At 71.3% G+C, this 41590-nt stretch carries 47 protein-coding genes, 1 tRNA gene, 1 pseudogene and 1 riboswitch; of the genes and pseudogenes, 37 read left to right on the forward strand and 12 right to left on the reverse strand.

Features of this window, described 5'->3' with window-relative positions:
• Positions 1–7 precede the first annotated feature (7 nt).
• The 5 genes from D8M34_RS07590 to D8M34_RS07610 form a co-directional block, all read right to left on the reverse strand.
• A tRNA-Leu gene (locus D8M34_RS07590) sits at positions 8–89 on the reverse strand.
• 67 nt (positions 90–156) lie between these two features.
• The gene (locus D8M34_RS07595; protein WP_025105311.1) at positions 157–738 is read right to left on the reverse strand and encodes a hypothetical protein; all 582 of its coding nucleotides are present in this window, start codon (positions 736–738) and stop codon (positions 157–159) included.
• The gene (locus D8M34_RS07600; RefSeq protein ID WP_126893627.1) at positions 735–1577 is read right to left on the reverse strand and encodes an endonuclease/exonuclease/phosphatase family protein; all 843 of its coding nucleotides are present in this window, start codon (positions 1575–1577) and stop codon (positions 735–737) included. Before D8M34_RS07600 ends, D8M34_RS07595 begins: the two co-directional genes overlap by 4 nt.
• Positions 1574–2368, reverse strand: a complete 795-nt coding sequence (locus tag D8M34_RS07605; protein ID WP_126893628.1) for a glycosyltransferase family 2 protein — start codon at positions 2366–2368, stop codon at positions 1574–1576. Before D8M34_RS07605 ends, D8M34_RS07600 begins: the two co-directional genes overlap by 4 nt.
• Before the next feature lie 94 nt (positions 2369–2462).
• Positions 2463–2852, reverse strand: coding sequence for a hypothetical protein (locus D8M34_RS07610; protein WP_126893629.1), 390 nt, complete (start codon positions 2850–2852; stop codon positions 2463–2465).
• A 101-nt stretch (positions 2853–2953) separates the two neighbouring features.
• Between D8M34_RS07610 and D8M34_RS07615 the strand changes: the two genes are divergently transcribed.
• The 4 genes from D8M34_RS07615 to D8M34_RS07630 are packed head-to-tail and all read left to right on the forward strand — an operon-like array spanning position 2954 to position 6258.
• Positions 2954–4132, forward strand: a complete 1179-nt coding sequence (locus D8M34_RS07615) for a CpaF family protein (protein ID WP_126893630.1) — start codon at positions 2954–2956, stop codon at positions 4130–4132.
• On the forward strand, positions 4129–4986 hold the full coding sequence (locus D8M34_RS07620) for a type II secretion system F family protein (RefSeq protein WP_126893631.1): 858 nt from the start codon (positions 4129–4131) through the stop codon (positions 4984–4986). Before D8M34_RS07615 ends, D8M34_RS07620 begins: the two co-directional genes overlap by 4 nt.
• Positions 4983–5921 carry a type II secretion system F family protein gene (locus D8M34_RS07625; RefSeq protein WP_126893632.1) on the forward strand — a complete coding sequence of 313 codons (939 nt, stop codon included), beginning with the start codon at positions 4983–4985 and terminating at the stop codon, positions 5919–5921. The genes D8M34_RS07620 and D8M34_RS07625 overlap by 4 nt, the downstream gene beginning before the upstream one ends.
• A gap of 40 nt (positions 5922–5961) precedes the next feature.
• Complete coding sequence (locus D8M34_RS07630; RefSeq protein WP_126893633.1) at positions 5962–6258, forward strand: DUF7882 family protein; 297 nt, start codon at positions 5962–5964, stop codon at positions 6256–6258.
• Positions 6259–6282: 24 nt separating this feature from the next.
• On the opposite strand, the gene D8M34_RS07635 is transcribed toward D8M34_RS07630, so the two are convergent.
• Positions 6283–6555 carry a hypothetical protein gene (locus D8M34_RS07635; protein ID WP_126893634.1) on the reverse strand — a complete coding sequence of 91 codons (273 nt, stop codon included), beginning with the start codon at positions 6553–6555 and terminating at the stop codon, positions 6283–6285.
• Between the two features lie 10 nt (positions 6556–6565).
• Entirely contained in the window at positions 6566–6745 is a 180-nt protein-coding gene (locus D8M34_RS07640) for a hypothetical protein (RefSeq protein ID WP_126893635.1), read from the reverse strand.
• 106 nt (positions 6746–6851) lie between these two features.
• Between D8M34_RS07640 and D8M34_RS07645 the strand changes: the two genes are divergently transcribed.
• Genes D8M34_RS07645 through D8M34_RS07660 form a run of 4 tightly spaced genes read left to right on the forward strand, consistent with a single transcriptional unit; the run spans position 6852 to position 8295 of the window.
• The gene (locus D8M34_RS07645) at positions 6852–7031 is read left to right on the forward strand and encodes a hypothetical protein (protein ID WP_126893636.1); all 180 of its coding nucleotides are present in this window, start codon (positions 6852–6854) and stop codon (positions 7029–7031) included.
• Position 7032: 1 nt separating this feature from the next.
• Complete coding sequence (locus D8M34_RS07650) at positions 7033–7434, forward strand: TadE/TadG family type IV pilus assembly protein (protein WP_126893637.1); 402 nt, start codon at positions 7033–7035, stop codon at positions 7432–7434.
• The gene (locus D8M34_RS07655; RefSeq protein WP_062764658.1) at positions 7424–7858 is read left to right on the forward strand and encodes a TadE family protein; all 435 of its coding nucleotides are present in this window, start codon (positions 7424–7426) and stop codon (positions 7856–7858) included. Before D8M34_RS07650 ends, D8M34_RS07655 begins: the two co-directional genes overlap by 11 nt.
• Positions 7855–8295, forward strand: coding sequence for a pilus assembly protein TadG-related protein (locus D8M34_RS07660; RefSeq protein WP_126893638.1), 441 nt, complete (start codon positions 7855–7857; stop codon positions 8293–8295). Before D8M34_RS07655 ends, D8M34_RS07660 begins: the two co-directional genes overlap by 4 nt.
• 12 nt (positions 8296–8307) lie before the next feature.
• On the opposite strand, the gene D8M34_RS07665 is transcribed toward D8M34_RS07660, so the two are convergent.
• A complete protein-coding gene (locus tag D8M34_RS07665) occupies positions 8308–9549 on the reverse strand; it encodes an MFS transporter (protein WP_126893649.1) in 1242 nt (413 codons plus the stop codon).
• 122 nt (positions 9550–9671) lie between these two features.
• Between D8M34_RS07665 and prfB the strand changes: the two genes are divergently transcribed.
• Entirely contained in the window at positions 9672–10781 is a 1110-nt protein-coding gene (prfB, locus tag D8M34_RS07670; RefSeq protein WP_025105296.1) for a peptide chain release factor 2, read from the forward strand.
• A 57-nt stretch (positions 10782–10838) separates the two neighbouring features.
• Here the strand turns inward: prfB and D8M34_RS19520 are convergent, their stop codons facing one another.
• Entirely contained in the window at positions 10839–12194 is a 1356-nt protein-coding gene (locus tag D8M34_RS19520; RefSeq protein WP_238695617.1) for a DUF2510 domain-containing protein, read from the reverse strand.
• 173 nt (positions 12195–12367) lie between these two features.
• Here D8M34_RS19520 and ftsE point away from each other — a divergent pair, with 173 nt between their 5' ends.
• The 3 genes from ftsE to smpB all read left to right on the forward strand — a co-directional run bounded on the left by ftsE (position 12368) and on the right by smpB (position 14933).
• Positions 12368–13477, forward strand: a complete 1110-nt coding sequence (gene ftsE / locus D8M34_RS07680; protein WP_126893639.1) for a cell division ATP-binding protein FtsE — start codon at positions 12368–12370, stop codon at positions 13475–13477.
• Positions 13474–14388, forward strand: coding sequence for a permease-like cell division protein FtsX (ftsX, locus tag D8M34_RS07685; protein ID WP_126893640.1), 915 nt, complete (start codon positions 13474–13476; stop codon positions 14386–14388). Before ftsE ends, ftsX begins: the two co-directional genes overlap by 4 nt.
• A 68-nt stretch (positions 14389–14456) precedes the next feature.
• The gene (smpB, locus tag D8M34_RS07690; RefSeq protein ID WP_050722832.1) at positions 14457–14933 is read left to right on the forward strand and encodes an SsrA-binding protein SmpB; all 477 of its coding nucleotides are present in this window, start codon (positions 14457–14459) and stop codon (positions 14931–14933) included.
• Positions 14934–14943: 10 nt separating this feature from the next.
• On the opposite strand, the gene D8M34_RS07695 is transcribed toward smpB, so the two are convergent.
• Positions 14944–16806, reverse strand: a complete 1863-nt coding sequence (locus D8M34_RS07695; protein WP_126893641.1) for a S9 family peptidase — start codon at positions 16804–16806, stop codon at positions 14944–14946.
• Positions 16807–16990: 184 nt separating this feature from the next.
• Between D8M34_RS07695 and D8M34_RS07700 the strand changes: the two genes are divergently transcribed.
• Together D8M34_RS07700 and metE are read left to right on the forward strand one after the other, a co-directional pair.
• Positions 16991–17929 carry a methylenetetrahydrofolate reductase gene (locus D8M34_RS07700; RefSeq protein WP_126893642.1) on the forward strand — a complete coding sequence of 313 codons (939 nt, stop codon included), beginning with the start codon at positions 16991–16993 and terminating at the stop codon, positions 17927–17929.
• A 21-nt stretch (positions 17930–17950) separates the two neighbouring features.
• Positions 17951–20259: pseudogene (gene metE / locus D8M34_RS07705) on the forward strand (5-methyltetrahydropteroyltriglutamate--homocysteine S-methyltransferase).
• Between the two features lie 82 nt (positions 20260–20341).
• Here metE and lexA read toward each other — a convergent pair.
• Positions 20342–21028 (reverse strand): transcriptional repressor LexA, encoded by a 687-nt coding sequence (lexA, locus tag D8M34_RS07710; protein WP_025105289.1) that lies wholly within the window; start codon positions 21026–21028, stop codon positions 20342–20344.
• A 283-nt stretch (positions 21029–21311) separates the two neighbouring features.
• Between lexA and D8M34_RS07715 the strand changes: the two genes are divergently transcribed.
• From D8M34_RS07715 to D8M34_RS07740, 6 genes are all read left to right on the forward strand, one after another.
• Positions 21312–21680 carry a LysM peptidoglycan-binding domain-containing protein gene (locus D8M34_RS07715; protein ID WP_025105288.1) on the forward strand — a complete coding sequence of 123 codons (369 nt, stop codon included), beginning with the start codon at positions 21312–21314 and terminating at the stop codon, positions 21678–21680.
• 59 nt (positions 21681–21739) lie between these two features.
• Complete coding sequence (locus tag D8M34_RS07720) at positions 21740–22834, forward strand: histidinol-phosphate transaminase (protein WP_172400031.1); 1095 nt, start codon at positions 21740–21742, stop codon at positions 22832–22834.
• Positions 22831–23448, forward strand: a complete 618-nt coding sequence (gene hisB, locus D8M34_RS07725; RefSeq protein ID WP_126893643.1) for an imidazoleglycerol-phosphate dehydratase HisB — start codon at positions 22831–22833, stop codon at positions 23446–23448. Before D8M34_RS07720 ends, hisB begins: the two co-directional genes overlap by 4 nt.
• Positions 23445–24080: an imidazole glycerol phosphate synthase subunit HisH gene (hisH, locus tag D8M34_RS07730; protein WP_062764639.1), complete on the forward strand. Its 636-nt coding sequence runs from the start codon at positions 23445–23447 to the stop codon at positions 24078–24080. Before hisB ends, hisH begins: the two co-directional genes overlap by 4 nt.
• Before the next feature lie 112 nt (positions 24081–24192).
• Positions 24193–24939 carry a bifunctional 1-(5-phosphoribosyl)-5-((5-phosphoribosylamino)methylideneamino)imidazole-4-carboxamide isomerase/phosphoribosylanthranilate isomerase PriA gene (gene priA / locus D8M34_RS07735; protein ID WP_025105284.1) on the forward strand — a complete coding sequence of 249 codons (747 nt, stop codon included), beginning with the start codon at positions 24193–24195 and terminating at the stop codon, positions 24937–24939.
• Positions 24923–25720, forward strand: coding sequence for an SseB family protein (locus D8M34_RS07740; protein ID WP_025105283.1), 798 nt, complete (start codon positions 24923–24925; stop codon positions 25718–25720). The genes priA and D8M34_RS07740 overlap by 17 nt, the downstream gene beginning before the upstream one ends.
• 18 nt (positions 25721–25738) lie before the next feature.
• Here the strand turns inward: D8M34_RS07740 and D8M34_RS07745 are convergent, their stop codons facing one another.
• Positions 25739–26137 carry a DUF1844 domain-containing protein gene (locus tag D8M34_RS07745; RefSeq protein WP_025105282.1) on the reverse strand — a complete coding sequence of 133 codons (399 nt, stop codon included), beginning with the start codon at positions 26135–26137 and terminating at the stop codon, positions 25739–25741.
• A 257-nt stretch (positions 26138–26394) separates the two neighbouring features.
• Between D8M34_RS07745 and infC the strand changes: the two genes are divergently transcribed.
• The 17 genes from infC to D8M34_RS07830 all read left to right on the forward strand — a co-directional run.
• Positions 26395–27009, forward strand: coding sequence for a translation initiation factor IF-3 (gene infC / locus D8M34_RS07750; RefSeq protein ID WP_102209100.1), 615 nt, complete (start codon positions 26395–26397; stop codon positions 27007–27009).
• Positions 27010–27081: 72 nt separating this feature from the next.
• Positions 27082–27276, forward strand: a complete 195-nt coding sequence (gene rpmI / locus D8M34_RS07755; RefSeq protein ID WP_025105280.1) for a 50S ribosomal protein L35 — start codon at positions 27082–27084, stop codon at positions 27274–27276.
• 32 nt (positions 27277–27308) lie between these two features.
• Positions 27309–27695: a 50S ribosomal protein L20 gene (rplT, locus tag D8M34_RS07760; protein ID WP_025105279.1), complete on the forward strand. Its 387-nt coding sequence runs from the start codon at positions 27309–27311 to the stop codon at positions 27693–27695.
• 88 nt (positions 27696–27783) lie between these two features.
• Complete coding sequence (locus tag D8M34_RS07765; RefSeq protein WP_025105278.1) at positions 27784–28596, forward strand: TrmH family RNA methyltransferase; 813 nt, start codon at positions 27784–27786, stop codon at positions 28594–28596.
• Between the two features lie 24 nt (positions 28597–28620).
• Entirely contained in the window at positions 28621–29292 is a 672-nt protein-coding gene (locus D8M34_RS07770; protein ID WP_025105277.1) for a response regulator transcription factor, read from the forward strand.
• A 3-nt stretch (positions 29293–29295) separates the two neighbouring features.
• Positions 29296–30669 carry an ATP-binding protein gene (locus tag D8M34_RS07775; RefSeq protein WP_025105276.1) on the forward strand — a complete coding sequence of 458 codons (1374 nt, stop codon included), beginning with the start codon at positions 29296–29298 and terminating at the stop codon, positions 30667–30669.
• Positions 30666–31628: a TAXI family TRAP transporter solute-binding subunit gene (locus D8M34_RS07780; RefSeq protein WP_062764626.1), complete on the forward strand. Its 963-nt coding sequence runs from the start codon at positions 30666–30668 to the stop codon at positions 31626–31628. Before D8M34_RS07775 ends, D8M34_RS07780 begins: the two co-directional genes overlap by 4 nt.
• Positions 31629–31890: 262 nt before the next feature.
• The gene (locus tag D8M34_RS07785) at positions 31891–32637 is read left to right on the forward strand and encodes an amino acid ABC transporter ATP-binding protein (RefSeq protein ID WP_025105274.1); all 747 of its coding nucleotides are present in this window, start codon (positions 31891–31893) and stop codon (positions 32635–32637) included.
• 46 nt (positions 32638–32683) lie between these two features.
• On the forward strand, positions 32684–33598 hold the full coding sequence (locus tag D8M34_RS07790; protein ID WP_025105273.1) for a glutamate ABC transporter substrate-binding protein: 915 nt from the start codon (positions 32684–32686) through the stop codon (positions 33596–33598).
• An 85-nt stretch (positions 33599–33683) separates the two neighbouring features.
• Entirely contained in the window at positions 33684–34331 is a 648-nt protein-coding gene (locus D8M34_RS07795) for an amino acid ABC transporter permease (RefSeq protein ID WP_062636670.1), read from the forward strand.
• Complete coding sequence (locus tag D8M34_RS07800) at positions 34328–35254, forward strand: amino acid ABC transporter permease (protein WP_025105271.1); 927 nt, start codon at positions 34328–34330, stop codon at positions 35252–35254. The genes D8M34_RS07795 and D8M34_RS07800 overlap by 4 nt, the downstream gene beginning before the upstream one ends.
• A 49-nt stretch (positions 35255–35303) precedes the next feature.
• Positions 35304–36344 (forward strand): phenylalanine--tRNA ligase subunit alpha, encoded by a 1041-nt coding sequence (gene pheS / locus D8M34_RS07805; protein WP_025105270.1) that lies wholly within the window; start codon positions 35304–35306, stop codon positions 36342–36344.
• Positions 36344–38863 carry a phenylalanine--tRNA ligase subunit beta gene (pheT, locus tag D8M34_RS07810; protein ID WP_126893644.1) on the forward strand — a complete coding sequence of 840 codons (2520 nt, stop codon included), beginning with the start codon at positions 36344–36346 and terminating at the stop codon, positions 38861–38863. The genes pheS and pheT overlap by 1 nt, the downstream gene beginning before the upstream one ends.
• 59 nt (positions 38864–38922) lie before the next feature.
• The gene (locus D8M34_RS07815; protein ID WP_126893645.1) at positions 38923–39588 is read left to right on the forward strand and encodes a DUF402 domain-containing protein; all 666 of its coding nucleotides are present in this window, start codon (positions 38923–38925) and stop codon (positions 39586–39588) included.
• A 154-nt stretch (positions 39589–39742) separates the two neighbouring features.
• On the forward strand, positions 39743–40117 hold the full coding sequence (locus tag D8M34_RS07820) for a hypothetical protein (protein WP_194088844.1): 375 nt from the start codon (positions 39743–39745) through the stop codon (positions 40115–40117).
• Between the two features lie 7 nt (positions 40118–40124).
• A riboswitch (TPP riboswitch) is annotated at positions 40125–40218 on the forward strand.
• Entirely contained in the window at positions 40209–41057 is an 849-nt protein-coding gene (gene thiM / locus D8M34_RS07825; protein WP_126893646.1) for a hydroxyethylthiazole kinase, read from the forward strand. Its footprint overlaps the riboswitch before it by 10 nt.
• Positions 41054–41590, forward strand: a 537-nt coding sequence (locus D8M34_RS07830) for a thiamine phosphate synthase (protein ID WP_148113048.1), incomplete at its 3' end; no start/stop codon positions are given. The genes thiM and D8M34_RS07830, both read left to right, overlap by 4 nt.

Raw genomic sequence — 41590 nt, forward strand, 5'->3', positions numbered from 1 at the left:
CCCGTCGTGCGGAAGGTGGGACTTGAACCCACACGCCCTGGGGCACAGGAACCTAAATCCTGCGTGTCTGCCAATTCCACCACTCCCGCGCGGTGGCTTCAGTCTACTGACCCGCGCGCTGTTCGACCCTGGGGATCGTCCCGCAGTTCCGCGCCGTCACGCAGGGCGATGACGCTCCAGCCGGACGACGGCGACGAGGACTCCCGCCGCGAGCGCACCGAGTCCGCCCATCGCCATGTCGCCGATGGTGTCTTCGTAGGTGACGAAGATCTCGTCGGTGATGAAGGTGCGTCCCGCCCACTCGATCATCTCCCACACGGCGCTGGCCGCGAGCCCGATGACGGTGCAGAGGACGATCGGGATGCGCGGTCGGAACGCCGGCGACTCCTGCGCGGTGACGATGCCGAGGCGGGAGAGCACGAGGTAGCCGGTGGCGGCGAGGGCGCCTGTGCAGACGAAGTGCACGACGAGGTCCCACCCGGTGAGCGTGCGGTACAGGTCGAACACATTGCTCGCCGCCGCGATGAGCACGATCAGGCCGATCGTGAGGTCGATGCCGCCGCGCATCCCGAGGACGCGGGGGAGCATGAGGGCGGGAAGAGCGAGCGCGAGGATGCCGGCGTCGGTCGGGGTCGACCAGATCGCCGCGACGAGGACGCTGAGGATACCGATCACCCGGACGGCGTCGGCGCCGTACTCCGCGACGGACTGCGGCGGGCGGAGGAAGTCCTCCTTCATGCGGGCTCCTCGGGTGCGGCAGCGGGGGCGAGATCGATCAGGGCGTGCACGGGGAGGTGATCCGACGGCCAGCCCCCTCCATACTGGCGGGCGTCGATGCCCACCCGGCGCACGGAAAGCGTGGGGGAGGTGAGGATGCCGTCGATGCGGCGTCCGCGGCGCGGCGATCGGTAGCCGGAGAACGTGCTCCAGGCGGGTGTGCGGCGGGACACGGCGGCCGTCCACGAATCGCGGAGGACGTCGTCGGCTTCCAGGGCACGCCACGGTGCCGAGCCCGCGGCGGCGTTGACGTCCGCGAGGAGGATGACGGGTGTCGCAGAGGCGGCGGCGAGGTCGTGCACCGCCTGGGCCTGACGGAGCCGAGCCCACGGCGAGAAGGCGTCGAGGTGGGTGTTGAGCACGGTGACGGGGGCGTCCGTGCGGCGGTCGCGGAAGGATGCCTCCACCGCCACCCGCGGCGCGACGCTCAGCCAGGAGCGGGAACCGGGGCGATCGGGGGTGAGGGAGAGCGCGACCTGTCGCCAGGTGCGCAGCTCCAGCCGGTCGGCGTCATAGAAGAGGGGACAGCCCTCGCCGCGGGGTCCGGGGAGGCGGCCGTGGCCGACGCGGCGGAACGACGGGCCGAGCGCGGCGGAGACGGCGGCGGCCTGCGCGGGAAGGGCCTCCTGCACACCGAGGACGTCCGGCCGCTCGGTGCGCAGGAGCGCGGTCAGCCGGGGGCGTCGGATCTCCCAGCGGTCGGCGCGCGGCCAGGCGAGGGCACCGAGGTCGCGGCGGATGTTGAGGGACATGACGTGCAGCTCGGTGGCGGATGGTGTTCCGAGGAGCGGGGCGGTCATCGGCGGGCTCCGGGCGCGGGAACGCCGAGCCGGTGCAGTGCGCGGCGTAGCACGAGCCGCACCCAGCGCACAGGAGGGAAGTCCTCCGGCCAGTGCACGAGGACGGTGCGGGCGCCGATCCAGGCCCGGCGGGCGAAGGAGCGGCCGCTGCCGAACGGGCGCATGGAGATGCCCATGTCGGTGTGCAGGAGCCAGCGGATGCGGTGGCGTTCGCCGACATGGAAGGCGAGGTCGAGGTCGTCGTGGAGCGCGGCGTCGCCGTGCACGCGATCGCGGACGGCGAGCCACGTCGAGCGGCGGAGGGCGAGGTTCGACCCGAACAGTGGTGCGTGGCCGAGGGCAGAGCCGCATACGACGACGTAGGACAGCAGGTAGGCCGCCGCGAGGGGCCGGCGCAGGAACCGGGGGCCGTCGACGAAATGCGCCCCGCCTGTCCAGGCGCCGACCCGCGGATCGCGTGTGCACGCGGTCGCCACCGTCTCGATCCACCGCGGCCCCGGCACGCCGTCGGCGTCGAGCCGCAGGATCACGTCGCCCGTCGCCGCGTCGTACCCGGTCGCGCTCGCCGCGGGGATGCCCGGGGTGTCGCACCGCACGACCCGTGCACCGTGCTGGGCGGCCACGGCGGCCGAATCGTCGGTCGAGGCGTTGTCCACGACGATGATCTCGTCGGGCGGGAGCGTCTGCCGGGCGAGGGCGCGGAGACACCGCCGCAGTTCCGCCGCGTCGTCCTTGACCGGGATGACCACGCTCAGGGTCGGTTCGGGGGCGGCTGGTGTGGCGCGGTGCACGTCGTCTCCTCGCAGGTCTGCTCCTCAGCCTAGGGAGCGCGACGACGGGGGACGTACCGGTTGACACCAGGGCGGGCGGCTCGATACGGCGGCGTCAGGAGCCCTCGATGCAGACGGCCTGCCCCTCGACGAACGTATCGATCGCGGTCCGGCGGAGTTCCTGTTCGCGGTCGGGGTCCGCGGCGTCGCCGTTCTGGACGCCGACGCGGTAGTCGTAGAGCGCGCGCAGGTCGTCGCTCACCGCCGTCGCCGCCTCCTGCACCTCGCCGTCGACGTCCAGCTCGGCGTACTCGTCGGCGAGCTCCTTCAGGCGCTCGGTCTGCTCCGGGCTCGGCCTGCCGCCGACCGTGTCCTGGGCGAAGAAGGCCTCGAGCTCCGTATCGACGGCGGCCACGCTCTGGCACGGCAGGAGATCGGCACCCCCGGTGCAGCCTGACAGGACGAGAACGCCGAGGAGCCCGCACGAGACAGTGAACCGCTTCATGCCTGCACGGTACCGGGTGCCGGACGGCCTCCGTTCGGAGGCGGCGGATGGGGTGTGGATAACTCCGCGGGCCGGGAGGTGATCGTTGCGAGGATGCAGGGATGGAGCAGCCCGCGTCGATCATCGCCGACCTCGTGCGGCGTCGGCTGCGGAGCGAGGGGGTGGACCCGGCGACCGATCCCGAGCGGGCGCGGGAGATCACACAGGCGGAGGTGCGGCGTCACGATGATCGGGCGCTCGCGCGGGGCGGCGTGCTGGTCGAGGACGAGGCGGCGTGCGTGCGGGACGTGCTGGCGGCGGTGAGTGGCTTCGGTGCTCTGCAGCCGCTGCTCGACGACCCGGGCATCGAGGAGGTGTGGGTCAACGGCGATGGGGCCGTGCACACAGCGCGGGGTGGTATCGCAGAGCGGACGGCGCTGCGGTGGGACGAGGCGACGGTGCGGGATCTCGTGGAGAGGATGCTGCAGGCGACGGGACGGCGGGTGGACATCGGGCAGCCGTTCGTCGATGCATCGCTGCCGGACGGCTCGCGGCTGCACGTGGCGATCGCCGATGTCGTGCGCGGGTCGTGGGTGGTCAACATCCGCAAGTTCCTTCCCGGGCACCGCTCGCTGGAGGCGCTCACGGCGCAGGGCGCGCTGACTCCCGAGGCCGCGCGCGCCTTGAACGAGGCAATGCGGACGGGCGCGTCCGTGATCGTGTCGGGAGCGACCCATGCGGGCAAGACGACGATGCTCGGGGCGCTTCTCGCCGCCTGCGCCGCCGACCAGCGGATCATCACGGTGGAGGAGACGTTCGAGCTCGCGGTGGAGGGCCCCGATGTGGTCGCGCTGCAGGGGCGTCAGCCGAGCCTGGAAGGCACGGGCGAGATCACGCTACGGCGGTTGGTGAAGGAGGCCTTGCGAATGCGACCGGACCGGCTCGTGGTGGGGGAGGTGCGCGACGCGGAAGCGCTCGACCTCGTGCTCGCGCTGAACACCGGAGTGCCCGGGGCCTGCACGGTGCACGCCAACTCCGCCGCGGAGGCGCTCGACAAGCTGTGCCTACTGCCCCTCCTCGCCGGCCGGAACATCGACCGTGGCTTCGTCGCCCCGGCGATCGCGTCGTCCGTCGACCTCGTCGTCCACTGCACGCGCGATGCGGCGGGGCGCCGATACGTCGAGGAGATCGTCGCCCCGACGGGTGAGGTGATCGAGGGGCGGGTGCTCAGCAGGCCGATTCTCGGAGCCGGGCGTCCCCGCGGCCGATCGGCCCCGGGCGGCTCGGAGGTCCTCGCATGACGATCCTCCTCGGCGCGACGCTCGCGGCCGGCGTGCTCCTGATCCTGTCACCGTGGCTGTGGCCGGCAGGGGAACGCTCCGCGTCCTCTCCGCATCGCGGTGGCCTGGCTCGTCTCGCGGGCGAGGCGGGGTTCCCGGCGGTGCAGACCCGCTCTCTCCTGATCGGCATCGCCGGTGCCGCGCTCGGCGCCGCCTCCCTCGCCTGGCTCGTCACGGGGAGCGCCGCGCTCGCGATTCTGGCCGGGCTGGCCGGAGGCACGGCGCCGATCGCCTACCTGCGTGGCCGCCGTCTGCGGCTGCGGCGTCTGCGGCGCCAGCTCTGGCCCGACGTCTGCGACCTGCTGATCGCCGCGATCCGGGTCGGTCTGTCGCTCCCCGACGCGGTGGCCACCCTCGCGGAATCGGCTCCACCGCCGCTCCGCCCCGCGTTCGACGTGTTCGCCCGGGACCTGCGGAGCAGCGGACGGTTCGACGCCAGTCTCGACCGGCTGAAAGCCGTCCTCGCTGATCCTCTCGGGGACCGGATCATCGAGACCCTGCGGATGGCGCGGCAGGTCGGCGGGACCGAGCTCATCGGCGTGCTGCGGGCGCTCTCCTCGTCGGTCCGTGCCGACGCGGCGCTCCGCGGCGAGGTCGAGGCGCGGCAGTCGTGGATCCGCGGGGCGGCCGTCCTCGGAGCCGTGGCGCCGTGGGTCATCCTCACCCTCCTGATCCTGCGCCCGGAGGGGGCCAAGGCCTATGGCACGCCGGAAGGGATCGCCGTGATCGTCGTGGGCGCGGTCGTGTCCGTCGTCGCGTTCCGCCTCATGATCCGGATCGGTCGGCTGCCCGAGCCACGTCGGTGGTTCGGGTGAGCGGGCTCTCCGCGCTCGCCGTGGCCGTGCTGCTCGGCGGGGGATTCGCCGGGGGTGTCCTCTCGCTTCTGGCGGGCCTCCCGCGGTGGCGGGCGGCGTCGCTCGCGTCGCGGATCGCGCCGTACGTGCGGGACGTCGTCGACGACGAGGTGTTGCCGCGCGATGCCTTCGCCCGGCCCGGCACCCTGCCCGCCGGAGGGTTCCGCCTCGGTGCGCGGGGGGCGCGGGCGCTCGACCGTCTGCTCGGCGGGACGGATGCTCTCCGACGGCGGCTCGCGCAAGCGGGCTCCGCACTCGATCCCGTCGCCTTCCGCGGTCGTCAGCTCGCGGTGATCGTGGGCGGAATCGCTGCCGGAGCGCTCGCCGTCATCGTTCTCGTCGTGATCGGTCGGTGGTCGCCTCCGGTCGGGTCGATCCCGCTCCTCGCGGGAGCGGCGGCCGGTGTGGCGTACGACCTGCGACTGTCGGCGCGGGTGCGTGCGCGGAAGGTGCGCCTGACCGAGGAGCTGCCGACGACGCTGGAGTTCCTGGCGCTCTGTCTCTCGGCGGGCGAGGGGTTCCTCGATGCCGTGAAGCGCGTGGCCGGTGTGGGGTCGGGGGAGCTCACGGGCGAGCTGCGTCGCGTGGTACTGGAGGTCGGGACGGGGTCGCCGCTGGCGGACGCGCTGACGGCGATGGCGGCTCGGTTGGAGCTTCCCGGGCTGACGCGGGCCGTGGACCAGATCGTCGCGGCGCTCGAACATGGTGCGCCGCTCGCCGCCGTCCTGCGCGCTCAGGCCGACGACACGCGGGAGGAGGCCAAGCGCACGCTCATCGAGCAGGCCGGACGGAAGGAGATCTTCATGCTGCTGCCGCTGGTCTTCCTGATCCTGCCGCTGTCCGTCGTGTTCGCGATCTACCCGGGCCTGTTCATCTTGCGCCTCGGCATCGGGTGAGTGGTCGGTGGGTGAGGTCGCGAGGGCTTACGTTTTGTCTATGGGAAGTCTCGAGTACAACAGCTCTCGTCCGCCGATCGATGTCGAGGACACCCTGCTGGCGCATCTGAAGATCGTTATCTCCACGAAGCTGCGGCGCCAGGAGAGCTTCATGATGACGTGGCCGTCGGGCAAGAAGAGCCCCGGTCGGCTCTCCGCGTGGATGCACCCGGCCATCCCGCTGGTTCTCGAGTTCGACGCCGACCCGGTCCCGGCGATCGACCCGGCCCGGGTCAGTCACATGATGGAGCGCTTGAACGCGCGCGGCGAGCTCCTCATCGAGGAGTTCACCTCCTGACGCTGCCGCGGCTTCCCGCGGCGCTCAGACGTCCCAGTCCGGTAGTCCCCCGAGGTCTTCGGCGAGGCTTCCCTCGCCGGCTACCTTGACCCGGAAGAGGAACACTCGCGACGTCGGGTGGACGAGCACACTCGCGAGGCCGTCCGACGTGGCGAACGAGACGAATGTCGGCTCGGTACGTGCGGCGGCTTCGATCCGTTCTCGGAGGGCGACGACATCGGTGCCGCGAGGCAGAGGATAGGTGAGCCCGTCGATCTCGACCCGCGCCCGCATCTCATCGTCAGGTCCGGGGCGCATGCGTGACAGGCTATCCCTCGTCGTGGTGTCCGGACCCGGGGTTGTGCGAATCGTGCGACGGGAGTACAGAACCCCGCCGCTTCGCCCTTCGCGCAGCGACGACGATGATGATGACGGCGACGAGGATCACCACGCCGACGACGATCGCGATCAGCACCGGAATCGACGGCAGCAGGGGGTTGGGTTCCATGGGGCAGGAGCCTATTGCGCTCCCGCGGCTTCCGGTAGACGACCATGAAGGCCGCCCCTGTGGATAACGTCCGCGCCGCGGCGGGTCTCCGATGCACACTGGCGGCATGATCTCTCGTGCGCGCTCGATACTCCGTGCCTTCCACGATGACGAACGGGGAGACGTGCCCGGCTGGGTGCTCGTGACCCTGATGACCGCGGGCCTCGTCGTGCTCATCTGGGCGGTCGCCGGGCCCGCGCTCACCTCCCTCTTCGAGCAGGCCATCCAGCGGGTGTCGGGGCTCTGACATGCGTGCGCCTGCGGGGGTGACCGACGACCGCGGATCGAACCCGGTGGAGTTCCTCCTCGTCGGCACCCTGCTCACCGCGCTCACCCTCGCGGTGCTGCAACTGGCGTTCGCGATCTACGTGCGCAACGTCGTCCATGACGCCGCGGTCGAGGGGGCGTACTACGCGGCTCTCGCGGACACGACGGCGGCGGAAGGGGAGGAGCGGGCGCGTGAGGTCATCCGTCGTGCGGTCGGCCCCTCCTATGCCGACGACATCACGGTGGCCTCGGCGCGGCGGGGCGGACAGGAGACCGTCGAGGTCCGGATCCGGACGATGCTCCCGGTGTTCGGCCTCGTCGGCGTTCCTGCGGCCCTGCAGGTGGAGGCTCACGCACCGGCGGAGTCGTTCGATGCGCGATGATGCGGGGTCGAGCTCGCTGGAGTTCATCGCCGTCGGGGTGATCATGCTCGTGCCGCTGCTGTACCTCGTGATCGCCGTGGGCTCGGTGCAGGAGCAGTCGCTGGGCGTCGAGGCTGCGGCCCGCCAGGCCGCACGAGCCATCGCCTCGGCACCCGACATCGCGGCGGCGGCCGACCGCGGGGAGGAGGTACTGGACGGGATCGTCGCGGAGTACGGCATCGATAGCGGAGCGGTCGACGTCTCCGTGTCGTGCCGTCCCCGGACCTCGGCCTGTCCGGCGGCGGGAGCGACGGTGGTCGTCACGGTCTCCACGCGCGTACCGCTGCCGCTCGTGCCGGGCGTGCTCGGACTCGACCAGGCGACCGCCGTCCCCGTCGAAGCGGTGTCGGTGCAGAAGGTGTCGCGGCGATGGGGCGGGGGATGAGGGGACGCGTACCGGCCCTGAAGCAGCACGGTGAGGGCGACGACGACGGGAGCGTGCTGCTGCTCGTGCTCGGCTACCTCATCCTCGCGCTCGCGGTGCTGTTCGTGTGCATCTGCGCCACCGACCTCTACATCGCCCAGAAGCGGCTGGACGGGCTCGCGGATGCGGCGGCGCTCGCCGGAGCGGACGGCTTCACGCTGCAGGTGGAGGGGGAGGTGCCGCGCGCGACGCTCACCGACGCGGGGGTGGCCGAGCAGGCGGTGCCGCTCGTTCTCGGAGCGGGGTTCGAGGCGACCGTCGTCGACGCGGGCACCCCGGACGGCGTGAGCGCGCGCGTCACCGTCGCGGCGACCTGGCACCCGCCGCTGCTCTCGCCGTTCGTGCCGGACGGGGTGCCGCTGCAGGCGACGGCCACGAGCCGGACGGCGTTGCGCTGAGCGACCGGGTACTCAGTCGTCGGCCGGGTCCGGCGTGCGCGGCGGCGTGCGGGGCACGAACCGGGGGATCCAGCGGAGGAACCCGGCGGCGCCGACGAGTCCGATCAGGCCCATGGCCCCCGCCGCGAACGACAGGGACGCGACCGCGGTGATGCCCGAGACGAGGAGCGGGGCGACCGCGCCGCCGGCATCGGTGAGGGTGCGCCACGACCCGAGGAACGCGGCCGGGTCGTGCTTCGGGGCGACGTCCGCGCCGAGAGTGAGGAGGATGCCGCTCGACAGTCCGTTGCCGACGCCGAGGACCGCGGCGAACATGCCGAACCAGAGCACGGCGGAGTCGAGGTCGTGCGTGACCGACAGGGCGAGGAACCCGGCGCCCATCAGCACCATCGCGGGCATGGCCGCCCAGAGCCGGCCGAAGCGGTCCATCACCTGGCCGCTGGCGTAGAACAGGGCGAAGTCGATGGCTCCGGAGACGCCGACGACGAGGGCGATGGTCGACGCGTCGAGGCCCAGGGAGAGTCCCCACAGCGGCAGGACGACCTGCCGTGCCGACCGCACCGCCGACAGCGAGGCCGCAGCGAGTCCGAGCCGACCGAGCACTCCGCGCTGCCGCCACATGGTCTGGAAGATCCCGGCCCGCTCGACGGTAGGGATCGACCCGGTCACGGCCTCTCCGCTGTCCTCCGCGAACCGGATCGTCGTCCGCAGCGGGGCGACCGTCTTCTCCGGATCCGGTCCGAAGAGCACGAGCACGACCATGACCACGAGGCAGGCGAGGAAGAACCAGATCGCCGCGGCCTCGGTGCCGAAGAGCTGCAGGAGACCCGCGGAGACGAACGGGCCGATGAAGATCCCCAGACGGAAGCTGCCGCCGAGCAGGGAGAGCGAGCGGGCGCGGAACGCCAGCGGCACCCGCGTGGTCATGAACGCGTGCCGAGCAAGCCCGAACGCCGCGGCGCACAGGCCCAGGAGGAACACGGACGCCGCGAGGACCCCGAGCGACGGCGCGAACACCATGCCGACGGCGGCGAGGATGGCGATGACGCCCGCGATCACCATCGTGAAGCGCTCGCCGATGCGGCCCACGGCCCAGCCGGCCGGGAGATTGCCGCACAGCTGACCGACCACGAGCGCCGAGGCGACGAGGGCGGCGAAGGCGACATCGGCCCCCATGGACGCGGCGATGACCGGGATGAGCGGGATCACAGCGCCCTCGCCGAGGGAGAAGAGGACGGTCGGCAGGTACACCATCGGCCCGAACTGGCGGAGGACCGTGGATGCACTGCTCACGCCCTTCACGCTACTCCGGTCGGCGCGGACGACCGGACACCACCGTCCCCGCGCGCGCGGGCGGCACGTTAGGCTGAGGTGTCATGCTCGAACTAGATCTCTCCGCCGAAATCCAGGCGCTCAGGCACACCTTCGGCGACATCAGCGAGGTCGTCGATGTCAACCGTCTCCGCGAGGACATCGCGCGTCTCAGCGAGGAGGCCGGCGCGCCCGACCTCTGGGACGACACCGAGAACGCCCAGAAGGTCACCAGCGCGCTGAGCCACCGTCAGTCGGAGCTCGCCCGCATCACCGGCATCGCCCAGCGCCTCGACGACCTCGAGGTGCTCGTCGATCTGGCGAACGAGATGGGTGACGAGGAGTCGGCGATCGAGGCGCGCAAGGAGCTGCAGACGCTCACCGACCTCATCAACCAGCTCGAGGTGCAGACGCTGCTCGACGGCGAGTACGACGAGCGCAGCGCCATCGTCACCATCCGCTCCGGCGCCGGCGGCGACGACGCCACCGACTTCGCCGAGATGCTCATGCGCATGTACCTGCGCTGGGCGGAGCGTCACAAGTACCCCGTGAAGGTCATGGACACCTCGTACGCGGAGGGCGCGGGCATCAAGTCGGCGACCTTCGAGATCGACGCGCCGTACGCTTTCGGCACGATCTCGGTCGAGGCCGGCACGCACCGCCTCGCCCGCATCAGCCCGTTCGGCTCCGCGGACAAGCGCCAGACGTCGTTCGCCGCGGTCGAGGTCATCCCGCTCATGGAGGAGGCGACCGAGGTCGACATCCCCGAGAGCGACATCCGGGTCGACGTCTTCCGCTCCTCCGGCCCCGGTGGCCAGTCCGTCAACACGACCGACTCCGCCGTGCGCATCACCCACCTCCCGACCGGCATCGTCGTGTCGATGCAGAACGAGAAGTCGCAGATCCAGAACCGCGCCGCGGCCATGCGCGTGCTGCAGAACCGCCTCCTCCTGCTGCAGAAGGAGCAGGAGGCCGCCAAGAAGAAGGAACTTGCGGGCAACATCACCGCGAGCTGGGGCGATCAGATGCGCTCCTACTTCCTCTACGGACAGCAGCTCGTGAAAGACCTCCGTACGGGCCAGGAGTCCGGCAACCCCGCCGCCGTGTTCGACGGCGACCTCGACGACTTCATCTCGGCGGGCATCCGCTGGCGCAAGCGCAAAGACGAGGACTGACCCCTACGACGAAGGCCCCGGGAGCTCCCGGGGCCTTCGTCGTGCGGTGCGGACGGGTCAGCGAGCCGACGCCTCGACGGTCACGCGCGCGACCTCCTGCAGCATCTCGTCCGTGATGACGACCACGTAGGACGGGCTCTCGGCGACGTCGAACGAGACGGTGCCCTCCGCCGTGGACCCGGCGTCCTGCTCGCTGGACTCCAGCGTCGCCTCGCCGAAGATGTCGTAGTCGCCCTCGGTGCCGTCTGCGGTCTCGACGGAGAAGTAGAGCGGGTTGACGTAGGTGGTCCCGTCGAGCGTCTCCCAGGCCACGTCGATCACCAGGTAGCCGCCGTTGTTCGCCTCGAAGTCCGAGCCGTTGCTCGGCCCGAACGTGGCGGAACGGATGGTGACCTCGGCCGTGCCCTCGAGCTGCGGCACGGTGACCGGCTCTCCCAGCGTGCCCTCGGCGACCTCACCCGTACCCGCGTCGCCGGTGTCGTCGGTCTCCGGCGCCGGGCTCTGAGTCGTGCCCTCGTCGTAGTCGGGAAGCGTGACCGGACGCACGGTGTTCGCGACGGCCAGCACGAAGAAGATGCTCACGACGATCGCGACGATGCCACCGAGCACCGACACCCCGAGCCCGGTGATCCCCGGCCACTTGGTGCCCTTCAGGAACAGGGAGATGAGCGAGACGATGAACCCGGCCGCCAGGAGGAACCAGGCGAACGGCAGCGTCACGGGGATGAACGCAAGGAGGAGGCCGAGCGCGGCGAGCCCGAGGCCGACGAGTCCGAGCACCGAGACCTTCTTCGGCGCCGCGGGATCCGGCGCCTGACCGGGGTACGCGCCCTGACCGGGGTACGCGCCCTGACCGGGGTACGCGCCTTGACCGGGATACGCCCCCTGCCCCGCATACGTTCCCTGAGCGCCCGGTGCCTGGCCCGGGTATCCGCCGGCGCCCTGCGCACCCGGGTACGCGCCCGGTGCCGGGTAGCCGCCCTGGCCCTGGTACGCGTCCTGACCGGCACCGGCCGGCGGAACGATCGGCGCCGCGCCGGGGAGCTCGTGCGCGCCGCTGGTCGGTGCGGTCCAGTCCTGTGCCGGCTCAGGCGCGACGATGAACTCGGTCGCGGGCTCGTCCGGAGCGATCTCGCGCTCAGCGGCGACGGGCTCGGGAGTGACGGTCTCCGCCGACGCCGTCGTCTCCTCTCCGAGGGGAGCGCGGTCGTCGGTCGCCGCGGCGGGGCTCTCCGCCGGGGTGCCCTCCGCGCCCGCGTCTTCGGTCGCCGTCGCGGTGGTGTCGTCAGTCGCCGTCGCGGTGGTGTCGCCTGTCGCCGTCGTCTCCGGGGCGAAGTGCTCGGTCCACTGCTGGCCGTCCCACCAGCGCAGGCGCCCGGAGCCGTCGTCGTACCAACCAGCAGGTGTCGTCATGGGGATCCCCTCCGTGTGTGCGCTCGCGTGGGGCACGCGAATCGACACTCCATGTATAGCAGCGGGCGACGACGCCGGTGGGGCCGGGGCGCGGAGGAATCGCAGGGCGGCGTGCTGCGCGGCGGGGTGTCGTGCCGAGCCGGAGGCGGTGGCGCGCTTAGGCTCGATTCGCCATGATTCGGTTCGAGAACGTCACGAAACGCTACCGCGGGACGTCGAAGCCCGCCCTGTCCGGTGTCGACTTCGAGGTGCAGCGCGGGGAGTTCGTCTTCCTCGTCGGTGCCTCCGGGTCCGGCAAGTCCTCCTGTCTGCGCCTCATCCTCCGCGAGGACGTGCCGACGAGCGGTCGGGTGGCCGTCCTCGGCCGCGACCTGCGGGCGCTCGCGAACCGGAAGGTGCCCTACTTCCGTCGGCACATCGGCTCGGTGTTCCAGGACTTCCGGCTGCTGCCGTCCAAGACGGTCTATCAGAACGTCGCCTTCACGCTGCAGGTCACCGGCTCGTCCCGCGGCTTCATCCAGCAGGCCGTTCCCGAGGCGCTCGCGCTCGTCGGGCTCGACGGCAAGGAGAAGCGCATGCCGCACGAGCTCTCCGGCGGGGAGCAGCAGCGCGTCGCGATCGCCAGGGCGCTCGTCAACCGTCCGCAAGTGCTGCTGGCCGACGAGCCCACCGGAAACCTCGACCCCGCGACCTCCGTCGACATCATGCAGCTGCTCGCCCGGATCAACGCGGGCGGCACGACGGTGCTCATGGCCACGCACGAGGCCGGCTTCGTCGACCAGATGCGCCGCCGCGTGATCGAGCTCCGCGACGGCGAGATGGTCCGCGACGAGGTGCACGGCGGATACGGCGACACCTCGAACATCCCGCGCCTGGTGCCGGAGGAGGTCCGCGGTGCCGCGGCCGCCGCCGCTCTCACCGCCGTGCAGGAGGTGCAGCGCCAGACCGCCGACCTCTCCGTGGTGCGCGCCGCACTGGCCGAGGAGCTGGACGCCCAACGCCGGGCCGCGGCCGCGTCTCCCGCGGTCACCAAGCCCGGCGCCGACCCGGCCCCGCAGGTGGTCGAGCCGCCGGAGCCCGCACGGGAGCCCGGCGTGGTCGAACCGCCGGACGTGGTGCATCCCCCGGCCGCATCGCCGCCGTCCGCCGCCGCGCGCCCCGCCCCCGGGGCGCCCGGGACGCGTCCGATCGTGATCCCGGAGGTGGACGTCGCCGAGCTCGGCGTGGCAGACCGCCTCGGCCTGTCGGACCAGGACGACGAGGAAGTGGGCCCGACCTCATGAGAATCGGCCTGATCCTGACCGAGGCCCTCGTCGGCCTGCGGCGCAACATCTCGATGGTGATCTCCGTCGTGCTCGTCACGTTCGTGTCGCTGACGTTCGTCGGCGCCGCGATCCTCATGCAGTCGCAGATCGGCGTGATGCGCGGCTACTGGGCCGAGCGCGCCCAGGTGGCGGTGTACATGTGCTCCGCGGTGTCGGAGTCGGACACCTGCGTGGACGGTGCGGCGAGCGAGGAGCAGGTCGCCGCCGTGCGCGCCCAGCTCGAGGGCGACGCGCTGTCGCCGCTCATCAGCTCCATGACCTTCGACACGAAGGAGGAGACGTACGCCAAGCTCGTCGAGCAGGTGGGGGAGGAGCAGGCCAGCGTGCTCTCGCCCGACCAGGCGTTCGAGGTCTTCTTCGTGACCATGAAGGACCCGGGCCAGTCGCAGGTGCTCGCCGAGGCGTTCAGCGGCCAAGCAGGAGTGGAGCAGGTCCAGGACCAGCTCCAATACCTCGAACCGCTGTTCTCCGCGCTCACGGTGGCCACCTACATCGCCGTCGGCATCGCCGTGCTCATGCTCATCGCCGCGACGCTGCTGATCGGCACGACGATCCGGTTGTCGGCCTACGCGCGGCGCAAGGAGATCGGCATCATGCGCCTCGTGGGCGCGTCGAACCGCTTCATCCAGACCCCGTTCGTGCTGGAGGGCGTGTTCGCCGCGCTGCTGGGCTCCGCCCTGGCCAGTGGCGCCGTCGTCGCGGGCATGCACTTCGGCGTGAACGGCTACCTGCGCGGCCGCGTGCCCTTCATCACCACCTGGGTGACCATGCAGGATGCTGCCCTCGTCGTCCCGGTCCTCGTCGGGATCGGCGTGGTCCTCGCGGCCCTGTCGGCGGGCTTCGCGATCCGACGGTGGCTGCGCACCTGATACCCTGAAAGGCTGCTCGGCCGATCTGCTGCCGAGCCGTCCACGGCACCACAGCACAGGAGATCATCATGCCCAGGGAACGCGGGGAGAAGGTCATCGCGACCAATCGTCGCGCGCGTCACGACTACAACATCGAGAAGTCGTACGAGGCGGGGATGGTGCTCACCGGCACCGAGGTGAAGTCGCTCCGTCAGGGGCGCGCGAACCTCAGCGACGGGTACGCGTTCGTGAAGGGCAACGAGGTCTTCCTCGACGCCGTGCACATCCCGGAGTACTCGCAGGGGCACTGGACGAACCACTCGGCCAAGCGCATCCGCAAGCTCCTCCTGCACCGGGAGGAGATCGCGAAGCTCGCCCACGCCGTCTCCGCGGGCGGATACACGCTCATCCCGCTCAAGCTGTACTTCTCCGACGGTCGCGCCAAGGTCGAGATCGCTCTCGCGAAGGGCAAGCGCGAGTACGACAAGCGTCAGACCCTCCGCGAACGCCAGGACACCCGTGAGGCCGAGCGGGCGATGCGGCTGCGCAACCGGGTGGGCGAGTAGCCGCCCGCGCTCAGAGGCTCGGCGTGAAGCCGAACACCCGGCCGAGGAACGCGAGTTCGCGTTCCAGCGCGTCGACGATGGTCTCGGCGCTGCGGAACCCGTGACCCTCGCCCGGGTACAGCACGTACTCGTGGTCGATGCCGTTCGCCGCCAGCGCGTCGCGGATGGCCTCCGACTGGGACGGCGGCACGACGCGGTCCTCCCCGCCCTGCAGCAGCAGCACCGGCACGTCGATGCGGTCGGCGTGGGTCAGAGGCGAGCGCTCGATGTACACGTCCTCGGCGGCGGGGAGCGGACCGACGAGGCCGTCGAGGTACGACGCCTCGAAGTCGTGGGTCTCGGCGGCGAGCATCCGCAGATCCGCGACGCCGTAGCGGCTGATGCCCGCGGCGAACGTGCCACCCCGCACGAGCGCCGAGAGCACCGTCCAGCCGCCCGCCGAGCCGCCGCGGATGGCGATGCGCGCGGGATCGGCGAGCCCGGCGTCGGTGAGCCCGCGGGCGGCCGCGATCACGTCGTCCACGTCCACGACGCCCCACTGTCCCTGCAGGCGGTCGCGGTACGCCCGACCGTAACCGGTGGACCCGCCGTAGTTCACGTCGAGGACCCCGATTCCCCGGCTCGTGAAGAAGGCGATCGAGGCGGAGGCCGCTCCCGTGACATGGGCGGTGGGCCCGCCGTGCACGAGCACGATGTAGGGCGGGAGCTCGCCGTCGGCGCCGCGGGGCTCTCCGGGCGCGGCGGGCGGATAAGCGAAGGCGTGCACGGGGCCGTGCGCCCCCTCCACGACGAGCTGCTGGGCCGCCGGCATCCAGTGCTCGTCGACCGGAGCGCCGCCGGTGACGGTCTCGACGGCCCCGCTGTCGACGTCGACGCACCAGATGCCGGAGGTCACGCGCGAGCCGTCTCCGCTGAGCAGCACGCGGGAGCCGGAGACGTCGTCCACACTGAGATGCCCGTCGCCCGGGACCGCGATGGCGCGCGTCTCGCCGTCCGGGGACACGAGCTGCACCTCGTCGCGGCCGTCGGTGCGGACGGCCACGAGGCGGCCGTCCGCCAGCGGCTGGAACCAGCGGTTGCCGAGCACCCACAGGCCGTAGCCGGTGTCCGCGTCGGATGAGGTGAGCGGGCGGGAGGCACCGGCCTGGAGGCCGTCGAGCGTGAGGTGATGGAGCTGCCAGCGTCCCGAGCCGTCGTCGGCGAACACGAGCGCGTCGTCGCCGATCCATTCCGGCTGCAGGGCGGCGGAGGTGGGGACCCGGGTGATCGTCCCGCCGGCCGCGGATCCGATCGCGAGCGCGGCTCTCTCCCAGGGCATGCCGTCCGCCTGCCATTCGACCCAGGCGACGCGGCTGCCGTCGGGCGAGAGCGCGGGATGGGCGAAGAAGCCGGGACCCTCGACGATCACCCGGATCGCGGAGGCGTCCTCGGCGGCCGAACCGTCCACGGGGATCTCCACGATCGCGCGGCGGTGCGGGTCGGTCGAGAGGTCTTCCCGCACGGCCAGCAGTCGGCCGCTCTGCACGCGCAGCCCGCCGTACGCGGGGCCGGCGGCGGTGAGGGGGCTCGGCTCCGTCCCGCGATCCATCCGGTGCACGCGCTGGTCGGCTCCGGAGACGAAGTACAGGGTGTCGCCGTCGACGGTCCAGGCGCCGCCCCCGTACTCGTGCATGCGGGAGCGGGCGTTCCAGGGTGCCGGGAGGATCTCCGCGCCCGTCGAGCTGCGCACCGTGACGCGTCCGCCCTCAGCCGGCACGGACTCGGCCCACCACACCTCGTCGCCCACGAAGCGGGCCCCGTCGATGCGCGGTGCCGCTCCTGCGACGGCTGCGGCGGTGAAGGGGGAGGACCAGGAGCCGAACGGTGAGGACATGCCTCGAGCCTACGGGCGGTGACACACGACGTCACACTCGTGCGGCGGGCCGAGGGCGTGTTCTAGGTTTCTGGAAACGCCCGGTTCATCCCGGGCGTGGAGCGACAGCCGAGCCCGGCACCCGCCCGCGAACGACGTGCTCTTCGTCGTGCGCGGACCCCGGCCCCTGTCCCCTGGAGAGAAGATGTCTTCCACGTTCGACGCCTCCCGCGTGCCGTTCTCCTTCGAGCTCTACCCGCCGCGCTCGGAGTCGAGCCAGGAGGCCCTGCACGAGACCGTCCGTCGTCTCGCCGCGGCCGGCCCGGAGTTCCTGTCGGTGACCTACGGCGCCGGCGGCTCGACCGGCGGCCGCTCGCTCGATGTGCTGCGCTTCATCCGGGAGCACACCGACGTCGAACCCCTCGCTCATCTCACCTGCGTCGGCAACACCTACGCCGGAGCTACCGCGCTCATCCGGGAGTTCCTCGACGCCGGGATCCTCCGCTTCCTCGCCCTGCGCGGAGACCCGCCCGCGGGGCAGCGCGAGCCCTTCCTGGGGGACCTGGAGAGCGCCGCCCAGCTCGTGCAGCTCATCGATCGCGTCCAGGCCGAGCGCGCGCCGTACCAGGAGTCTCCGGTCCCCGGTCTCCCCGGAGCCGCGCTCGTGGCCCCGCGGCAGAAGGTCGACATCGCGGTCGCCGCGTTCCCGAAGGGGCACCCCCGGGCCACGCACCGCACGCAGGATGTCGAGGCGCTGCTCGCCAAGCAGGCCGCGGGGGCGACCTTCGCCATCACGCAGCTCTTCTTCCACCCCGATGACTACCTCGCCTTCGTGGAGCGCGCCCGCGCCGGAGGCGTCACCATCCCGATCCTCCCCGGCATCATGCCGATCACATCGCCGGCCCGGCTCGCCCGGGTGCTGGAGCTGACCGGGGAGGACCTGCCCAGCGAGCTCGCGATCGCCCTCGATGTCGAGCCGACCGCCGAAGGGCGCCGGGAGATCGGGATCTCCTGGGCCGCGCGCCTCGCCGCCGACGTCGTCGCCGGCGGGGCCCCCGGCGTGCATCTGTACGCCTTCAACCAGCACGAGACCGTCCTGACCGTCCTCGCCGAAGCCGGCATCGTCCCGGCGCTCCGGCACTAGTCCCCGCCGAAAGGAAACACCATGACCGCATTCCCCGAGGGCACCATCCTCGGCTACCCCCGCATCGGCCGTCGCCGCGAGCTCAAGAAGGCCGTCGAGGCGTTCTGGGCCGGCCGCATCGACGAGCAGGAGCTGGAGCGGACGGCCGCGGAACTGCGCGCGGCGACCCGCGAGCGCCTGGCGGGGCTCGGCCTCGGCCGCACGGACTCGTCGATCCCGGAGTCCTTCTCCTTCTACGACCAGGTCCTCGACGCCGCCGTCACGGTCGGCGCGATCCCTGCCCGCTTCGACGACCTCCGCGAGGCCGACGGGTCGATCGGCCTCTCCGCCCTGTTCACCGTCGCCCGCGGCGAAGGCGAGCGGGCGCCGCTGGAGATGACGAAGTGGTTCGACTCGAACTACCACTACCTCGTGCCGGAGATCGGTCCGGAGACGGTGTTCACCCTCGCCAGCGACCGCCTGGTGCGCGAGGTCGCCGAGGCCGTCGCCGCCGGCTTCGTCACGCGTCCCGTGGTCGTCGGACCGGTCACGCTGCTGGCGCTCGCGAAGGCGTCGGACGACGCGCCGGAGGGCTTCGAGCCGCTCTCGCGGCTGGAGGACGTCCTGCCGGTCTACGTCGACCTGCTCGCCCGTCTGCGCGCCGCGGGCGCCGAGTGGGTGCAGCTCGACGAGCCCGCCCTCGTGAGCGAGTCGCTGCCGGCGACGACCGCGCAGCTCGCCTCCGCCGCGGAGCGCGCGCTCGCGGTGCTCGGGAACGCCGAAGAGCGGCCCTCGATCCTCGTCGCGGCCCCGTACGCGAGCCTCGGCGCGACGTTCGCGACCGTGGCCGCCCCCCCGTCGAGGCCATCGCCGTGGATCTCGTGCGCGGCACCGTGCCCGACGCGGTGCCGGGCCTCGAGGGCAAGACCCTCGTCGGCGGTGTGATCGACGGTCACAACATCTGGCGTGGCGACCTCTCCGCGGCGTTCGACTCTCTGGAGGCGCTCCGTGCGCTCGGGGCCCCGGTGTCGGCATCGACCTCGACCTCGCTGCTGCACGTGCCGCACGACGTGGAGGACGAGACGGCGCTGGACGCGCGCCTGGTGTCCTGGCTCGCCTTCGCGGATCAGAAGGTGCAGCAGGTCGTGACCCTCGCCCGCGGCCTGTCCGAAGGGCGCACGGCGATCGCGGTCGAGCTGGACGCCGCGACCGCTGCGCTGCAGGACCGCCTGACCGCTCCCGGCGTGCGCGACGGTGCGGTGCGTTCCCGTGCGCTGAGCGACGCCGACTTCGCCCGTGCCCCGTACCAGGAGCGGGAGGAGGCGCAGAACGCCCTCGGCCTGCCGGCGCTGCCTCTGACGACGATCGGCTCCTTCCCGCAGACCGGCGACATCCGCCGCGCCCGCGCCCAGTTCCTCCGCGGCGAGATCCCCGAGGACGACTACGAGGAGTTCCTGCGCCGTGAGGTCGCCGCGGTCGTCTCCCTGCAGGAGGACCTCGGTCTCGACGTCCTCGTGCACGGTGAGCCGGAGCGCAACGACATGGTGCAGTACTTCGCGGAGAACCTCGACGGCTTCGCGGTCACGCAGCACGGATGGGTGCAGTCGTACGGCTCGCGAGCCACGCGCCCATCGATCCTCTGGGGAGACGTCTCGCGTCCCGCGCCCATCACGGTCGGCTGGTCGGCGTACGCGCAGTCGCTCACGGCGAAGCACATGAAGGGGATGCTCACGGGCCCCGTCACGATCCTCGCGTGGTCCTTCGTCCGCGACGACCAGCCGCTGGGGGAGACGGCGAACCAGGTGGCGCTCGCGCTCCGCGACGAGATCGCCGACCTGGAGGCCGCGGGCATCCAGGTGATCCAGGTCGACGAGCCGGCGCTCCGGGAGCTGCTCCCGCTGAAGCAGGCCGACCAGCCGGCGTACCTCGACTGGTCCGTCGCCTCGTTCCGTCTGGCCACGGGCGGCGCTGCGGCGGCGACCCAGGTGCACACCCACCTCTGTTACTCGGAGTTCGGCGTCGTGATCGACGCGATCCGTGCGCTCGACGCGGACGTCACGTCCATCGAGGCGGCCCGGAGCCGCATGGAGGTCGTCGCGGACATCGCCGAGGTGGGCTTCGACCACGGCATCGGCCCCGGCGTGTACGACATCCACTCGCCGCGCGTGCCCACCGTGGAGGAGGTCGAGTCCCTGCTGCGGCGTGCGGTGGAGGAGATCCCCCTCCGTCAGCTCTGGGTGAACCCGGACTGCGGTCTGAAGACCCGTGGATACGCCGAGACCACGGCGTCGCTGCGGAACATCGTCGAGGCCACGCGGCGCGTGCGCGAAGACGTGGTGGTCACCGCCTGACGCGGTCGTCCCCGGACACACGAAGGCCCTCCCGGTGCGCCCGGGAGGGCCTTCGTTCTCGTCTCACCGACGATGCGGTGACTCAGACGGCGCGCATGACCGCGACGACCTTGCCGAGCACGACCGCCTCGTCGCCCAGGATCGGCTCGAAGGCAGAGTTGCGGGGAAGCAGCCACGTGTGGCCGTCGCGACGACGGAGCACCTTGACGGTGGCCTCGCCGTCGAGCATGGCAGCCACGATCTCGCCGTTCTCCGCCGTGTTCTGCGAGCGCACGACGACCCAGTCGCCGTCGCAGATGGCGGCGTCGATCATCGACTCCCCGGAGACCTTGAGCATGAACAGGTCGCCCTTGCCGACGAGCTGCCGGGGGAGCGGGAAGATCTCCTCGACCTGCTGATCCGCCGTGATCGGCACGCCCGCGGCGATACGCCCCACCAGTGGGACCAGTGCGGCATCGCCCACGGGGGTCGCCACGTCCGCCGGGTTCTCCGCGCCCGTGCCGGGCAGGTCGATGAGGACCTCCATGGCACGCGTCTTGCCCGGGTCGCGACGCAGGTAGCCGCTGAGCTCGAGCTGACCGAGCTGGTGGGTGACGCTGGACAGCGACTTGAGCCCGACGGCGTCGCCGATCTCGCGCATGCTCGGCGGATAGCCGTTCTGCGCGATCGAGGCCTGGATGACCTCGAGGATCGCCATCTGCTTCGGGCTGAGGCTCTTGCGACGGCGGGTGCGCGGCGCCTCGGACTCGAGGGCTGAGGTGTCGCTCATGGTGCTCCTTCACTGCGTGATCCGACGTGCCGCTTCGAATGTCGGTGGCCCGTGGTGGGGTGTCCTTATCGAAACCGTATCCGAGAAAAGCGCCGATCTGGAAGATCTGTTCGAGCGTGTCGGCTGATTCGCGGGGCGTGGTTTCGAAGACAGCTTGACAGATGTTCGAACTCGAAGATATCTTCGGAACGTAGCTTCGCATCCACGGCTCCCGGCCGAGGCGCGGATGCGAAAGCTACGCCAACCTCCCCGGGCTCCGGCACCGGGACAGTAAGGAGCAGACATGAGCAGCATCAGCCTCAGCACCGCGACCGCCCTCCCGGCATCGGCCCGTCCGGCCACCCGGCTGCGGATCACGGCACGCGGCCGTCGCACTCTGCTCGCGCTCGCGTCCGTCCCGCTCGCGGCGGGCATCGCCTTCGCCGCCCTCAGCGGAGGCAGCGCGACCGCCTCCGGCGCGGATGCGCCGGCCGTCTCCGTCGAGACCGTCACGGTCATGCCCGGCGACACCCTCTGGTCGATCGCGAGCAGCATCGCTCCCGAGGCCGACCCGCGGGATGTCATCGGTGAGATCACCCGCATGAACCTGCTGCGCGGCGGGGAGCTCCAGGTCGGCCAGGAGCTCGCACTGCCGGCGCGGTACACCGACTGACGCCGAGTCCTCCCGGCCGAATCGTCACGATGACCTCGGCTCTCCCTGCTCCTCTTAAGATGGGAAGGGTGACCTTCTCCCTCAACGATCTCCCGCTCCGCGACGATCTGCGCGGACTCACCCCGTACGGAGCGCCGCAGGCCCCGCTGCCGGTGGCGCTGAACGTCAACGAGAACACGCATCCGGTTCCCGACGAGGTCGCGAGCGACATCCTCGATGACATCGCCGTGGCGATCCGAGACGTGAACCGGTACCCGGACCGCGAGTTCACGACGCTGCGGGAGGCGTTCGCCGACTACCTGGGTCACGGCCTCACGCCGGAGCAGATCTGGGCGGGCAACGGGTCCAACGAGGTGCTGCAGCACATCTTCCAGGCGTTCGGCGGGCCGGGACGCACGGCCTTCGGATTCGCGCCCACGTACTCCATGTACCCGCTCATTGCGAAGGGGACGGGCGCGTCCTGGATCGCGGGCACCCGTCAGCCCGACTACACGGTCACCCCGGAGGAGGCGGCGCAGCAGGTGCGCGCGGCCGACCCCGACATCGTGATCCTCTGCTCGCCGAACAACCCGACCGGCACCCCGCTGGGGCTCGACGTCGTGGAGGCCGTCTACGAGGCGGCCCGCGGCGTCGTGATCGTCGACGAGGCCTACCAGGAGTTCGCGCCACGGGATGCGGCGTCGGCCCTTACCCTCCTGGAAGGACGGCCGCGCCTCGCCGTCTCCCGAACGATGAGCAAGGCCTTCGCCTTCGCCGGCGCCCGCGTCGGCTACCTCGCGGCCGACCCGGCGTTCATCGACGCGCTCCGGCTCGTGCGACTGCCGTACCACCTGAGCGCTCTGACGCAGGCCGCCGCGGTCGCCGCCCTCCGCAACGCCGACGTCATGCTCGGCATGGTGCAGGAGATCGTGGAGCAGCGGGACCGCATCACGGCGACGCTCGAAGCCCTCGGGTACACCCCGCACCTCTCGTGGTCCAACTTCGTGCTGTTCGGCGGCGTCGCGGATCCGCAGGCGACGTGGCAGCAGCTGTACGACCGCGGCGTGCTCGTCCGCGACGTCGGCATCCCCGGCCACCTGCGCGTCAGCGCCGGCACGGAGGCGGAGACGACGGCGTTCCTGGACGCCCTGGCCTCGATAGGATCGGCATCATGACCATCCCCGCGCCCACCGCACGCACCGCGAGCCGCGTGCGCAGCACGTCGGAGTCCACCGTCGAGGTCGAGCTGAACCTCGACGGCACCGGTGCGAGCCGCATCGACACCTCGGTGCCGTTCTTCGACCACATGCTCACGGCTTTCGCCAAGCACTCGCTGACGGATCTCACCGTGCGGGCCTCCGGGGACACCCACATCGACGCGCACCACACCGTGGAGGACGTCTCGATCGTGCTCGGCCAGGCGATCCTGGCCGCCCTCGGAGACAAGTCCGGCATCTCCCGGTACGGCGACGCCCTCGTCCCCCTGGACGAGGCGCTCGCGCAGGCGGTCGTCGACATCTCCGGCCGCCCGTACCTCGTGCACGAGGGGGAGCCCGCGGGCTTCGAGCACCACCTGATCGGCGGGCACTTCACGGGATCCCTCGTGCGGCACGTCTTCGAGGCCATCACCTTCAACGCCGCGCTGACCGTGCACGTGCGGGTGCTGAGCGGGCGCGACCCGCACCACATCGCCGAGGCCGAGTTCAAGGCGTTCGCGCGGGCGTTCCGCCAGGCGAAGGCCGTGGATCCTCTCGTCGACGGCATCCCGTCGACCAAGGGGGCGCTGTGAGCGCCGCGCCGCGGGTCGCCGTCTTCGACTACGAGTCCGGCAACGTCCACTCCGCTGTGAAGGCGCTCGTCGCCGCGGGAGCCGATGCCGTGCTGACCCGCGACCGCGCCGAGGCGCTGGAGGCCGACGGGTTCGTCGTGCCCGGTGTCGGCGCCTTCCAGGCTGTGCGGGACGCCCTGCACGCCCACGGCGGCGACGAGATCATCGGCCGTCGTCTCGCGGGGGGCCGACCGGTGCTCGGCATCTGCGTCGGCATGCAGGTGCTGTTCGAGCACGGCGTCGAGCGGGGGCACGACACCGCGGGCCTCGGCGAGTGGCCGGGTGCTGTGACGGAGCTCGACGCCCCGGTCCTGCCGCACATGGGCTGGAACACGGTCGAGCCGGGGGAGGACACCGTCCTGTTCCGCGGCATCGAGCAGGAGCGCTTCTACTTCGTGCACTCCTATGCCGCGCAGTCCTGGGAGCTCGACGTGATCCCGCCGTTCCCGCAGCCCGTGCTCACGTGGGCGACCTACGGCGGCCCCTTCCTCGCGGCCGTCGAGAACGGCCCGCTCTCGGCGACGCAGTTCCACCCGGAGAAGTCCGGGGACGCCGGCATCCAGCTGCTCCGGAACTGGGTGCAGAGCCTCTGACCCCCAGCCGCGTCGGCGCCCGGCGTCACGCGGTTTGTCCCGCGCCCCGCGGCGGACTACCCTCGTCTCTCGTGCCCGCTCGGGCCGCAGACCCACCCGAACCAAGGACCCCATGAACGACTTCGCGCAGTCCCCCTCGCTCACGCTCCTTCCCGCGGTCGATGTCGCCGGCGGCAAGGCGGTCCGTCTCACGCAGGGGGAGGCCGGGACCGAGACGAGCTACGGCGACCCGCTCGACGCGGCAGGGGAGTGGGTGTCGCAGGGGGCCTCCTGGATCCACCTCGTCGACCTCGACGCGGCGTTCGGACGCGGCAGCAACGCGCCGATCCTGCGCAAGGTCATCAAGCAGTTCAAGAACGTCAACGTCGAGCTCTCCGGCGGCATCCGGGACGACGCGAGCCTGGAGGCCGCTCTGGAGAGCGGCGCCGCCCGCATCAACCTCGGCACCGCCGCTCTGGAGAACCCCGAGTGGGCGGCCGACGTGATCAGCCGCTTCGGTGAGGCGATCGCCGTCGGCCTCGACGTCCGCGGCACGACCCTCGCGGCGCGCGGCTGGACGAAGGAGGGCGGCGACCTCTGGGAGGTGCTCGAGCGCCTCGAGGACGCCGGCTGCAGCCGCTACGTCGTCACCGACGTGACCAAGGACGGCACGCTGCGCGGCCCGAACCTGGAACTCCTGCGCGAGGTGACCTCGCGCACGCCGAAGCCGGTCGTCGCGTCCGGCGGCATCTCGAACCTCGACGACATCGCCGCGCTGCGCGACCTCGTGCCCCTGGGCGTCGAGGGCGCCATCGTCGGGAAGGCTCTGTACGCGGGCGCCTTCACGCTCGCGGAGGCCCTGGATGTCGCCGGAGACTGATCCGCACGCCTGCGGTCCGGAGTCGCACAACCGGGCCGATTCCGCCGGCGTCCCCTGGGAGGGGCGCAGCTTCGAGTCGAATCCGCACGCGGCCGACGACGGCTCCGCGGACCCCGCTCTGCTCGCCGCGCTGCACCGCTTCCGTGCGGGCGAGGGGAGTCAGGCCGAGGTCGTCGACGCGTTCCGCTCCGCCCGGGTGCTCGTGCCCCTGATCGCGGAGAAGGGCGAGGAGGGCGTGGCGCCCAGCGGTCTCGCGGTGGACAAGACGCAGGAGCTCTCGATCGTCACCGTGGCCGCACCGGACGGGCGCCGCGTCCAGCCGGTGTTCTCGTCGGTCGAGACGATGCAGCGCTGGGACCCGTCGGCCCGCCCCATCCCGGTCGAGGCCGTTCGCGCGGCCCTGGCCGCGTCGTCGGAGGACACCGATCTCATCGTGCTGGACCCCACGTCCGACACCGAGTTCGTGATCCGCCGCCCCGCCGTCTGGGCCGTGGCGCAGGGGCACGCGTGGGAGCCGAGCTTCCTCTCTCCCGAGGTCGTCACCGCCCTTCGGGAGAGCATCGCCCACGAGCTCGCCGTGATCGACGTCTCCGTCGCGCCGGGTGACCCGGACGCGCGCCTCCGCGGACCGGAGCTCATCGTGGTCCTCGAGCTCGTCGACGGCCTGGAGCGAGAGGTCCTGGATGCCGTGCTCGCGCGGCTCGCTCAGCGCTGGGCAGCGGACGACCGGATCGCCGTCCTCGCCGACTCGCTGACGGTCAAGCTCCGCCGCAGCATCTGAGGCGGAGCGTCAGCCGGATCAGGTGACGGGACCGGTCCACTTCTCGCCCGGCCCCTTGCCGATCGGGTCGGGGATCGTCGAGGCCTCGCGGAAGGCGAGCTGCAGCGACCGGAGGCCGTCTCGCAGCGACCGGGCGTGCATGTCGCTGATCTCCGGGGCGCCGGCGGTGATGAGCCCCGCGAGGGCATTGATGAGCTTGCGCGCCTCGTCCAGGTCGAGCTGGGCCGCGGCGTCCGGGTCGTCCGCGAGGCCGAGCTTCACGGCCGCCGCGCTCATGAGGTGCACGGCGGCGGTGGTGATCACCTCGACGGCCGGGACGTCGGCGATGTCACGGACGGCCGAGGAGGCTGCCTCCTCCTGCCGAGCCCATCGCTCCTCGCGCTCGCGGGCCGCCTCGTCCGATGCCTGGTTCGTCACTTCGCCTTGCTTTCTGTTAGACTTTGGCGGGCTCCGGAGCGTCGTGCTCCGGAACGAAAGAGGATTCACTTCCCACCCGCGCTTGCCGTTCCAGGCTACCGGGTCTTGCACTCCGCCGGCTCCGCTCGTCACGAGAGGACCGGTAGACAGGGTGCGGAGCCGGCGTCTGAGAGCCGGTGGGTGGGGGACGACTCCGATTTCGCCCGGGATGCAGACAGCATCGCGGTGGCCGAATCACATCGTCTAAGGAGCTCCGCATCAGCGATCCCCGTACCAATGAGCGCATCCGCGTCCCCGAGGTCCGCCTCGTCGGCCCCGCGGGTGAGCAGATCGGCGTTGTCCGCATCGAGGCAGCGCTGCGTCTCGCCCAGGAAGCCGATCTCGACCTCGTCGAGGTCGCCCCGAACTCGAAGCCGCCCGTCGTCAAGATCATGGACTACGGCAAGTTCAAGTACGAGGCCGCGCAGAAGGAAAAGGAAGCGCGTCGCAACCAGGCGAACACGATCCTCAAGGAAGTCCGCTTCCGTCTGAAGATCGAGGCGCACGACTACACGACGAAGCTCAAGCGCGCCGAGGGCTTCCTCAAGGCCGGCGACAAGGTCAAGGCCATGATCCTCTTCCGCGGTCGCGAGCAGTCGCGCCCGGAGCAGGGTGTCCGTCTGCTGCGCAAGTTCGCCGAGGACGTCGCCGAGTTCGGCACGGTCGAGTCGAACCCGACCATCGACGGCCGCAACATGGTGATGGTCGTCGCGCCGCACAAGAGCAAGTCCGAGGCGAAGCAGGAGCAGAACGCCGTGCGCGCCGCGAACAAGCAGGCCGCGCGCGACGCGAAGAACGACGCGGACGCCTCCGCGGACGCCAAGGCGGAGTAGGTCCGCCCCCAGAACTCCCGCACCGCGGGTTGACACCGTCGCCTGAGAAGGCGCCATACGAAGGAAGAGAAGATGCCGAAGCAGAAGACCCACTCGGGTGCTAAGAAGCGCTTCAAGATCACCGGCAGCGGCAAGCTGAAGAAGCAGCAGGCCGGGATGCGCCACAACCTCGAGCACAAGTCGAGCCGTCGCACCCGTCGTCTGAACCAGGACCAGGTGCTCGCGAAGGCGGACTTCAAGGTCGCGAAGAAGCTTCTCGGTCGCTGACGCGCCCGATCGCAGGATAGGAACACAGAAAAATGGCAAGAGTCAAGCGGGCGGTCAACGCCCACAAGAAGCGTCGGGTCATCCTCGAGCGCGCCTCCGGCTACCGCGGTCAGCGTTCGCGCCTCTACCGGAAGGCCAAGGAGCAGGTCATCCACTCCCTGGTCTACTCGTACCGGGACCGCCGCAAGCGCAAGGGCGACTTCCGTCGTCTGTGGATCCAGCGCATCAACGCTGCGGCCCGCCAGAACGGCATGACGTACAACCGCTTCATCCAGGGGCTGGGCCTCGCGGGTGTCACGGTCGACCGTCGCATGCTCGCCGACCTCGCGGTGAACGACGCCGCGACGTTCGCGACGCTGGTCGAGACGGCGAAGAAGGCTCTGCCTTCCGACGTCAACGCGCCCAAGTCCGCGGCGTAAGCATCTCGCTTCCGAACGGGCGTCTTCCTCCGGGAAGGCGCCCGTTCCGCGTATCCGGACGATGTCGGGCTGACCGTAGACTGAGTTCGTGCTGGAGAACCCCCGTTCCCCCCGAGTCCGTGCCGTCGCCAAGCTGACCAAGCGCAGCGCCCGCACCGAGACCGGTCTTTTCCTGCTGGAAGGTCCGCAGTCCGTCCGTGAGGCGCTGACGTACCGCCCGGATGCGATCGTCGAGCTCTTCGCGACCCCGCACGGCTGGGAGAAGCACGCGGACATCCGCGCGAAGGCGGCGGACGCCGACGTCGAGGTCGAGTACGTGAGCGAGGACGTGCTCAACGCGATGGCCGACACGGTGACGCCCCAGGGACTCGTCGCGGTGGTCCGCCAGACGCCGACCTCGGTCCGCGAGATCTTCGACGGCACGCCGCGCCTCATCGCGATCTGCGAGGAGGTGCGCGACCCCGGCAACCTGGGCACGATCATCCGCGCGGCGGACGCGGCGGGCGCCGACGCGGTGGTGCTGACCGGCCGCACCGTCGATCCGTACAACCCCAAGGTGGTGCGCGCGACGACCGGCTCGCTCTTCCACCTCCCGGTCTCGGTGGGCGGCGAGCTCGATGAGGTCGTCCGGCGGGCGCACGAGGCGGGAATGCAGATCCTCGCGGCGGACGTGAAGGGGGACGACCTCCTCGCCGCACGCGCCGACGGCGTCCTCGGCGAGCCGACCGCGTGGCTGTTCGGCAACGAGGCGCGCGGGCTCGAGGACGAGGCTCTGACCAGGGCCGACCGGGTGCTCCGGCTGCCGATCTTCGGGCGTGCGGAGTCGCTGAACCTGGCCACCGCGGCGAGCGTGTGCCTGTACGAGAGCGCGTTCGCCCAACGCGCGGCTCCGGCCGGCTGAGCGGGTGAGGCGGGGCGCGGGGAGATGAGGATTCTGATCGTCGAGGACGACGAGCGGGTGGCGGGGGCCTTGCAGGCCTTCCTCGCGCGCTCGGGCTATGCCACCGTGCACGCGGCCGACGGGAACGCGGCGCTGGAGCACCTGGATGCCGACACCGAGGTCGTGCTGCTCGATCTCGGGCTGCCGGATGTCGACGGCATCGACCTCTGCCGCCGCATCCGCGGGCGCTCCGACGTGCCGATCGTCATCGTCACCGCGCGCAACCAGGTCGCCGAGCGCATCAAGGGACTGCGCGCCGGCGCCGACGACTTCGTGGTGAAGCCCTACGACGTGCACGAGCTCCTGGCGCGGATCGAGGCGGTCACCCGGCGGTCGCGGCCGCTGCGGACGGAGCCGGACACCCGCGTGCTGCTGCATGGCGGAGCGGTGCAGATCGACCTCGTCGCGCGGGAGGTGCAGGTCGGCGGGGTGCCGCTGGCGCTCACCCGCAAGGAGTTCGACATCGTGGGCGTGCTCGCGCGGTATCCGGGTGTCGCGGTGCCGAAGGAGCGCCTCATCCGCGAGGTCTGGAACACCGACTGGCGCGGCTTCGGCCACTCGCTGGAAGTGCATGTGGCGGCCATCCGGAAGAAGAGCGGTGACCGTGCGTTCATCGAGACCGTGCGCGGCGTCGGCTACCGGCTCGCGGGGTCCTGACGCGTGCGCCGCCGCCTGACCGTCGTCTTCCTCGTGCCGCTGATCGTGGTGCTCGTCGCTCTCGGCGGCGTGACGGGGTGGAGCGCGGCTCGCAGCGTCCAGCAGTCGTTCTACGCCGAGCAGCTCGGCGACCTCGGGTACTTCGCGACGAGCGCCCGACAGGCGCTGCGCTCCGGGAGTCCGGCGGTGATGGACGCCGAGGTCCGCCGCTTCCAGGAGGTCTACGGGATCGAGGTGACCGTGTTCGATCTCACCGGCAGCCCGTGGGCGGCGGGGGACCACGGAGACACGGTCCTGTCGGAGGGGGATGCGCAGCGGGTGCGGCTGGCGCTCTCCGGACGCCGCGCCGAGCAGCCGACCTCTTCCGCCTGGATCGTGTCCGATGCGGCGCTCGTGGAGCCGGTGTTCGACGACGGCGACGTGATCGGCGCCGTGCTCGTTACCGGAGGCACCCAGACGCCGCAGACCGTCATCCTCCGGCAGACGCTCGTGCTCGGCCTCATCGTCGTGCTGCTGTGCGCGCTCGGCATCCTCCTGGTCGCCGGGCTGGCCCGTTGGGTGCTCTCCCCGGTGCGCCGTCTCGACGAGACGATGGCGGCGATCGAGCGGGGGGAGATGGACGCGCGGGTGGCCGAGGGCACCGGGCCGCCCGAGCTGCGGCGCATGACGCGGGTGTTCAACGGCATGGCCGACGAGATCGAGCGCGTCATGACCCGCCAGCAGGAGTTCGCGCTGAACGCCTCGCACGAGCTGCGGAATCCGCTCAACGCGCTGCTGCTGCGCGTCGAGCACCTCGCGACGGGTCTGGGACGCGAGTGGGACCACGACGTGGAGGAGACCAGGGAGGAGGGCCGGCGGATGACCCGCATCCTGGAGACCCTCCTCGGGCTCGCCCGCGGCGGTCGCACCGACTCCACCATGTCGGCGGTCGATCTCGCCGCCGTGGCCGGACGCCGGGTCGAGGCCTGGCAGGAGGTGGCGGCGCAGCGGGCCATCGTGCTGCGTCGGACGGGGGAGTCGTCGGTCATGACGATCACCGACCGCACCATCGTGGAGAGCGCGCTCGACGCCGCGATCGACAACGCGGTGAAGTACTCGCCGGAGGGCTCGTCCATCGAGGTCGGCGCGCAGCGCGCGGGTGACGAATGCCGTCTTACCGTGCGCGACCACGGCCCCGGACTGTCGCCGGAGGATGCGTCGGCGGCGGCCGATCGCTTCTGGCGGAGCGCGGACAGCGGCGACATGCCGGGGACCGGGCTCGGGCTGGCGATCGCGACCGACCTCCTCGCGACGGTCGGGGGCGAGCTGCGGGTGCAGGGGGCCGACGGCGGCGGGCTCCTCGTGGCCCTCGTCCTCCCGGCGGAGGCGGCGGCATGAGCGCGTGGGGGCGGCGTGTCGTCGCCGGCATGCTCGCGCTCGTCACCGCAGTCGGGTTGAGCGCGTGCAGCCCGCGCTCCGCGGACTGGACGGAGACCGTCGCCGTGCTCGCCGCGGGCAGCCCCACCGGTGTCTACCACGACTACGGCAGCCACCTCGCGGCCGAGCTGTCGCGTGAGCTCGACGTCGACCTCACGGCGGAGGTGACGGCGGGATCGGTGGACAACCTGTTGCGCGTGAGTGCGGGGGAGGCCCTCCTCGGCTTCGCGCAGGGTGATGCGGCGGCGGACGCGGTGGCGGGGACGGGTGCCTTCACCGAGGCCTTGGACGTGCAGGCGATCGCCCGTCTCTACGACGAGTACCTGCAGATCGTCGTGCGCGACGACTCGGCCCTGGACGACCTGGCCGACCTCTCCGGGCGGAGGATCTCCCTCGGAGCCGAGAACTCGGGGGTGAACGTCATCGCCACCCGGGTGCTCCACGCTGCCGGCGTCGCCGCCGACGCGATCGACGATCCGCAGCTCGACCTCGGCGGGTCCATCGCCGCCATGGAGCGCGGCGAGATCGACGGCTTCTTCTGGGTGGGCGGGCTGCCGACGCCCGGAATCGCGGACCTCGCGGAGACCGTGGATGTGCGCCTGCTCCCGGTCGAGCAGGACTGGGTGAACGCGGTCAACGAGCGGTACTCCCACGCGTATCGGCCCGCCGACGTGCCTGCGGGCACCTACGGACTCGACGTCTCCGTCACGACGATGGCGGTGCCGAACTACCTCGTCACCGCCGGGAGCACCCCGACCGGCGTCGTCCACGATCTCGTCGCGGGCTTGTTCGCCGCGCGTACCGCGCTCGCGGCCGACGTGCCGGCGGCGGCGCTGCTGGACCGTCGGTCGGCGATCTTCACCGGACCGGTGCCCCTGCACCCCGGTGCCGAGCAGTACTACCGCGACCTGCGCCGGTGACCGGCGCCCCCTCAAGAAATCCTCAAGATCCCTGACAGCCGTGCGCCGGCTCTGCCAGGGTGAGGTCGATCGCACACGATCGGACACCTGCTGCCTGCTGTCGCTGGGAGCGTGGCAGCAGGGCGATCCCGCGGCCCGAGGGGGCGGGCCGTGGGGTGCCCCTGCGAGGATGCATTGGCGCCGCGATCAGGTGATTACGAACGTGTAAACCTCACCGTGGTGCCTGGAACCGCGCGCATCGCGTGGCTAGTTTGGAGAAATGATGACCTCTGAAACCCCGCTCGTCGTCGTCGAGAACGTCCAGAAGCACTACGGCGAGTTCCAGGCGCTCAGCGACATCGACCTCACCGTCAACGCGGGGGAGGTCGTCGTCGTGATCGGCCCCTCCGGCTCGGGCAAGTCGACGCTCTGCCGCACGATCAACCGTCTGGAGACCATCACCAGCGGCTCGATCCGCATCGACGGCAAGGAACTGCCCGCGGAGGGCAAGGCGCTCGCGCACCTGCGCGCCGACGTCGGCATGGTCTTCCAGTCCTTCAACCTCTTCGCGCACCTCACGATCCTCGAGAACGTGACGCTCGGCCCGATCAAGGTCCGCGGCCTGAAGAAGTCCGACGCCGAGGCGGAAGCCATGATGCTCCTCAAGCGCGTCGGCGTCGCGCAGCAGGCGAACAAGCTCCCCGCGCAGCTCTCCGGCGGCCAGCAGCAGCGCGTCGCGATCGCACGGGCCCTCGCCATGCAGCCGAAGGTCATGCTCTTCGACGAGCCGACAAGCGCGCTCGACCCGGAGATGATCAACGAGGTCCTCGACGTCATGGTCGAGCTCGCCCAGGAGGGCATGACCATGATCGTCGTCACCCACGAGATGGGCTTCGCCCGCAAGGCGGCCGATCGCGTCGTCTTCATGGCGGACGGCCGGATCGTCGAGGAGGCCAAGCCCGAGGAGTTCTTCACGAACCCGAAGAGCGACCGCGCCAAGGACTTCCTCTCGAAGCTCCTCACGCACTGACTTCCCAGACCCAGCACCCACAGCACAGCACACGAAGGAGACGCACATGCGACGCACACGGACACTGGCCGGATTCGGGATCGCCACGGTGGCGCTGCTCGCGCTCACGGCCTGCAACAGCGGCACGCCGTCGAGCACCGGCACGTCGGGAAGCGACGAGGGCGACACCTCGAGCAGCACGCCCTGGACCGTCGAGGAGGACGTCACGATCGAGGGGAGCCCCACGTTCGACCGCATCTCCTCGTCGGGCACCGTCAAGGTGGGCGTCAAGGAGGACCAGCCCGGTCTCGGCTACCTCGACCCCGTGACCGGGGAGCGGACCGGCTTCGACGTCGACATCGCCCGCTGGATGGCGGCGTCCCTCGGAGTCGACCCGGAGAAGATCGAGTTCCAGGCGATCGCCTCCGCGAACCGCGAGCAGGCCATCGTCAACGGTGACATCGACTACTACGTCGGCACCTACTCCATCACGGACAAGCGCAAGGAGCAGATCGCCTTCGCCGGTCCCTACTTCGTCACCGGCCAGGGCCTCCTCGTCGCCGCCGACAGCGACATCGCGAGCGTCGACGACCTGGACTCCTCGACGACGGTCTGCTCGGCGACGGGTTCGACGCCGATCCAGAACATCAAGGAGAACTACCCCGAGGTGAAGACGAAGGAGTACGACACGTACTCCAAGTGCGTCGAGGACCTCAAGAACGGTCAGGTCGACGCGGTCACCACCGACGAGGCCATCCTCATCGGCTACGCGGCGCAGGACCCCGACAACCTCAAGGTCGTCGGCGAGCCGTTCAGCGAGGAGCGCTACGGCATCGGTGTGGCGAAGGGCGACGACGCGCTCGTCGAGTACTTCAACACGCAGCTCACCGACGGTGGCGACATCTGGCAGCAGATCTTCGACAACAACCTCGGCGCCTCCGGTGTGAAGGCCGAGCAGCCCGAGGTCGACCCGGTCGGTTGATCTCTCCGGGGGCGGTCGGTCCGACCGGCCGCCCCCGTCCTCCTCGGCGTCGATCTGACGCGGAAACGAACCGAAAGGCACAGCAGTGGGAGTGATCTCGGACCACCTCGACCTCTGGGGTGAAGCGCTGTGGGGAACCATCGCGCTGTTCCTCGGCGGTGGCCTCATCGCCGTGGTGCTCGGACTCATCGTCGGAGCGGCCCGCGTGTCCCCGGTCCCGATCGCGCGCGGCGTGGGCGCCGTGTACGTGAACTGGATCCGGAACACCCCGCTCACGCTGGTGATGTTCTTCTTCGCGTTCTGCCTTCCGATCCTGCTGGGGGAGCGGGTCAACTCCCTGCTGCTGGCCACGATCGCCCTCGGCATCTACACCGCCACGTACGTCGCGGAGGCGATCCGCGCCGGCATCAACACGGTGCCGGTCGGACAGGCGGAGGCGGCACGCGCCATCGGCCTCAACTTCGGCCAGGTCATGCGCTTCGTCGTGCTGCCCCAGGCCACGCGGTCCGTGGTCCCGCCGCTCATGAGCGTGCTGATCGCCCTCATGAAGAACACCACGGTGGCCGCCGGCTTCTCGGTGGTCAACCTCGGCACGATCCGGGCGGCGCTCAGCGAGCGGGGCGAGAACGCCCTTGTCGTGCTGCTCTGGGTGATGGTCATCTTCGTCGTGCTCGTGCTGCTCCTGAGCTGGGTGCAGCGCGTGCTCGAGAACAAGTGGAGGATCGCGCGATGAGTTCCGTCCTGTTCGACGTCCCGGGCCCCCGCGCGGTCGCCCGCAACCGGATCATCGGTGCCGTCACGATCCTCGTCGTCCTCGCCGTGCTCGGCTGGGTGGTCTGGCGCCTGTACGCCACCGGCCAGTTCTCCGCGGAGAAGTGGAACATCTTCACCTACTCGGCGGTCTGGGTGCGTTTCGGGGAGGGCCTGCTCAGCACGCTCTCCGCCTTCGCCGTCGCCGGTGTCGGCTCGCTGGTCCTCGGCTTCGTCCTCGGCATCGGCCGCCTCTCCGAGCACGCCTGGGTGCGCGAACCGGTGCGGTGGATCATCGAGATCATGCGGGCGATCCCCGTCCTGATCCTCATGATGCTGCTGTACTACGGCCTTCCGGTGATCGGCATCCGGATGCCCCCGTACTACGCGGTGGTCATCGCGCTCATCGTCTACAACGGCTCCGTGCTCGCGGAGGTGCTCCGTGCCGGGATCGAGTCGCTGCCGCGCGGACAGAAGGAGGCCGGCTACGCGATCGGCCTGCGCAAGACCGGGGTCATGTACTTCATCCTCATCCCGCAGGCCGTCCGGGCGATGATGCCCGTGATCATCGCGCAGCTCGTGGTGGCCCTGAAGGACACCGCGCTCGGCTTCATCATCACGTACCAGGAGCTGCTGTACGTCATCAACCAGATCGGCAACCAGGCGCCCTACGGGTCGCCGCTGATCCCCGCCGCGATCGTCGGCGGCTCGATGTACGTCGCGGTCTGTCTGGTGCTGTCCTACATCGCCTACCGCCTGCAGCGTCGGGCGAAGCGCTCGGCCAAGGCCGGACCGGACGAGGCGGACCCTCGCCAGCACGACGGCGAGACGAACACGTCGCTCATCGTGGCGCAGCGCGGGCTGGGCAAGTTCGACGCCAACAGCTCCGGCGCTTCCGGCCTCTGAGCCGCTACCGGCGCGGGGCGCCCGTCCCGCGCCGGTAGACTCGACTCCCGTGTCAGAGTCTCCGGAAATCACCCCCGAAGCGGTCGAAGCCGCTGTCGCCGACGCCCTCGCGGCGATCGACGCGGCCGCCGACACCGCCGCGCTGAAAGCCGCCCGTGCGGCGCACGTCGCGGAGGGATCGCCGCTCGCGGTCCTGAACGCCTCGATGCGCCAGGTCGCCCCCGAGAACAAGGCCGCGTTCGGCAAGCTCGTCGGCCAGGGCCGCGGTCGTGTGAACCAGGCGCTCGCGGCGAAGGAGGCCGAGCTGGCCGCCGCCGAGGTCGCCGCGCGCCTGGAGGCCGAGCGCGTCGACATCACCGCCGTCCCGTCGCGGACGCGTGTGGGCGCCCGGCACCCGCTCGCTCTCCTGCAGGACCACGTCGAGGACATCTTCGTCGGCATGGGGTGGGAGATCGCGGAGGGGCCGGAGCTCGAGCACGAGTGGTTCAACTTCGACGCGCTGAACTTCGACGTCGACCACCCCGCCCGCCAGGAGCAGGACACCTTCTACGTCGACCCGACCTCGCGCCACCTCGTCATGCGCACGCACACGAGCCCGGTGCAGGTGCGGTCGATGCTGAACCGCGAGGTCCCCATCTACGTGCTGTGCCCGGGCCGCGTGTACCGCACCGACGAGTTCGACGCCACGCACCTCCCGGTCTTCACGCAGTTCGAGGGGCTGGTCGTCGACAAGGGCATCACGATGGCGCACCTCAAGGGCACGCTCGACCACTTCGCGAAGCAGCTCTTCGGTCCGGAGGCCAAGACCCGCTTCCGCACGAACTACTTCCCCTTCACCGAGCCCTCCGCCGAGCTCGACCTGTGGCACCCGACCTTCAAGGGCGGCGCGCGCTGGATCGAGTGGGGCGGCTGCGGCATGGTCAACCCGAACGTGCTGCGCGCGGCCGGGATCGACCCGGAGGTGTACAGCGGCTTCGCGTTCGGCATGGGCATCGAGCGGGGCCTGATGTTCCGCAGCGATGTGCAGGACATGCGCGACATGGCCGAGGGCGATGTCCGTTTCAGCGAGCAGTACGGGATGGTGGTGTGATGCGCGTCCCGCTTTCGTGGCTGCGTGAGTACGTCGATCTGGCAGCGGATGCCACGCCCGAGGACGTCCTCGCGGCGCTGGTGACCGTCGGCTTCGAAGAGGAGGACGTGCACCGCTTCGACATCACGGGTCCCGTGGTGGTCGGCCAGGTCGTCTCGCTCGAACCGGAGCCCCAGTCGAACGGCAAGACCATCAACTGGTGCCAGGTCGACGTCGGTCCCGAGCACGGCGGTGTCCGCGGGATCGTCTGCGGCGCGCACAACTTCGTCGTCGGGGACAAGGTCGTCGTGACCCTGCCCGGCGCCGTCCTTCCCGGTCCGTTCCCCATCGCCGCCCGCAAGACCTACGGTCACGTCTCCGACGGCATGATCGCCTCCGCGCGCGAGCTGGGTCTCGGCGACGAGCACAACGGCATCGTCGTGCTGAGCGACCTCGGCATCGATGCGCCCGTGGGCACGGACGCGATCGCGCTGCTGGGCCTCGACGACGTCGCGGTGGAGATCAACGTCACGCCGGACCGCGGCTACGCGTTCTCGGTGCGCGGCGTCGCCCGTGAGTACTCCCACGCCACGGGGGCGGCCTTCCGCGACCCCGCCGAGCGCGACTTCGCCGAGCTGCAGCCCGGTTCCGGACACACGGCCGTGGTCGACGACCAGGCGCCGGTGCGCGGCAAGGTCGGCGCGAGCGAGTTCGTCACCCGGGTCGTGCGCGACGTCGATCCGTCGCGACCCACCCCGCCGTGGATGATCGCGCGCCTGAGCCTCGCGGGCATGCGGTCGCTGGGTGTGCTCATCGACATCACGAACTACGTCATGCTCGAGCTCGGGCAGCCGCTGCACGGCTACGACCTCGACAAGCTCACGGGCGGCATCACCGTCCGGCGCGCGACGCCGGGGGAGAAGATGACCACGCTCGACGGCGTGGAGCGGAAGCTGCACGTCGAAGACCTCCTCATCACCGACGACTCCGGTCCCATCGGCCTCGCCGGTGTCATGGGCGGCGGCACCACCGAGATGAGCGACACCACGCGGAACGTGCTCATCGAGGCGGCGACCTTCGACGCGACGACCATCGCCCGCACGGCCCGCCGTCACAAGCTCCCGAGCGAGGCGTCCAAGCGCTTCGAGCGGGGCGTCGACCCGCTGATCCCCTTCGTCGCGGCCCGGCGTGCAGCCGACCTCATGGTCGAGCTCGCCGGCGGCACGCTCACGGAGGAGGGCGGAGCGCTCTTCGCCGAGGTCTTCGTCGCCGAGATCGAGCTCCCGCGCGGCTTCGTACAGGGGCTGATCGGCGTCGACTACACCGACGACGAGATCACCGGGGCGCTCACGACGATCGGGGCGGAGGTCAGCCCTTCGACAGGCTCAGGGACCCAGGGCGGGTGGACGGTCATCCCGCCGACCTGGCGCCCGGACCTCACCGACAAGTGGTCGCTCGCCGAGGAGGTCGCCCGCATCCACGGACTCGACCGCATCCCCGCGGTGCTGCCGACGCCGCCGTCCGGTCGCGGTCTCACGGCCCACCAGCAGGGGCGTCGCCGCGTGGCGAACGCACTCGCCGCCGCCGGGTTCGTGGAGACTCCGGCGTTCCCGTTCACGACCGAGGCGCAGAACGATCTGCACGGCTCCGCGTCCGGTGAGCACCTGCCCAGCATCCGCCTCGCGAACCCGCTCGACGGGCAGGTGCCGTTCCTGCGGCGCTCGCTCATCCCGGGTCTGCTGCAGACCGCGCACCGCAACATCTCGCGCGGGCTCACGGATCTCGCGCTGTTCGAGACCGGGGCCGTGTTCGTCCCGGAGCCCGGCGTGGAGTACGGCACCGCCGAGGTCCCGCCGCTGGGTGTCCGGCCGTCGGATGAGGTGCTCGCCGAGCTCGACGCCTCCATCCCCCCGCAGGAGCGCCACGTCGCGGTGCTGCTGACCGGCAATGTGTCGCCGCGTCAGCCGGGGCGTGCCGCCGAGGCCGCCGGGCTCGTCGAGGCGCTCGACGCGGTCCGCGTGATCGGGGCCGCCGCGGGCATCGAGATCGACGTCGTGCAGACGCAGCGCGCCGCGCTCCATCCTGGACGCACCGGTGCGCTGGTCGCCGCCGGCGAGGAGGTCGGCTACGTCGGCGAGCTGCATCCGGCCGTCGCCGAGGAGGCCGATCTGCCCGGTCGCGCCACCGTGCTGGAGCTCGACCTCGACCGGCTGCTCACGCTCGCCGGAGGACGCATCGTGGCGGCGTCGCTGTCCACGTTCCCGGCCGCGACGCAGGACGTCTCGCTCACGCTCCCGGCCGAGGTGCCGGCAGGCGAGGTCCGCGCGGCTCTCGCCGAGGGCGCTGGCGCGCTGCTGGAGTCCGTCCGGCTCGTGGACGACTACCGCGGCGAGGGTGTGCCCGAGGGATCGAAGTCGCTGACGTTCGCCCTGCGCTTCCGCGCCGACGACCGCACGCTGACCGCCGCGGAGGCCTCCGAGGCGAAGATGGCGGGCGTCGCCGTGGCCGCGGAGCGCTTCGGCGCCGCCCTCCGCGACTGATCGGGAGAGCGCACGGCCCCTTTCCGGGGAGCCGTGCGCTCTCGCGATAGCGTGGCCGGATGACGAGCCTCCTCCTGCAGCCCACGCCACCCTCGGTCCCCGCCGGAGCGCGATCGCTCGGGGAGGGACCGTTCCTCTCGCCGGGTGCGCAGCTCGACTGGCACTACCGCAAGCCGGGGTGGACCACGGGGGAGGCGGCGACCGTCACCCCCATGCGCGTCGTCCGTGACGATGAGCGCGGTCTCGTCGCGTGGCTCGCCGCCGGGACGCAGCAGGAAGGTCAGGGCACGCGGGACGGGGAGCGCATCCGGGCCGTCCCGCTCGATCGGCGGTGGCGGGAGCCCCGGCGCCGGATCGTCGAGGAGTGGTGGGGCAACGGCATCCTGCGCATCGCGCCCGCGGGAGTGCCGTGGTCGGTCTGGCTGTTCTGGAGCTCGGTCACCGGGACGACGTGGGACTTCGCCGGCTGGTACGTCAACCTCGAGAACGCGCACCTGCGCACCGACAGTGCCACCTACACCTCCGATCACGTCCTCGACGTCGAGATCGCACAGGACGGGCGCGTGGCGATGAAGGACGAGGACGAGCTGGTCGCCGCCGTCGACCAGGGACGGCTGACCGCCACGCAGGCCGCGCAGATCGAGCGGCACGCGGTCGCGGCCATCGCGTCGTTCCAACGCGTGAGGGCCTGTGCTCGCGGGGTGGCCTATGTGGCTCCGCTCTGAGCGGAGGCCCTTCCCCCGAGTCGTCGATCCTGTGTTGGACGGCCTCGACGAGATCGTCGTCCCCTGACCGCTTCGGGGCCGGCCTCCGCGACGGCGCCGAGCCCGCGCGGCATCAGGCGAGGTCATCGACGTCGAGGACGTCGCCGCCTTCGTCGTGTCCGCCACCGTCACCGGCGCCGTCAACGCGATCGGCGACGTGCGCGACCTGGAGGACGTGCTGCGTACGGTGCGCGCTTCCACCGGGCACACCGGTCCGGTCATCGTCGGCACGGAGGAGCGTCTCGTCGCGGAGGGTGTCGCGTACTGGGCGGGGCCGCGCTCGCTCCCGCTGTGGCTGCCGCACGAGATGAGCGGATTCATGACCCGCTCGAACGCGCGGTACCGGCGCAACGGAGGCAGGCTCCGGCCCCTCGACGAGACGGTGGAACGCGTCGTGGCGGACGAGCGCGAACGGGGCGTGGACCGGGAGCGCCGCGCCGGACTCACGCGGACGGAGGAGCGGGCGCTCCTCGACGCCTTCGCTCGCTAGACTGCGAGGCAGTGACACGGGGTGCCGCATCCGCGGCTGAGATCACACCCGTCGAACCTGATCTAGTTCGTACTAGCGAAGGGATGTCGCAATGAGCGATCCTGTGCGTCCGGAATCCGTCCTCGACCTCGCCGTCACGGCGGGAAGGCTGCGGGAGGAGGTCCGGGCTGCGCCGCCGTTGACGCACTGCCTCACGAACGCCGTCGTGACGGGGTTCACCGCCAACGTGCTGCTCGCGCTCGGTGCGGCGCCGGCGATGGTCGACATCGTCGGCGAGGCCGGACCGTTCGCGGGTGCCGCCTCGGGGCTCCTCGTCAATCTCGGGACGCCGACCCCGGAGCAGCGGGAGGCGAGCAGGGGAGCCGTGGCCGGAGCACTCGCCGCCGCCACGCCGTGGGTGCTCGATCCCGTCGCGATCGGCACGCTCCCGGTGCGGACGGCACTGGCCCAGGAGCTGGCCGCGCGGCGCCCGACCGCCATCCGCGGCAACGCGTCGGAGATCCTCGCGCTCGCCGGGCACAGCAGCGGCGGCCGCGGTGTCGACGCGACGGACGGTACCGAGGCGGCGGCAGCGGCGGCGCGGGAGCTCGCCGACCGGCACGGTTCCGTGGTCGCCGTCTCCGGCCCGGTCGACCTCCTCACCGACGGGGAACGGGTGATCCGCATCGCCAACGGGCACGAGCTGCTCACGCGGGTGACGGGCGGCGGCTGCGCGCTGGGGGCCGTGATGGCGGCCTTCCTCGGGGCGTCCCGCGGTACCGGGACCGATGCGCTGACGGCGGTGGCCGCGGCGACCCTCGTCTACACGGTCGCGGCCGAGCAGGCGGCGGAGGCCTCCCGCGGACCGGGCAGCTTCGCCGTCGGACTGCTCGATGCGCTGTCCGCCGTGACCCCGGCGGATCTCCGGGACCGCGCCCGCGTCGAGGAGGAGACCCGATGACCGTCGACCTGTCCCTGTACCTCGTCACCGATCGGTCGCTGTGCGGCGCACGCGGGGTGGTCGCGACCGTCCGCGAAGCGGTGGCCGGCGGCGTCCGCATCGTGCAGCTGCGCGACAAGGAGGCGACGGACGAGGAGACCGTCGTGCAGCTCCTCGCTCTGTCCGCGGCCATCGACGGTCGCGCGCTGCTCGTCGTGAACGATCGCCTCGATGCGGCCGTCGAGGCCCGTCGTCGCGGCGCCAGGGTGGACGGGGTGCACCTCGGTCAGGCGGACGCCTCGGTGCTCCGCGCGCGCGAGCTCCTCGGCCCGGAGGCCCTGATCGGGCTGACCGCGAACACCTCCGCGCACCTCGAGGAGGTCGCCGCGCTGCCGCCCGGCACGGTCGACTACCTCGGGGTCGGCGTGATCCGCCCCACGCGCACCAAGCCCGACCACCCGGCCCCGCTCGGCATCGACGGCTTCGCCGCGTTCGCCGCGCGCAGTGCGCTGCCGTGCGTCGCGATCGGCGGGGTGGAGCTCGACGACACGGCG

This window comes from Microbacterium sp. HSID17254 (assembly GCF_003989315.1).
Classification (GTDB): domain Bacteria; phylum Actinomycetota; class Actinomycetes; order Actinomycetales; family Microbacteriaceae; genus Microbacterium.

What these genes read in the sequence shown, in the direction of transcription:
- D8M34_RS07595 (WP_025105311.1), bottom strand. Translation starts at nt 738, where the DNA reads ATGAAGGAGGACTTCCTCCGCCCGCCGCAGTCCGTCGCGGAGTACGGC.
- D8M34_RS07600 (WP_126893627.1), bottom strand. Translation starts at nt 1,577, where the DNA reads ATGACCGCCCCGCTCCTCGGAACACCATCCGCCACCGAGCTGCACGTC.
- D8M34_RS07610 (WP_126893629.1), bottom strand. Translation starts at nt 2,852, where the DNA reads ATGAAGCGGTTCACTGTCTCGTGCGGGCTCCTCGGCGTTCTCGTCCTG.
- D8M34_RS07615 (WP_126893630.1), top strand. Translation starts at nt 2,954, where the DNA reads ATGGAGCAGCCCGCGTCGATCATCGCCGACCTCGTGCGGCGTCGGCTG.
- D8M34_RS07620 (WP_126893631.1), top strand. Translation starts at nt 4,129, where the DNA reads ATGACGATCCTCCTCGGCGCGACGCTCGCGGCCGGCGTGCTCCTGATC.
- D8M34_RS07630 (WP_126893633.1), top strand. Translation starts at nt 5,962, where the DNA reads ATGGGAAGTCTCGAGTACAACAGCTCTCGTCCGCCGATCGATGTCGAG.
- D8M34_RS07635 (WP_126893634.1), bottom strand. Translation starts at nt 6,555, where the DNA reads ATGCGCCCCGGACCTGACGATGAGATGCGGGCGCGGGTCGAGATCGAC.
- D8M34_RS07640 (WP_126893635.1), bottom strand. Translation starts at nt 6,745, where the DNA reads ATGGAACCCAACCCCCTGCTGCCGTCGATTCCGGTGCTGATCGCGATC.
- D8M34_RS07645 (WP_126893636.1), top strand. Translation starts at nt 6,852, where the DNA reads ATGATCTCTCGTGCGCGCTCGATACTCCGTGCCTTCCACGATGACGAA.
- D8M34_RS07650 (WP_126893637.1), top strand. Translation starts at nt 7,033, where the DNA reads ATGCGTGCGCCTGCGGGGGTGACCGACGACCGCGGATCGAACCCGGTG.
- D8M34_RS07655 (WP_062764658.1), top strand. Translation starts at nt 7,424, where the DNA reads ATGCGCGATGATGCGGGGTCGAGCTCGCTGGAGTTCATCGCCGTCGGG.
- D8M34_RS07660 (WP_126893638.1), top strand. Translation starts at nt 7,855, where the DNA reads ATGAGGGGACGCGTACCGGCCCTGAAGCAGCACGGTGAGGGCGACGAC.
- D8M34_RS07665 (WP_126893649.1), bottom strand. Translation starts at nt 9,549, where the DNA reads ATGGTGTACCTGCCGACCGTCCTCTTCTCCCTCGGCGAGGGCGCTGTG.
- prfB (WP_025105296.1), top strand. Translation starts at nt 9,672, where the DNA reads ATGCTCGAACTAGATCTCTCCGCCGAAATCCAGGCGCTCAGGCACACC.
- D8M34_RS19520 (WP_238695617.1), bottom strand. Translation starts at nt 12,194, where the DNA reads ATGACGACACCTGCTGGTTGGTACGACGACGGCTCCGGGCGCCTGCGC.
- ftsE (WP_126893639.1), top strand. Translation starts at nt 12,368, where the DNA reads ATGATTCGGTTCGAGAACGTCACGAAACGCTACCGCGGGACGTCGAAG.
- ftsX (WP_126893640.1), top strand. Translation starts at nt 13,474, where the DNA reads ATGAGAATCGGCCTGATCCTGACCGAGGCCCTCGTCGGCCTGCGGCGC.
- smpB (WP_050722832.1), top strand. Translation starts at nt 14,457, where the DNA reads ATGCCCAGGGAACGCGGGGAGAAGGTCATCGCGACCAATCGTCGCGCG.
- D8M34_RS07695 (WP_126893641.1), bottom strand. Translation starts at nt 16,806, where the DNA reads ATGTCCTCACCGTTCGGCTCCTGGTCCTCCCCCTTCACCGCCGCAGCC.
- D8M34_RS07700 (WP_126893642.1), top strand. Translation starts at nt 16,991, where the DNA reads ATGTCTTCCACGTTCGACGCCTCCCGCGTGCCGTTCTCCTTCGAGCTC.
- lexA (WP_025105289.1), bottom strand. Translation starts at nt 21,028, where the DNA reads ATGAGCGACACCTCAGCCCTCGAGTCCGAGGCGCCGCGCACCCGCCGT.
- D8M34_RS07715 (WP_025105288.1), top strand. Translation starts at nt 21,312, where the DNA reads ATGAGCAGCATCAGCCTCAGCACCGCGACCGCCCTCCCGGCATCGGCC.
- D8M34_RS07720 (WP_172400031.1), top strand. Translation starts at nt 21,740, where the DNA reads ATGGGAAGGGTGACCTTCTCCCTCAACGATCTCCCGCTCCGCGACGAT.
- hisB (WP_126893643.1), top strand. Translation starts at nt 22,831, where the DNA reads ATGACCATCCCCGCGCCCACCGCACGCACCGCGAGCCGCGTGCGCAGC.
- priA (WP_025105284.1), top strand. Translation starts at nt 24,193, where the DNA reads ATGAACGACTTCGCGCAGTCCCCCTCGCTCACGCTCCTTCCCGCGGTC.
- D8M34_RS07740 (WP_025105283.1), top strand. Translation starts at nt 24,923, where the DNA reads ATGTCGCCGGAGACTGATCCGCACGCCTGCGGTCCGGAGTCGCACAAC.
- rpmI (WP_025105280.1), top strand. Translation starts at nt 27,082, where the DNA reads ATGCCGAAGCAGAAGACCCACTCGGGTGCTAAGAAGCGCTTCAAGATC.
- rplT (WP_025105279.1), top strand. Translation starts at nt 27,309, where the DNA reads ATGGCAAGAGTCAAGCGGGCGGTCAACGCCCACAAGAAGCGTCGGGTC.
- D8M34_RS07770 (WP_025105277.1), top strand. Translation starts at nt 28,621, where the DNA reads ATGAGGATTCTGATCGTCGAGGACGACGAGCGGGTGGCGGGGGCCTTG.
- D8M34_RS07780 (WP_062764626.1), top strand. Translation starts at nt 30,666, where the DNA reads ATGAGCGCGTGGGGGCGGCGTGTCGTCGCCGGCATGCTCGCGCTCGTC.
- D8M34_RS07785 (WP_025105274.1), top strand. Translation starts at nt 31,891, where the DNA reads ATGACCTCTGAAACCCCGCTCGTCGTCGTCGAGAACGTCCAGAAGCAC.
- D8M34_RS07790 (WP_025105273.1), top strand. Translation starts at nt 32,684, where the DNA reads ATGCGACGCACACGGACACTGGCCGGATTCGGGATCGCCACGGTGGCG.
- D8M34_RS07800 (WP_025105271.1), top strand. Translation starts at nt 34,328, where the DNA reads ATGAGTTCCGTCCTGTTCGACGTCCCGGGCCCCCGCGCGGTCGCCCGC.
- pheT (WP_126893644.1), top strand. Translation starts at nt 36,344, where the DNA reads ATGCGCGTCCCGCTTTCGTGGCTGCGTGAGTACGTCGATCTGGCAGCG.
- D8M34_RS07815 (WP_126893645.1), top strand. Translation starts at nt 38,923, where the DNA reads ATGACGAGCCTCCTCCTGCAGCCCACGCCACCCTCGGTCCCCGCCGGA.
- thiM (WP_126893646.1), top strand. Translation starts at nt 40,209, where the DNA reads ATGAGCGATCCTGTGCGTCCGGAATCCGTCCTCGACCTCGCCGTCACG.